The organism is Pseudomonas sp. Van50, from assembly GCF_055390755.1.
Map to the genome: position 1 here is coordinate 5,609,657 of NZ_AP024343.1, position 57,341 is coordinate 5,666,997.

General features: G+C 61.9%; 50 protein-coding genes and 3 pseudogenes (1 of these 53 cut by a window edge). 22 read left to right on the plus strand and 31 right to left on the minus strand.

All coding sequences use genetic code 11. The annotated features are described in order from the left end of the window. From pal to ACZ5M5_RS24180, 14 genes are all read right to left on the minus strand, one after another. Nucleotides 1-461, minus strand: partial view of a peptidoglycan-associated lipoprotein Pal gene (gene pal, locus ACZ5M5_RS24115; RefSeq protein ID WP_003205029.1) — the 5' portion only. The gene continues 37 nt to the left of window position 1, outside the view; only the first 461 of its 498 coding nucleotides appear in the window; the start codon lies at nt 459-461; its stop codon lies beyond the left edge, outside the window. Between the two features lie 52 nt (nt 462-513). After that, nucleotides 514-1,815, minus strand: coding sequence for a Tol-Pal system beta propeller repeat protein TolB (tolB, locus tag ACZ5M5_RS24120; protein ID WP_060740900.1), 1,302 nt, complete (start codon nt 1,813-1,815; stop codon nt 514-516). Then, nucleotides 1,812-2,891 (minus strand): cell envelope integrity protein TolA, encoded by a 1,080-nt coding sequence (gene tolA / locus ACZ5M5_RS24125; protein ID WP_003205033.1) that lies wholly within the window; start codon nt 2,889-2,891, stop codon nt 1,812-1,814. Before tolA ends, tolB begins: the two co-directional genes overlap by 4 nt. Beyond that, complete coding sequence (gene tolR / locus ACZ5M5_RS24130; RefSeq protein WP_161798348.1) at nt 2,891-3,343, minus strand: protein TolR; 453 nt, start codon at nt 3,341-3,343, stop codon at nt 2,891-2,893. The genes tolA and tolR overlap by 1 nt, the downstream gene beginning before the upstream one ends. Before the next feature lie 23 nt (nt 3,344-3,366). Next, entirely contained in the window at nt 3,367-4,062 is a 696-nt protein-coding gene (tolQ, locus tag ACZ5M5_RS24135) for a protein TolQ (RefSeq protein WP_014339916.1), read from the minus strand. Next, entirely contained in the window at nt 4,052-4,519 is a 468-nt protein-coding gene (gene ybgC, locus ACZ5M5_RS24140; RefSeq protein WP_003205037.1) for a tol-pal system-associated acyl-CoA thioesterase, read from the minus strand. The genes tolQ and ybgC overlap by 11 nt, the downstream gene beginning before the upstream one ends. A gap of 127 nt (nt 4,520-4,646) precedes the next feature. Beyond that, nucleotides 4,647-5,708, minus strand: coding sequence for a Holliday junction branch migration DNA helicase RuvB (gene ruvB / locus ACZ5M5_RS24145; protein WP_003178599.1), 1,062 nt, complete (start codon nt 5,706-5,708; stop codon nt 4,647-4,649). Next, nucleotides 5,709-6,317: a Holliday junction branch migration protein RuvA gene (gene ruvA / locus ACZ5M5_RS24150; protein ID WP_053124616.1), complete on the minus strand. Its 609-nt coding sequence runs from the start codon at nt 6,315-6,317 to the stop codon at nt 5,709-5,711. Between the two features lie 114 nt (nt 6,318-6,431). After that, nucleotides 6,432-6,956, minus strand: a complete 525-nt coding sequence (gene ruvC, locus ACZ5M5_RS24155; RefSeq protein WP_014339919.1) for a crossover junction endodeoxyribonuclease RuvC — start codon at nt 6,954-6,956, stop codon at nt 6,432-6,434. A 152-nt stretch (nt 6,957-7,108) separates the two neighbouring features. Continuing rightward, complete coding sequence (locus ACZ5M5_RS24160) at nt 7,109-7,855, minus strand: YebC/PmpR family DNA-binding transcriptional regulator (RefSeq protein ID WP_018614256.1); 747 nt, start codon at nt 7,853-7,855, stop codon at nt 7,109-7,111. A gap of 120 nt (nt 7,856-7,975) precedes the next feature. Beyond that, nucleotides 7,976-9,751 (minus strand): aspartate--tRNA ligase, encoded by a 1,776-nt coding sequence (aspS, locus tag ACZ5M5_RS24165; protein WP_060740899.1) that lies wholly within the window; start codon nt 9,749-9,751, stop codon nt 7,976-7,978. A 75-nt stretch (nt 9,752-9,826) separates the two neighbouring features. Then, on the minus strand, nt 9,827-10,048 hold the full coding sequence (locus ACZ5M5_RS24170; protein WP_003178589.1) for an FmdB family zinc ribbon protein: 222 nt from the start codon (nt 10,046-10,048) through the stop codon (nt 9,827-9,829). 218 nt (nt 10,049-10,266) lie between these two features. Continuing rightward, nucleotides 10,267-10,608, minus strand: a complete 342-nt coding sequence (locus ACZ5M5_RS24175; protein ID WP_060740898.1) for a ribbon-helix-helix domain-containing protein — start codon at nt 10,606-10,608, stop codon at nt 10,267-10,269. A gap of 230 nt (nt 10,609-10,838) precedes the next feature. After that, nucleotides 10,839-11,309 (minus strand): Dps family protein, encoded by a 471-nt coding sequence (locus ACZ5M5_RS24180; RefSeq protein ID WP_060740897.1) that lies wholly within the window; start codon nt 11,307-11,309, stop codon nt 10,839-10,841. Nucleotides 11,310-11,706: 397 nt separating this feature from the next. On the opposite strand from ACZ5M5_RS24180, the gene ACZ5M5_RS24185 reads away from it, so the two are divergent. Next, nucleotides 11,707-12,312 (plus strand): cold-shock protein, encoded by a 606-nt coding sequence (locus ACZ5M5_RS24185; RefSeq protein ID WP_003205048.1) that lies wholly within the window; start codon nt 11,707-11,709, stop codon nt 12,310-12,312. Nucleotides 12,313-12,389: 77 nt separating this feature from the next. Here ACZ5M5_RS24185 and ACZ5M5_RS24190 read toward each other — a convergent pair whose 3' ends face one another. Then, nucleotides 12,390-12,596 carry a SlyX family protein gene (locus ACZ5M5_RS24190; RefSeq protein WP_060740896.1) on the minus strand — a complete coding sequence of 69 codons (207 nt, stop codon included), beginning with the start codon at nt 12,594-12,596 and terminating at the stop codon, nt 12,390-12,392. 3 nt (nt 12,597-12,599) lie between these two features. Further along, the gene (locus ACZ5M5_RS24195; protein WP_464738087.1) at nt 12,600-13,025 is read right to left on the minus strand and encodes an HIT domain-containing protein; all 426 of its coding nucleotides are present in this window, start codon (nt 13,023-13,025) and stop codon (nt 12,600-12,602) included. An 884-nt stretch (nt 13,026-13,909) separates the two neighbouring features. Here ACZ5M5_RS24195 and ACZ5M5_RS24200 point away from each other — a divergent pair. Next, nucleotides 13,910-15,163 (plus strand): OprD family porin, encoded by a 1,254-nt coding sequence (locus ACZ5M5_RS24200; protein ID WP_060740894.1) that lies wholly within the window; start codon nt 13,910-13,912, stop codon nt 15,161-15,163. A gap of 171 nt (nt 15,164-15,334) precedes the next feature. On the opposite strand, the gene ACZ5M5_RS24205 is transcribed toward ACZ5M5_RS24200, so the two are convergent. Together ACZ5M5_RS24205 and ACZ5M5_RS24210 are read right to left on the minus strand one after the other, a co-directional pair. Next, nucleotides 15,335-16,177 carry a mechanosensitive ion channel family protein gene (locus ACZ5M5_RS24205; RefSeq protein ID WP_060740893.1) on the minus strand — a complete coding sequence of 281 codons (843 nt, stop codon included), beginning with the start codon at nt 16,175-16,177 and terminating at the stop codon, nt 15,335-15,337. 145 nt (nt 16,178-16,322) lie between these two features. Further along, nucleotides 16,323-16,808 (minus strand): YajQ family cyclic di-GMP-binding protein, encoded by a 486-nt coding sequence (locus ACZ5M5_RS24210; protein ID WP_060740892.1) that lies wholly within the window; start codon nt 16,806-16,808, stop codon nt 16,323-16,325. Nucleotides 16,809-16,950: 142 nt separating this feature from the next. On the opposite strand from ACZ5M5_RS24210, the gene ACZ5M5_RS24215 reads away from it, so the two are divergent. The 3 genes from ACZ5M5_RS24215 to ACZ5M5_RS24225 are packed head-to-tail and all read left to right on the plus strand — an operon-like array spanning nt 16,951 to nt 20,535. Next, complete coding sequence (locus tag ACZ5M5_RS24215; protein ID WP_060740891.1) at nt 16,951-17,868, plus strand: putative 2-dehydropantoate 2-reductase; 918 nt, start codon at nt 16,951-16,953, stop codon at nt 17,866-17,868. 46 nt (nt 17,869-17,914) lie between these two features. Further along, a complete protein-coding gene (locus tag ACZ5M5_RS24220) occupies nt 17,915-19,951 on the plus strand; it encodes a sensor histidine kinase (protein ID WP_060740890.1) in 2,037 nt (678 codons plus the stop codon). A 2-nt stretch (nt 19,952-19,953) separates the two neighbouring features. Continuing rightward, on the plus strand, nt 19,954-20,535 hold the full coding sequence (locus tag ACZ5M5_RS24225; protein ID WP_464738088.1) for a cob(I)yrinic acid a,c-diamide adenosyltransferase: 582 nt from the start codon (nt 19,954-19,956) through the stop codon (nt 20,533-20,535). 101 nt (nt 20,536-20,636) lie between these two features. On the opposite strand, the gene ACZ5M5_RS24230 is transcribed toward ACZ5M5_RS24225, so the two are convergent. From ACZ5M5_RS24230 to secA, 4 genes are all read right to left on the minus strand, one after another. After that, complete coding sequence (locus tag ACZ5M5_RS24230; RefSeq protein WP_464738089.1) at nt 20,637-21,581, minus strand: Nudix family hydrolase; 945 nt, start codon at nt 21,579-21,581, stop codon at nt 20,637-20,639. Beyond that, nucleotides 21,578-22,210 carry a glutathione S-transferase family protein gene (locus tag ACZ5M5_RS24235; RefSeq protein WP_092166394.1) on the minus strand — a complete coding sequence of 211 codons (633 nt, stop codon included), beginning with the start codon at nt 22,208-22,210 and terminating at the stop codon, nt 21,578-21,580. The genes ACZ5M5_RS24230 and ACZ5M5_RS24235 overlap by 4 nt, the downstream gene beginning before the upstream one ends. A 137-nt stretch (nt 22,211-22,347) precedes the next feature. Next, nucleotides 22,348-23,565, minus strand: a complete 1,218-nt coding sequence (gene argJ / locus ACZ5M5_RS24240; protein WP_060740886.1) for a bifunctional glutamate N-acetyltransferase/amino-acid acetyltransferase ArgJ — start codon at nt 23,563-23,565, stop codon at nt 22,348-22,350. A gap of 123 nt (nt 23,566-23,688) precedes the next feature. Continuing rightward, nucleotides 23,689-26,424, minus strand: coding sequence for a preprotein translocase subunit SecA (gene secA / locus ACZ5M5_RS24245; protein ID WP_060740885.1), 2,736 nt, complete (start codon nt 26,422-26,424; stop codon nt 23,689-23,691). A 307-nt stretch (nt 26,425-26,731) separates the two neighbouring features. Here secA and ACZ5M5_RS24250 point away from each other — a divergent pair, with 307 nt between their 5' ends. Continuing rightward, on the plus strand, nt 26,732-27,187 hold the full coding sequence (locus ACZ5M5_RS24250) for a DUF721 domain-containing protein (RefSeq protein ID WP_003205074.1): 456 nt from the start codon (nt 26,732-26,734) through the stop codon (nt 27,185-27,187). Between the two features lie 270 nt (nt 27,188-27,457). Here the strand turns inward: ACZ5M5_RS24250 and ACZ5M5_RS24255 are convergent. Next, nucleotides 27,458-28,947, minus strand: a pseudogene (locus ACZ5M5_RS24255) (helicase HerA-like domain-containing protein). A 329-nt stretch (nt 28,948-29,276) separates the two neighbouring features. On the opposite strand from ACZ5M5_RS24255, the gene ACZ5M5_RS24260 reads away from it, so the two are divergent. From ACZ5M5_RS24260 to ACZ5M5_RS24270, 3 genes are read left to right on the plus strand one after another with little or no spacing between them, the layout of a single operon-like run. Then, nucleotides 29,277-30,368 carry a glycosyltransferase family 4 protein gene (locus tag ACZ5M5_RS24260; protein WP_081015378.1) on the plus strand — a complete coding sequence of 364 codons (1,092 nt, stop codon included), beginning with the start codon at nt 29,277-29,279 and terminating at the stop codon, nt 30,366-30,368. Nucleotides 30,369-30,384: 16 nt separating this feature from the next. Then, a complete protein-coding gene (locus ACZ5M5_RS24265; protein WP_060740882.1) occupies nt 30,385-31,152 on the plus strand; it encodes a DUF2334 domain-containing protein in 768 nt (255 codons plus the stop codon). Further along, nucleotides 31,149-32,144, plus strand: a complete 996-nt coding sequence (locus ACZ5M5_RS24270) for a lysylphosphatidylglycerol synthase transmembrane domain-containing protein (RefSeq protein ID WP_060740881.1) — start codon at nt 31,149-31,151, stop codon at nt 32,142-32,144. Before ACZ5M5_RS24265 ends, ACZ5M5_RS24270 begins: the two co-directional genes overlap by 4 nt. A gap of 4 nt (nt 32,145-32,148) precedes the next feature. Here the strand turns inward: ACZ5M5_RS24270 and ACZ5M5_RS24275 are convergent, their stop codons facing one another. Next, nucleotides 32,149-32,322 (minus strand): hypothetical protein, encoded by a 174-nt coding sequence (locus ACZ5M5_RS24275; RefSeq protein WP_170842278.1) that lies wholly within the window; start codon nt 32,320-32,322, stop codon nt 32,149-32,151. 57 nt (nt 32,323-32,379) lie between these two features. Further along, nucleotides 32,380-33,228, minus strand: coding sequence for a formyltetrahydrofolate deformylase (gene purU, locus ACZ5M5_RS24280; protein WP_060740880.1), 849 nt, complete (start codon nt 33,226-33,228; stop codon nt 32,380-32,382). 304 nt (nt 33,229-33,532) lie between these two features. Between purU and mvaT the strand changes: the two genes are divergently transcribed. After that, on the plus strand, nt 33,533-33,910 hold the full coding sequence (gene mvaT / locus ACZ5M5_RS24285; RefSeq protein ID WP_003205091.1) for a histone-like nucleoid-structuring protein MvaT: 378 nt from the start codon (nt 33,533-33,535) through the stop codon (nt 33,908-33,910). 82 nt (nt 33,911-33,992) lie between these two features. On the opposite strand, the gene sbcB is transcribed toward mvaT, so the two are convergent. After that, complete coding sequence (gene sbcB, locus ACZ5M5_RS24290) at nt 33,993-35,429, minus strand: exodeoxyribonuclease I (protein WP_464738090.1); 1,437 nt, start codon at nt 35,427-35,429, stop codon at nt 33,993-33,995. 345 nt (nt 35,430-35,774) lie between these two features. Here sbcB and ACZ5M5_RS24295 point away from each other — a divergent pair, with 345 nt between their 5' ends. From ACZ5M5_RS24295 to ACZ5M5_RS24325, 7 genes and pseudogenes are all read left to right on the plus strand, one after another. Next, nucleotides 35,775-36,500, plus strand: coding sequence for an RDD family protein (locus tag ACZ5M5_RS24295; protein ID WP_060740878.1), 726 nt, complete (start codon nt 35,775-35,777; stop codon nt 36,498-36,500). Then, on the plus strand, nt 36,497-37,471 hold the full coding sequence (locus ACZ5M5_RS24300; protein WP_103311124.1) for a stage II sporulation protein M: 975 nt from the start codon (nt 36,497-36,499) through the stop codon (nt 37,469-37,471). Before ACZ5M5_RS24295 ends, ACZ5M5_RS24300 begins: the two co-directional genes overlap by 4 nt. Beyond that, nucleotides 37,458-38,998: pseudogene (locus tag ACZ5M5_RS24305) on the plus strand (DUF4129 domain-containing protein). Before ACZ5M5_RS24300 ends, ACZ5M5_RS24305 begins: the two are co-directional and overlap by 14 nt. Further along, on the plus strand, nt 38,995-40,158 hold the full coding sequence (locus ACZ5M5_RS24310; protein ID WP_103311127.1) for a DUF4350 domain-containing protein: 1,164 nt from the start codon (nt 38,995-38,997) through the stop codon (nt 40,156-40,158). The pseudogene ACZ5M5_RS24305 and the gene ACZ5M5_RS24310 overlap by 4 nt, the downstream one beginning before the upstream one ends. Next, nucleotides 40,155-41,159: an AAA family ATPase gene (locus ACZ5M5_RS24315; RefSeq protein WP_092201425.1), complete on the plus strand. Its 1,005-nt coding sequence runs from the start codon at nt 40,155-40,157 to the stop codon at nt 41,157-41,159. Before ACZ5M5_RS24310 ends, ACZ5M5_RS24315 begins: the two co-directional genes overlap by 4 nt. A 217-nt stretch (nt 41,160-41,376) precedes the next feature. Then, on the plus strand, nt 41,377-42,687 hold the full coding sequence (locus ACZ5M5_RS24320; RefSeq protein ID WP_464738091.1) for a DUF58 domain-containing protein: 1,311 nt from the start codon (nt 41,377-41,379) through the stop codon (nt 42,685-42,687). A 359-nt stretch (nt 42,688-43,046) separates the two neighbouring features. Beyond that, nucleotides 43,047-43,415 (plus strand): DUF6124 family protein, encoded by a 369-nt coding sequence (locus ACZ5M5_RS24325; RefSeq protein WP_464738092.1) that lies wholly within the window; start codon nt 43,047-43,049, stop codon nt 43,413-43,415. Between the two features lie 142 nt (nt 43,416-43,557). On the opposite strand, the gene ACZ5M5_RS24330 is transcribed toward ACZ5M5_RS24325, so the two are convergent. Both ACZ5M5_RS24330 and ACZ5M5_RS24335 read right to left on the minus strand, forming a co-directional pair. Next, on the minus strand, nt 43,558-43,917 hold the full coding sequence (locus ACZ5M5_RS24330; RefSeq protein WP_464738093.1) for a PilZ domain-containing protein: 360 nt from the start codon (nt 43,915-43,917) through the stop codon (nt 43,558-43,560). Between the two features lie 284 nt (nt 43,918-44,201). Then, nucleotides 44,202-44,573 (minus strand): tetratricopeptide repeat protein, encoded by a 372-nt coding sequence (locus ACZ5M5_RS24335; protein WP_060740870.1) that lies wholly within the window; start codon nt 44,571-44,573, stop codon nt 44,202-44,204. A 337-nt stretch (nt 44,574-44,910) separates the two neighbouring features. Between ACZ5M5_RS24335 and pyk the strand changes: the two genes are divergently transcribed. Further along, a complete protein-coding gene (gene pyk, locus ACZ5M5_RS24340) occupies nt 44,911-46,362 on the plus strand; it encodes a pyruvate kinase (protein ID WP_060740869.1) in 1,452 nt (483 codons plus the stop codon). A gap of 183 nt (nt 46,363-46,545) precedes the next feature. Here pyk and ACZ5M5_RS24345 read toward each other — a convergent pair whose 3' ends face one another. The 3 genes and pseudogenes from ACZ5M5_RS24345 to ACZ5M5_RS24355 all read right to left on the minus strand — a co-directional run bounded on the left by ACZ5M5_RS24345 (nt 46,546) and on the right by ACZ5M5_RS24355 (nt 49,357). Further along, entirely contained in the window at nt 46,546-47,295 is a 750-nt protein-coding gene (locus ACZ5M5_RS24345; RefSeq protein WP_464738094.1) for an enoyl-CoA hydratase-related protein, read from the minus strand. A gap of 28 nt (nt 47,296-47,323) precedes the next feature. After that, nucleotides 47,324-48,258, minus strand: a pseudogene (locus ACZ5M5_RS24350) (iron-sulfur-binding ferredoxin reductase). Then, nucleotides 48,251-49,357, minus strand: a complete 1,107-nt coding sequence (locus tag ACZ5M5_RS24355) for a GGDEF domain-containing protein (RefSeq protein ID WP_060743142.1) — start codon at nt 49,355-49,357, stop codon at nt 48,251-48,253. The pseudogene ACZ5M5_RS24350 and the gene ACZ5M5_RS24355 overlap by 8 nt, the downstream one beginning before the upstream one ends. A 452-nt stretch (nt 49,358-49,809) precedes the next feature. Here ACZ5M5_RS24355 and ACZ5M5_RS24360 point away from each other — a divergent pair, with 452 nt between their 5' ends. The 4 genes from ACZ5M5_RS24360 to ACZ5M5_RS24375 all read left to right on the plus strand — a co-directional run bounded on the left by ACZ5M5_RS24360 (nt 49,810) and on the right by ACZ5M5_RS24375 (nt 57,123). After that, the gene (locus tag ACZ5M5_RS24360; protein ID WP_060740866.1) at nt 49,810-51,333 is read left to right on the plus strand and encodes a fumarate hydratase; all 1,524 of its coding nucleotides are present in this window, start codon (nt 49,810-49,812) and stop codon (nt 51,331-51,333) included. Between the two features lie 1,055 nt (nt 51,334-52,388). After that, on the plus strand, nt 52,389-54,155 hold the full coding sequence (locus ACZ5M5_RS24365) for a sensor histidine kinase (protein WP_464738095.1): 1,767 nt from the start codon (nt 52,389-52,391) through the stop codon (nt 54,153-54,155). Then, on the plus strand, nt 54,148-55,473 hold the full coding sequence (locus ACZ5M5_RS24370) for a sigma-54-dependent transcriptional regulator (RefSeq protein WP_464738096.1): 1,326 nt from the start codon (nt 54,148-54,150) through the stop codon (nt 55,471-55,473). The genes ACZ5M5_RS24365 and ACZ5M5_RS24370 overlap by 8 nt, the downstream gene beginning before the upstream one ends. A gap of 330 nt (nt 55,474-55,803) precedes the next feature. Continuing rightward, nucleotides 55,804-57,123 (plus strand): MFS transporter, encoded by a 1,320-nt coding sequence (locus ACZ5M5_RS24375; protein ID WP_060740863.1) that lies wholly within the window; start codon nt 55,804-55,806, stop codon nt 57,121-57,123. The last annotated feature ends 218 nt before the right edge of the window (nt 57,124-57,341 follow it).

Sequence of the window (57,341 nt, forward strand, 5' to 3'; positions counted from 1 at the left end):
GACTGCTCGTCGTTGCCAGTGGCAACTGGACGCTCTTCGCCGTAGGAAACCAGTTCCAGCTGAGCTGGGGAAACACCTTGCAGTACCAGGTAGCGTTGAACGGCTTTCGCACGACGCTCGCCCAGTGCCATGTTGTACTCACGAGTACCACGTTCGTCGGTGTTGCCTTCCAGAACAACGCGAGCGCCGTTCGACTTCAGGTCTTTGGCGTGAACGTCCAGAGCGCGCATGGCTTCTGGCTTCAGGTCCGAGCTGTCGTATTCGAAGTAGAAGGTGGTGATTGCGCGCAGAGCAGCTTCTTCGCTCAGGGAGCCGTCAACTGCACCAGTGTTAGCGCCGTAACCAGCGTTTGGATCAACAGCGCCTTCACCGGCATTGTCGCCGCCTTTGGACGAGCAACCTACAGCTACAGCCATGGCCAGAGCCAGCGCAGCAAATTTACCAAACTTCAGCATTTCCATCGTGAAACTCCTAATGAACCCCAGTGTGTTAAGTAAAACGTATTGCGCCGCGTCAGTTCAGGTAAGGGGACCAGGACGGTTCTCTGACTTCGCCTTGAGCGGTAGGAAGCGGGAGCCTCACGCGTCCATTAATGGACACGAGCATCAAGACTCCCCGGCCCTGCTGGCGGGTGGCGTAGATTACCATGGTGCCGTTGGGCGCAACAGTAGGTGACTCGTCCAGAGTGCTATCAGTGAGGATTTTTACGCTACCGCGCTGCAAATCCTGGGCCGCCACCTTGAAATTGGTGAAACCGTCCTGGCGATGGATCATCACCAGGGTCTTTTCGTCCGCCGACAGTTTAGGGTTGGCATTGTAGTTACCGACGAAAGTCACGCGCTCAGCACCACCGCCACCGGCGCTGGTCTTGTAGATCTGAGGCTTGCCGCCACGGTCGGAGGTGAAGTAGATGGTCGAGCCATCCTTGCCCCAGAACGGTTCGGTGTTGATGCCCGGGCCGTTGGTGACGCGGGAGATCGAGCGCGAGGCCAGGTTCATCACATAGATGTCCGGGTTACCGTCCTTGGACAGCACGAATGCCAGGCGCGAGCCGTCCGGCGACCAGGCGGGTGCGCCGTTCAGGCCTTCGAAGTTGGTGATCTGCTCGCGACGACCGGTGTCGATGTGCTGCACGAAAATACGCGGACGCTTCTGCTCGAACGAGACATAGGCGATGCGCTTGCCATCGGGGGCGAAGCGCGGCGACAGGATCGGCTCGCGCGATTGCAGCAAGGTCACCGCACGGGCGCCGTCATAGTCGGAACGCTGCAGGGTGTAGCGGGTGTTGTTCTCGGAGAAGCGCTCGGCCGTCACGTAGAGCATGCGAGTGGAGAACGCGCCCTTGATGCCGGTGAGTTTCTCGAACGACTGGTCGGCGATGTAGTGCGCCATGTCGCGCAGTTGATCGACGCTGCCCGACACGCTGCCGGTCAGCACTTGCTGCTCGGTGGCGACGTTGAACAGGGCGTACTGCACCTGCAGGCGACCACCGGCCGGAACGATGCTGCCGACCATGATGTACTGGGCGCCCAGGGCCTTCCAGTCACGGTAGATGACTTCGCTGGCCTGGGTTGGCAGGCTGATCATGTTCTGTTTCGGAATCGGCGCGTAGTAACCCGAGTTGCGCAGGTCGTTGCCGATGATTTCCGCCATGTCGTCCGGCAGGACGTTACCGCCCTGCCAGCCGAACGGTACGACGGCGATCGGGGTCGCCCGGTCGCTGCCGCTGGTGACCAGAATGTTCTTTTCCTCTGCTACCGCTATCCCTGCCAGGCAGCAGATAACGACAAGCATTCCTCGAAGAAGGTTTCTCACAAGGCTAGATCCTCAGGTGTGAATGTCATCTTGAATGAACGATAGGGAGCAAAGTCGCTCGGTTTCATTCCTTGCATTTCCGTCAAACGCCCAATGTTCTTGACCGCTGCGACCGCCGAAGCGTCGAACGGACCGTCACCACTGGACTTGGCGACGCTGACCGAGGTAACCGTACCGTCGGGCAACATGCCGATTTGCAATACTACCGTCATGCCTTTGCGCGCCGAAGGTGGACGAGCCCAGCCTTCTGCCGCCCGGGCGCGAATCAGATCATCGTAGCTGCCGGCAACTTCATCACCCTGCTCATCGGCCAAGGCCTGCTGGCGCTCCGGCGTGTCGGAAAGCAAATCTGCCAAGGCCTGGGCCTTTTTGTCTTCGGCGGACTTACGCGCTGCGTCCTGGGCCTTTTTCTTGGCGGCGTCGGCGGCGGCTTTCTTCTTCGCGTCTTCGGCGACTTTCTTTTTCGCCTCTTCAGCTTCAGCTTTTTTCTTGGCGTCTTCGGCCGCTTTCTTCTTGGCGTCCTCGACGATCTTTTTCTTCGCTTCTTCAGCGGCCGCTTTCTTGGCCTCTTCTTCAGCGGCTTTCTTGGCTTCTTCTTCGGCTTTCTTCTTGGCTATATCAGCCAATTGTTTCTCTTCTGCCTTTTTGGCCTCGGCGGTTTTCTTCGCTTCGTCGGCTTTCTTGGCTTCATCAGCCTTTTTCGCCTCGTCCGCTTTTTTCGCCTCATCGGCCTTCTTGGCTTCCTCGGCCTTTTGAGCCGCTTCCTCTTTCTTTTGTTCCGCGGCCTTTATCGCTTCCTGCTCGACCTTCTTCTGTTCCATCTGCTCGACTTCAGTCTGGCGCGCGGCGGATTTCTTCGCCTCACCGGCAAGCTTCTGGTTCGTCTGGGTCGTAGCCTGGCTTTTCGACTTGAGCTGGTACAACGTCGCCTGCACGATCGGCTTGGCCGGCGGCAACTCCGGGGTCATGGCAAAACTGACGAACAGCATGCCGAACACCAGCACATGCAGGCCGATGGCCAGGACACTGGGCCAGAAGTAGCTTTCCGAGGCGGACGGCTCTCGCTGTTGCTGCATCAGGGGGCCTCGGTGATCAAGCCAACATTACCGACCCCGGCTTTCTGCAGGCCGCCCATGGCGCCCATCACGGCACCGTAGTCGACGGTCTTGTCGCCGCGAATGAAGACTTGCGTGCGCTTGCCGGCATCGTTGCCGACACGAATGATCTTGGTCACCGCATCGGTCATCTGCGGCAAGGTCATGGCCCGGTCCTGCTGCTTCTCGGTATCCACTTCACTGCCAAGGTTCCAGTAGTAGGTCTTGTCAGCCTTGATCGAAATGGTCAGTACCTGGGTGTTGTTGTCCTGCGGCAAGGCTTCGCTGGAAACCTTGGGCAGATCGACCTTCACGCCCTGATTGAGCATGGGCGCAGTCACCATGAAGATGACCAGCAGCACCAACATCACGTCGATGTAGGGCACCACGTTCATCTCGGCGACCGGCTTGCGCTTTTTTCGGGCTCGAGCGATTAAAGCCATTGGGAAATACCTGCTTATTCTTCGCTGGTGTGCACTTTACGGTGCAGGATCGCCTGGAATTCATCGGCGAAGGTGTAGTAACGGCCAGTCAGCATCTCGCTGCGGGCAGCGAAGCGGTTGTAGGCGATAACGGCTGGAATGGCCGCGAACAGACCGATGGCGGTGGCGATCAGTGCCTCGGCGATGCCCGGGGCCACGGTGGCGAGGGTCGCTTGCTGGGCGGAAGCCAGGCCACGGAAGGAGTTCATGATCCCCCACACGGTACCGAACAGACCGATGTACGGGCTGACCGAGCCAACGGTGGCCAGGAACGACAGGCCCTGTTCGAGCTTTTCTTCCTCGCGGGAAATGGCGACGCGCATGGCACGGGCCACACCTTCCATCACCGCCTCAGGGTCGACGCCCGGCTGCTGGCGCAGGCGAGAGAACTCCTTGAAGCCGGCACGGAAGATCTGCTCGACGCCCGAGTCCGGGTCCGGGTTGCTGCCGGCCTGGCGATAGAGCTTGGACAGGTCGATGCCGGACCAGAAGCGCTCTTCGAAGCTCTCCAGGGCACGACGACCGGCGCGCAGCATGTTGCTGCGCTGAAAGATCATGATCCATGAGGTCACCGATGCGGCTACCAGGGTCAGCATTACCAGTTGCACCACGACGCTGGCATTGCTGACCAGGCTCCACATGGAGGAATGGTCGACGACGTTAGCTTCCACGCTTTATCTCCTGCTCTGAGTGTGTACCCGCGCCGCTCACGCCGGCAAAGGCCGCACGTAGAGCTTCGGGAATGGCCCGGGGTTTCAAACTATGGGTGCGCACACAGGCCACCAAAAACTGCCCTTCGCAGAGCAGCACGTTATCCGTAGCCCGCCTGACCTGCTGCTTGAAGCGCAGGCTGACACGGTTCAATTCGATGACATCGGCACTTACCACCAGTTCGTCGTCCAGTCGCGCCGGCGCGTGGTAACGCGCTTCGCTGGAATGCACGACGAATAACAGGTCCTCCCCTGCCAGCGCGGATTGGGCAAAACCCAGTTCCCGCAGCCGTTCGGTTCGAGCCCGTTCCATAAACTTGAGGTAATTGACGTAGTAGACGATGCCGCCGGCATCGGTGTCCTCGTAATAAACGCGACAGCGATGTGCGAACGACTCCAGCCCGTTTTGCGCGCGCATACTCTAGTGCTTACTCCTCAGGTTGCCAATCGGCCAGGCAACTGTTTTTTCATTCTCGAACGCATTGACGCTCCGGGCTTCGTCTGGGACAGCACGAACCGGAAAAAAGTCGGCGTACAGAGCTCGTTCAATCGTCCACGGCATCGAGGAATTCGTCTACCACCGGCATCTCGCCCATTCGTGTCGGGATGTTTAAGCCAAAGTGCAGATAAGCATGGCGGGTCACCACGCGCCCACGAGGCGTGCGCATGATGTAGCCCTGTTGGATCAGGTACGGTTCCAGCACATCTTCAATGGTGTGGCGCTCTTCGCTGATGGCCGCCGCCAGGCTGTCCACGCCCACCGGGCCACCGTCGAACTTCTCGATCATGGTCAGCAGCAGGCGCCGGTCCTGGTGGTCGAAACCACGCTCGTCGATGTCCAGCAGGTTCAGCGCCAGGTCGGCAATCGGCTTGGTGATGTGGCCCTTGGCCCGGACTTCGGCAAAATCCCGGACCCGGCGCAGCAAGCGGTTGGCGATCCGCGGCGTCCCCCGGGCACGCCGGGCGATCTCATAAGCACCGTCCGGGTCCAGCGGTAACCCGAGGATGCCCGCCGAACGGCTGACAATCGTCGCCAGGTCGGCGTTGTTGTAGAACTCCAGGCGCTGGACGATACCGAAACGGTCCCGCAGCGGGTTGGTCAACATGCCGGCACGAGTGGTGGCGCCCACCAGGGTGAAGGGCGGCAGGTCCAGCTTGATGGAGCGCGCCGCCGGCCCTTCGCCAATCATGATGTCGAGCTGGAAATCTTCCATGGCCGGGTACAGCACTTCCTCGACGATCGGCGACAACCGATGGATTTCGTCGATGAAGAGTACGTCATGGGGCTCAAGGTTGGTCAGCAACGCCGCCAGGTCGCCCGGCCGTTCAAGCACCGGCCCCGACGTGCTCTTGATCGAGACACCCATTTCCTGGGCAATGATGTTGGCCAGGGTGGTCTTGCCCAGGCCCGGCGGGCCGAAGATCAAGGTGTGGTCCAGCGACTCGCTGCGCCCACGGGCCGCCTGGATGAACAGCTCCATCTGCTCGCGCACGGTCGGTTGGCCGATGTAGTCGGCCAGGCTGACAGGACGAATCGCGCGGTCCTGGATTTCCTCGCGGTCACGGGGGGCACCCGTGGCGGCGATCAGACGGTCAGCTTCAATCACTTAAATCATTCCCTTCAGGGCACGGCGAATCATGTCTTCGGTGCTCAGGCCTTTTTCCTTGATGGCGGAAATCGCCTTGCTGGCCTCCTGCGGCTTGTAGCCCAGGGAGATCAGCGCAGTGACCGCATCGTTTTCGGCGCTGACCGCCGGCACCGGCGCGTCCGGCTGGTTCGGCACCAAGGCGAACATCGCCGGCACCGCCTCCCAGGCCTTGAAGCGGTCCTTGAGTTCGACCAGCAGGCGCTCGGCGGTTTTCTTGCCCACCCCCGGCACCTTGGTCAGCGCCGAGGTGTCCTGGGACTGCACGCAGCGCACCAGCTCGTCGACTTCCAGGCTCGACATCAAGGCCAGTGCCAGTTTCGGGCCGACGCCATTGAGACGGATCAACTCGCGGAAGAAATCCCGCTCGCGCTTGCCGACGAAACCATAGAGTAACTGCGCATCCTCGCGCACGACCAAATGGGTGTGCAGGGTCAGCGGCTCGCCGACCGACGGCAAGCGATACAGCGTGGTCATGGGCACTTCCAGCTCATAACCCAGGCCATTTACATCCAGAATCAGGTGCGGCGGCTGTTTTTCAGCCAGGGTGCCGCGCAAGCGTCCAATCACGTTTCAGATCCTTGGGTGTTGGCCAGCCCGCGGGCTGGCGAGTAACAGCCCGGGCAGGAAGGCCGACGACACAGGCGCAAGATGCTCGGGCTCACGAAGATTGCGCTGATGCTATCAGAGACGCAGGCGCCCGCCACGACTGCGTGCAGTCCCCAGGCCATGGGGCAACAGACTGGAACGGGTATGGGCATGGCAAATGGCGATGGCCAGGGCGTCGGAGGCGTCGATTTGCGGCTTGCTGACCAGTTTCAACAGGTGCATCACCATCATTTGCACCTGCTCCTTGTTCGCCGCCCCTGTGCCGACGACCGCCTGCTTGACCTGGGTCGCGGTGTACTCGGCGATCTCCAGGTTTTCCTCGGCGCCAGCCACGATGGCCGCGCCCCGGGCCTGCCCCAGCTTCAGGGCCGAATCGGCGTTGCGCGCCATGAAGACCCGTTCGATGCCCATGGTCACCGGGCCATAGGTCTGGATGACTTCGCGCACGCCGCGATAAACGATCTGCAAGCGCTCATGCAGTTCACCCGCACCGGTGCGGATGCAACCAGAGGCGACGTACACGCAGCCGCGCCCGGTATCGCGAACCACACCGTAGCCGGTGATGCGCGAACCTGGGTCGATACCAAGGATTAAAGTCATAGCGCCTGCGGTTTGAAGAGGATTTGACCAGACCTGTGGGAGCGAGCTTGCTCGCGATGGCGTCGGGTCAGCAAGCACAGTGTTGACTGAAGTATCGCTATCGCGAGCAAGCTCGCTCCCACATGGGCATTCGTGCAGTTAAGTGGACGCCATCAGCCCAGCTGTTCAGCCACCGATTCCGGAATATCGGCGTTGGAATAAACGTTCTGCACGTCATCCAGGTCTTCCAGCATGTCGATCAGCTTGAGCACCTTCTCGGCGCCTTCCAGGTCCAGTTCGGCACTGGTGGTCGGCTGCATGACGATTTCCGCGTCGGCGGGCTTGAAACCGGCCGCCTCCAGGGCATTGCGCACGGCATAGAAGCTGGCGAACGACGTGAACACGTCGAACGAGCCGTCTTCATGGCTGACCACGTCATCGGCGTCGGCCTCCAGAGCCGCTTCCGTCAGGGCATCTTCATCGAGGCCCGGGGCGAAGCTGATTTGTCCCTTGCGCTCGAACAGATAGGCCACCGAGCCGTCGGTGCCCAGGTTGCCACCACATTTGCTGAACGCGTGACGCACGGCGGCAGCGGTACGGTTGCGGTTGTCGGTCATGCATTCGACCATCACCGCCACGCCGCCCGGGCCATACCCTTCGTAGGTCAGTTCTTCAACGTTGTCGGCCTCGGTCGCACCCGCGCCACGGGCGATGGCCCGGTCGATGATGTCGCGGCTCATGTTGGCACCCAAGGCCTTGTCCAGGGCCAGGCGCAGACGCGGGTTGGAACCCGGATCGCCGCCACCCTGGCGGGCCGCGACCGTCAGCTCACGGATCCACTTGGTGAAGATCTTGCCTCTCTTGGCATCCTGACGTTCTTTGCGGTGCTTGATGTTCGCCCACTTGGAATGACCTGCCATAACTCGCTCCGTTTCTCTTTGGAACATTGCCCGCCCTGCGCGTGGGCAGTGGCCGGCAATCAGAAATATCGACCCCAATGAAAAGGCGCATCCGAAGATGCGCCCTCTCAGGTGCCAGCCTTACTCAGCCTTTGGCTGTTCACGCAGACGGATGTGCAACTCGCGCAACGCCTTGGCGTCCACCACGCCCGGCGCCTGGGTCATGACATCGGCCGCGCTCTGGGTTTTCGGGAACGCGATCACTTCACGGATCGACTGGGCGCCGGTCATCAGCATCACCAGGCGGTCCAGGCCGAAGGCCAGGCCACCATGGGGCGGTGCACCGTATTTCAGCGCATCCAGCAGGAAGCCGAACTTCTCTTCCTGCTCGGCTTCGTTGATGCCCAGCAGGCGGAACACCGCCTGTTGCATTTCCTTGCGATGGATACGGATCGAACCGCCACCCAGCTCGGTACCGTTCAGGACCATGTCGTAGGCGCGCGACAGGGCGGTGGCCGGGTTGGCCTCCAGCTCTTGCGGCGAGCACTTCGGCGCGGTGAACGGGTGGTGCAGCGCGGAGAAGCTGCCGTCGTCGTTTTCTTCGAACATCGGGAAGTCAACGACCCACATCGGTGCCCACTCGCAAGTCAGCAGATTCAGGTCGTGGCCCAGCTTGATGCGCAGCGCGCCCAGGGCTTCGCTGACGATCTTGGCCTTGTCGGCGCCGAAGAACACGATGTCGCCGTCAACCGCACCCACGCGATCGAGGATCACATTGAGGTTGGCTTCCGGAATGTTTTTCACGATGGGCGATTGCAGGCCGTCGACACCGGCGGCGCGCTCATTGACCTTGATGTACGCCAGGCCCTTGGCACCGTAGATACCGACGAACTTGGTGTAATCGTCGATCTGCTTGCGCGGCATGCTGGCGCCGCCTGGAACACGCAGGGCCGCGATACGGCATTTCGGATCGTTGGCCGGGCCGCTGAACACCTTGAACTCGACGTCCTTGAGCTGATCGGCCACATCCACCAGTTCCAGCGGGTTGCGCAGGTCCGGCTTGTCGGAACCGTAGCGGCGCATGGCCTCTTCGAAGGTCATGTGCGGGAACTCGCCGAATTCCAGACCCAACACTTCCTTGAACAGGTTGCGGATCATGCCCTCGGTCAGGCCCATGATGTCTTTTTCGTCGAGGAAGCTGGTCTCGATGTCGATCTGAGTGAACTCAGGCTGACGGTCGGCACGCAGGTCTTCGTCGCGGAAGCACTTGGCGATCTGGTAGTAGCGATCGAACCCGGCCACCATCAGCAGTTGCTTGAACAGCTGTGGCGACTGCGGCAGGGCAAAGAAGCTGCCGGGGTGGGTACGGCTCGGCACCAGGTAGTCGCGGGCGCCTTCCGGCGTGGCGCGGGTCAGGATCGGCGTCTCGACGTCGAGGAAGCCGTTTTCGTCCAGGTAACGACGGATGCTGGTGGTCATGCGCGAACGCAGGCGCAGCTTCTCGGCCATTTCCGGGCGACGCAGGTCGATGAAGCGGTAGCGCAGGCGGGTTTCCTCGCCCACGTCGGAGTATTCGTTGAGTGGGAACGGCGGGGTTTCCGACTCGTTGAGCACTTCCAGCTCGTAGCCCAGCACTTCGATCATGCCCGACGCCATGTTGGCGTTGCCGGCGCCGGCCGGGCGCAGGCGCACCTTGCCGGTGATCTTGACGACGTATTCGCTGCGCACGCGGTCGGCGGTGGCGAAGGTTTCAGCGCGGTCCGGATCGAACACCACCTGGGCCAGGCCTTCACGATCACGGATATCGAGGAAAATCACCCCGCCATGGTCACGGCGACGATGGACCCATCCGCAAAGAGTAACTTCCTGACCTTCCAGGCTTTCGTTCAGTTGGCCGCAATAATGGCTGCGCATCATGGTAGTGGTTTCACTTCTCGTAATTCGACATTCGGTTGGAGGCCCTGCCCGTGCAAGAACTCGCGCGTATTCAACTCAATCAGCTTTGTCGCCACCGGCCAGGTTCTTCTTGGCGCCGGTCTTGAAGTCGGTTTCATACCAGCCCGTGCCGCCGAGGCGGAAACCAGGCATGGAGAGCATCTTTTTCAGTTCCGGCGCCTGGCAGGCAGGGCAGTCGACCAGCGGTGCCGCGCTGATCTTTTGAATGGCTTCCATCTGATGACCACAGGAAGCACATTGATAGTCGTACATCGGCATGGGGTTGTCTCGGCGATCAGGTTACACGCGCAAAGGCGGGGCTTTGCGGCAAAGAGCGGGATTATATCCATTAAATGCGGCCTGTGCAGCCGTAAGACCGCACAGTCATTGCCGAGTGAACGCCATGTAGGAGCTGACGAGTGCAACGAGGCTGCGATCTTGCCCCAGACACTTGAGTCTCAAGCGCAAGATCAAAAGATCCCAGCCTTCGGCAGCGCCTACGCCGCACCATGATCCATCCCGGTTTCCTTCAAACTGTGCACCACGCAGACCACGCGCACCAGCCCGCTGAAATTGCGCACCCCGCCATGGCGCAGGTGCACTTCCCTGTCCACATGGGACAGCAACGTGCTGATGGAGCAGCGGTTGAGCTCGGCCATGTCACCGAGGATATCCCAATAGACCTGTTCCAGCCGCAGACAGGTGGCGAACCCGTTCAGGCGAATGGATCGGGCCAAGGGCCGGGCCAGTTGCATATCGAACCCCCGGATGAACGGGTCGACGCTGATGGGCTGAAAACGCCCCAGCCGCCCTTCCCCGGGTTCTTTTCCTTGAATCATACCGTTGACACTCCTTTGCCATACGAGCCTCTGGGTTGGAACAACCCATCTGTGGCTCTATGGAAGCTCAACGGCATCGCCAGTTCCAGACGACTTTATGACCATGGACGTAGGACAAGCCAACAGCAGGCCGGCGACGAATTACGCCGTCCTACACCCGGTGCGCAGGCGATATCGCCCTTGTGGCGAGGGCGCTTGCTCCCTCGCCACAACATACAACGCGCGCGCTATTAGTTTTCCAACAGCGCCCGCAGCATCCACGCGGTCTTTTCGTGAACCTGCATGCGCTGGGTCAGCAGGTCGGCCGTGGGCTCGTCGCTGACCTTGTCCAATAAAGGAAAGATGCCACGGGCCGTACGCGTCACCGCTTCCTGGCCCTCGACCAGTTGCCGGATCATGTCTTCGGCAGCCGGCACGCCTTCCTCTTCCTTAATAGAGGACAGGCGTGCATACACCGAGTAGGCACCCGGGGCCGGGAAGCCAAGGGCGCGGATTCGCTCGGCAATCAGGTCCACCGCCAGGGCCAGTTCGTTGTATTGCTCCTCGAACATCAGGTGCAGGGTCCGAAACATCGGCCCGGTGACGTTCCAGTGGAAATTGTGGGTCTTGAGATACAGCACGTAGGTATCCGACAGCAGGCGCGAAAGCCCGTCGACGATGGACTTGCGGTCTTCTTCACTGATACCGATATCAATTGCCATGGGGGTTGATCTCCTTAGGGTGATGAATTCGACAACGGCCCTACCCACTCTAGTGGTTCTGGCCGCCTACGGCCTGCGACAGATTGCCAGCCCTGCAGAACCGACAAGCCAAGGTAGCCGACGGTTCCGACACCTGGGAAATTCAACGCCGCTTGCCTGGCGCATTCAAGCAGCCGCGGGGCTTTTCTGGCCGACGAACAGCGCGGTGCGCGCCCGTAACGGGTTTGAGAAGGCCCGAGCTTTGCTGTTAAATAGGCAGTGTGTCGCTACGCTTAATTTTCCCGGGCGTAGCGCATAGGCTGATTCGGGTACGTGTCCAACGCCTCTCATTGTTTCGAAGCGAACCGTGCCCGACCCGCTCTTCCTTGTGATCTGTCTTAACCGTGAGCCAATCAAAATGTTGAAAATCGTCCACTTGCTAATGGGCGCAGCTGCCCTGCTGCTGTCCTTCATCCCTAGCCTGGGTTCCGAAGCCACACCTTACCTGCAACACCCCGATGCACTGTACCTGGCCTTTTTCGGCCTACTCAACCTGACCCTTGCCCCCGTCATCCCTTACTGGAACAAAGGTCCACGCCACCAACTGCAAAACCTTGTCAGCGCCTTGCTGGTGCTGGCCGTTGCCCTGCAAACCCTGGCCCTGCTGGCGCCCATGCCGGAAATTGGCGGTCAACCGGCCATTCTGTTCAGCCTGGGCGCGGCACTGCTCGCCGTGGCACTGCACCTGGCCGTCAGCTTCTACAAGAAGTCGTCGCCGGCCGCCGCTGCGCAGAACTACGACATGTCCAACCGCGATACCGGCACGGTGAAGTGGTTCAACACGTCCAAAGGGTTCGGCTTCATTTCCCGCGACTCCGGCGATGACATTTTCGTGCATTTCCGGGCCATTCGTGGCGAAGGTCATCGCGTCCTGGTGGAAGGCCAGCGCGTGGAGTTCTCCGTGATGAACCGCGACAAGGGCCTGCAGGCCGAAGACGTGATCGCTGCGCTGCCGCGCCGCTGATCCAAGCGTAAAAAAACCGCGATGCAGCCTGGCTGCTCGCGGTTTTTTATTGCCCGTCAAACGGCAATCGGGCCCTATCAGTAGTGAGGGGGCGGCGCCTCTTCTTCGAACGATTCGAATTGACCCGCCATTTCTTCCTGGCGCTTGAGCAACGCCGCCATCTGCAGCTGCAGACGCTCGACAACCCGCTGCTGCGCCACCAGCACATCATTCAATGCCTGGATGGTGTCATCCTGAAACGCCAGGCGGCTTTCCAGATCGGTTACGCGCTCTTCAAGGTTCATGGTTCAGCCCTCCAGAAACTTGAAATCATCGGCCAGGGCCACTCGCAACCGTTCGCGAATGGCCTCGACCTGCCCTGCATTATAAGGCTGGGCCGGGTGCTTGCCCCAGACCGGCGCAGGCCAGGCGGCATCATCACGCTTGCGCACGATGACATGCATGTGCAATTGACTGACGACGTTACCTAAGGTTGCAACGTTCATCTTGTCGGCATCGAACGAATCCTTGAGGGTTTCGGCCAGCACCGTGGTTTCTTTCCACAGCTGTAATTGATCTGTGTCATCCAACTGAAACAATTCGCTGATATTTTCTCGCCGCGGCACGAGGATGAACCACGGGTAATGGGCGTCGTTGGACAAGAGCAAACGGCACAACGGGAAATCGCCGATGGGCAATGTGTCTTGTTGCAGTCGTGGATCTAAGGCAAACACCGCGCGTACTCCTCGTTATCGATTTTGCCCAGCTCAGCGACCCGCTGGCCTGCATCGGGCACAGATGCGCAGCATACCCGCGAACGCCGGATCGATCACGGCGTACCGTCCTGCTGTCCGTTCCTTCGAATGTTTTTTTCAACACCGGAGTATCAACCTGTGCAAGCTGACGCACCAACACAGCGCAGCGGCACGGCACAGTCCCGAGAGATCCGTGCCAGGGCCCAGGCAAAGCCTCGACGCTGTAAGATTTTCGTACAACCTGAAAATTTTTTGCACCAAAACAGCACAGTACGTCTACGCTCAGTGCACAAAGCATCCGTGATTTACTCACTGGGTAGGGTGAACCGGTAACGTTTTTGGTTGTCTCGCCGATTTTATCGACACCAAACACGGGAGCCCACACGAGTCAACCCTATTTAAAACAAGGCCTTTGGAGCCCGGTTTCATGAGGTTTCACCGCGTCAACCGCTGAAATGTGAAAAAAATGTAAACGAAATTCGGGTTTGAGCATGCTTGTTGCATTCATACCCGCACTGTCCAAAGGGCTCGCCGGAAGCGGGGACCTGCCGACATACAAATTAAAGTGGCAAGGCTGCCCACAGGAGCTTCAAGCGCGGTAATGACGGACTCTTTACACCGATGCCGGAAAGAAAAAACAACATCAAAGTTGTGAATACGGTTGCGTCGGAACAGCTGAAATGCGACATGGATCGAGCCATTGGCGACATGGTCGTAAAGAAGCTGAAAGGTTGAATGGGCAAGTATCGCCAAAGAATGTCGACGTGATATAAGTTTGCGCCGACACAAAAAGAAAGAGCCGCCCAGATAAAAAAACAGGTGGGACGGCAGTACTCTTCTAAAAACCAAAGGAGCAAATCACGATGCGCGTGATGAAGTGGAGCATGATCGCACTGGCTGTATCGGCCAGCGTTTCGCAGTTCGCAGTGGCGTCCTCCCAAGAGGAATCCAAGGGTTTTATTGAAGATCAGAGCTTGACTGTTCTGACCCGTGCGCTGTACATGAACCGTGATTTCAAGAACAACCCAAGCACTTCACAAAGTTATCGTGAAGAGTCTGGTGTTGCCGCTCGTGCCATTTACGAGTCGGGCTTCACTCAAGGTACCGTTGGTGTAGGCGTTGACGGCTTCGCATTCGGCACCGTTCGCATCGATGGCGGTAGCGGTCGTGCCGGTAACGGTCTGTTCGCTCGTGACAGCGACGGCAACCTGGAAGACACACAATCGAAGGTTGGCGGCGCGGTTAAATTCCGTCTGTCCGACACCGTTCTGAAATACGGTAACCAGTTCACCACCAGCCCGGTTTTCTCGACTGACGACAGCCGTCTGCTGCCAGAAGTTGCCACCGGTACGCTGATCACCAGCAAAGAAATCAAAGGCTTGGAGTTGAGCGCAGGTCATTTCAACGCCATCAGCTCGCAAACTGGCATGGGAGATGACGGTCTTGGCCTGAAATCTGCTGACATCGTTGGCGCAACCTACCAGTTCACCGACAATTTCGTAGCAGGCGTAGCGGCTTCCGACGTTGAAGATCACTACAAAAAGAAATACATCAACCTGAACTACACCCTGCCGATCAACGAAGATCAGTCCCTGAACTTCGACTTCAACGGTTATGACAGCCAGGATCAGGGCCAGAAACTCAGCGGCGACGTTGACAACCGTATCTGGTCCCTCGCAGCAGCCTATGCCATCGGTGCCCACAAGTTCACCCTGGCTCACCAGCGCTCCTCCGGTGACACCGGCTATGTGTATGGCGTTGACGGCGGCGGCACTATCTTCCTCGCCAACTCCATCCAATACTCCGACTTCAACGGTCAGGACGAGCGCTCCTGGCAGGCTCGCTACGACCTGAACATGAAGACTTATGGCGTACCTGGCCTGAGCTTCATGACTCGCTACGTTACCGGTGACAACATCGAGACTGGCGGCTCCGAAGGTAAAGAGCACGAGTGGGACTTCGAAACCAAGTACGTTATGCAAAGCGGTCCAGCCAAGGACCTGTCTTTCCGCGTACGTGCTGCGTTCTACCGCGCCAACAGCGACTATAACGCCATCAACGGCAACGACAACAATGACACCCGTCTGATCATCGAATACCCACTGAGCATCTTGTAATTCAGTGCTAGTTCGATAGCCGTACCCGCAACAAACAAAAAACCGCTCACCTGGATCAGGTGAGCGGTTTTTTTATGTCCATTGACTGACTGTCAGCTTTAATGCAACTTATTAAATAGCAAGCTAACTAAACATAATCTGACTTCAGCGCCAAGTTATATAGTCGACTCGTTATTGCGCTGGCCCTTCCTGAACGACCCGAATCACTCGTTGTGGAAACGGAATATCAATACCCGCCTCTTTCAAGCGATCCCGGGCTTGTTCATTGAGCATGAACATCACGCTCCAATAATCCGCAGTCTTCACCCAGATACGCAGCGACACCGTGATGGAACTGTCGCCCAAGGTGGAAATCACCGCTTCAGGTGCCGGATCCGCCAGCACACGCTCATCCTTGGCCAGCTCCAGCAACACCTCCCGGGCCTTTTGCAGGTCAGCCTGGTAATCCACGCCGACATCAAACACGACCTTGCGGGTCGGCTGGCGGTTGGTGTTGGTGATGATGCCGTTCGAGAGATTGCCGTTGGGCACAATGACGGTCTTGTTGTCACCGGTGCGCAACACGGTGTGGAAGATCTGGATGCTATCGACCGTACCGGCCACACCTTGGGCTTCGATCCAGTCACCGATGCGGAACGGGCGGAACAGCAGGATCAACACGCCACCGGCGAAGTTCGCCAGGCTGCCTTGCAAGGCCAGGCCAATCGCCAGGCCGGCGGCACCAATGGCGGCGACGAACGAAGTGGTTTCCACGCCGATCATCGAAGCGACGCTGACGATCAACAATATCTTCAGAATGATGTTGGCCAGGGTACTGATGAACCCTTGCAGCGCCAGGTCGGCGTTACGCAGGGCCAGCAACGCACCCAGTTTCTGCGTCACTTTGTTGATCAACCACCAGCCGATGGCCAGGGTGATGACCGCCAGCAGCACGCGGCTGCCGTACTCCATGATCATGGGGATCCAGGTCTGGGAAGCCTTGACCAGGTTGTCCACTTCAGCATTCAAGTCCATCTCTCTCTCCTTATTCCTGTTGCACGCGGCATTGTGGCGAGGGCGCTTGCTCCCGCTGGCTGCGCAGCAGCCCCTTATAGGTGGGCGCTTCGCACCCAAGCGGGAGCAAGCGCCCTCGCCACAGGGTCTTAATACAACTGAAGTATCAGTCGCGGAAGTTATTGAATTGCAGGGGCATGCCGAATTCTTTGCCGCGCAAGGCCGCAATGGCTTCCTGCAAGTCGTCACGTTTCTTGCCGGTGACCCGCACCTGCTCGCCCTGGATGGCGGCTTGCACCTTGAGCTTGGCGTCCTTGATATGAGCGACGATCTTCTTCGCCAGCTCCTTGTCGATGCCTTCCTTGAGCACGGCCTCCTGCTTCATCAGCTTGCCCGAGGCATAGGCGTCCTTGACCTCGAGGCACTGCACATCGATCTTGCGCTTGACCAGCGCCAGCTTGAGGATCTCGATCATCGCCTCGAGCTGGAACTCGGCCTCGGCGGTCAGGTTCACGGTCAGGTCTTTTTCCTTGAACTCGAAACTGCCCTTGCCCTTGAGGTCATAACGACGGTCGAGTTCCTTGACGGCGTTTTCAACCGCGTTGGTGACTTCGTGTTTGTCCAGTTCGGATACCACGTCGAATGACGGCATGTAGTGTTCTCCAAATAAAAAGGCGCGCCAGTATCAACGGCGCGCGCTTGGCTTGTGGTTAAAATCGGGCTCATTATAACGGCTCTTTTCCTGCCGACACTGCGAGCCCTCAGATGCCTGCGCCAATCCGAGTAAAAAACTGATGTCGACCACCTGGCATGTCCTCGGGGCCGGCAGTCTCGGCACGTTGTGGGCCACGCGCCTGGCCCGGGCCGGGTTACCGGTGCGGCTGGTGCTGCGCAACGAAGCGCGCTTGCAGGCCTACCGCAGCGTCGCAGGCCTGACGCTGGTGGAACAAGGCCAGGCGCAGTGCTACCCGGTGCCGGGCGAAACGGCGGACAGCCCGGAGCCGATCAGGCGCCTGCTGCTGGCTTGCAAGGCCTACGACGCGCAAGCGGCGGTGACCTCGGTGGCCCATCGCCTGGACGCAGAATCGGAACTGATCCTGTTGCAGAACGGCCTCGGCAGCCAGGACGCAGTGGCCAATTGTGTGCCCCAGGCTCGTTGCATCAGCGCCTCCAGCACCGAAGGCGCGTTCCGCGACGGTGACTGGCGCGTCGTGTACGCCGGCCACGGCTATACCTGGTTGGGCGACCCGGCTCACCCGGTGGCACCGTTCTGGTTGGACGACCTGGCCGCCGCCGGCATCCCCCACGAATGGAGCGCCGACATCCTCACCCGCCTCTGGCGCAAGCTGGCACTCAACTGTGCAATCAATCCACTGACCGTGCTGCATCACTGCAAGAACGGCGGCCTGCTGGAACACCACTGCGAAGTGGCGACCCTGTGCGCGGAGCTCACGGATGTGCTCGAACGGTGCGGCCAGCCCGCGGCGGCCGAGGATCTGCAGCCGGAGGTCGAACGGGTGATCCAGGCCACGGCCGCCAATTACTCCTCGATGTACCAGGATGTGGCCAATCGGCGTCGTACCGAAATCAGCTATTTGCTCGGTTACGCCTGCAAGGTTGCCCAGCGCCATGAGCTGACCGTGCCGCACCTGGAACAACTGCGCCAGCGACTGATTGCCCACTTGGACAACCTCGGATTGCCCAGCGACTGAGCAGCGGCTACGCTGGCCCTCGTGTTCCTTCTTAGCGACGAGTCTGATGCCATTGCGCCAGCGCCTTGAAAACCTCCCGGTCGGCCAGAAACTGTTGGCCGCCCTGCTGGTGTTGTTGACCACTGTCCTGCTGGTGGCCAACCTGACCTTTATCAGCGCCGCCTACTACATCTCCCAGGAAAGCATGGCGCCCCAGGCCCTGCAGACCATTGGCCGACTGATCGCCAACCCGAGCCTGATCTCTGACGCCCTGCAATCGCCACAAAGTGCCCAGCGCCTGCTCGACGAGCTCAATAGCTATGCACCGCTGCGGGCGGCGGCGCTGTACGACGGCCAGGGCGATCGCCTGGCACAGCTGCAACAGGGCGAAAAGCTCAAGCTGCCGGACCATTTCCGCAACATACAGGCCTGGCAAGCGAGCGAGTTCCGCAGCAACCAGGTCATTACCCTGCCCCGCCCCGGTACGACGCCTGGCCATCTGTTGCTGGTGGCCAGCAGCGAATTGCCGACTGCGTTCTACACCGGCACCCTGACCGCCAGCCTCGGCATCCTGATTTTCAGCGTGTTGCTGTGGCTGATCATTGCCCAACAGATCAAACGCCTGATCACCCAGCCAATTCATCAACTCGAAGAACTGTCGCGCCAGGTCACCCGGGAGGAGAACTATGCCCTGCGCGCCGCACGGGGCAACCACGATGAGATCGGCAGCCTGGCCGAGGCATTCAATACCATGCTCTCGCGAATCGAAGCCCGGGAGCAGCAACTCAAGCGCGCGCGGGACGACTCCCAGGCCGCCTATGACCAGGCCCAGGGCCTGGCGGAAGAGACCCGGCATACCAATCGCAAGCTGGAACTGGAAGTCCAGGTGCGCAGCAAGATCGAGAAAAAACTCACGGGTTTCCAGAATTACCTCAACAGCATCATCGACTCCATGCCGTCGGCCCTGATCGCCCTCGACGAGCAACTCTACGTCACCCAATGGAACCAGGAAGCCAGCGCCCTCTCCGGCACACGACTGGACGAGGCCCTGAACCAACCGATCTTCCTCGCCTTCGAACCGCTCAAGCCGTACCTGCCCCAGCTCAAGCAGACCGTCGAGCAACATACGGTGGCCAAGATCGAACGCGTCACCTGGACCAAGGACGACGAGGCCCGGCATTACGCCCTGACGTTCTATCCGCTGATGGGCGGCGCCGGGCGGGGCGTGGTGATCCGCATCGACGACATCACCCAGCGCCTGTCGCTGGAGGAAATGATGGTGCAATCGGAAAAAATGCTCTCGGTCGGCGGCCTCGCGGCGGGCATGGCCCATGAGATCAACAACCCGCTTGGGGCGATCCTGCACAACGTGCAGAACATCCGCCGTCGCCTGTCACCGGAACTGCCCAAGAACCTTGAACAGGCCGAGCAACTGGGCATCGAATTGCCGGTGGTCAACCGCTACCTGGAAAGCCGGGAAATCCCACAATTGCTCGACGGCATCCAGCAAGCCGGCGCCCGGGCGGCGAAAATCGTCACCCACATGCTCAGCTTCAGCCGACGCAGCACGCGACAGATGGCCCCCTGCGACCTGCCGGCGCTGATCGACCAGGCGGTGGAGATCGCCGGTAATGACTTCGACCTGGCGATCGGCTTCGACTTCAAGGGCCAGGCGATCATCCGTCAGTTCGACCCGAACCTGGGCCCGGTGCCCGGCACGGCCAACGAACTGGAACAGGTGCTGCTCAACCTGCTGAAAAACGCCGCCCAGGCGATCCACCAACGCCAGGACGACAGCGAACCCGGGCGCATTATCCTGCGTACGCGGTTGAATCCGCCGTGGGCGGAAATCCAGGTCGAGGACAATGGCATCGGCATGAGCGAGAACGTGCGCAAGCGCACCTTCGAACCCTTCTTCACCACCAAGGAGATCGGCCAGGGCACAGGCCTTGGGCTGTCGGTCTCGTATTTCATCATCACCAACAACCACAAGGGCCAGATGGAAGTGCAGTCGGCGCCAGGCCAAGGCACCTGCTTCACCTTGCGCCTGCCCCTGACGGGCCCCTCGATGGTGGCGCAGGAAAACAAACCACTGGAGCGTTGAACATGGGCTTTCGCCTGTCGAAGATTTACACCCGCACCGGCGACAAAGGTGAAACCGGGTTGGGCGATGGCCGCCGCGTGGCAAAGGACCACCCACGGGTCGAGGCCATCGGCGAAGTGGACACGCTGAACAGCCAGTTGGGCTTGTTGCTGGCCGGGCTCGCCGCCGAAACGGCCCGGTACCCGGCGCTGAAGGAAGTCAGCGACGTGCTGGAGCCTTGTCAGCATCGATTGTTCGACCTGGGCGGTGAGCTGGCGATGCCGGCCTACCAAGCCTTGAACGTGGCGGAAATCGAGCGGCTGGAAGCGGCGATCGATGTGTGGAACGAGGAATTGGGGCCACTGGAAAACTTCATCCTGCCCGGTGGCTCGACACTGATCGCCCAGGCCCACGTCTGTCGCAGCCTGGCCCGCAGCGCCGAGCGGCGTTGCCAGCAATTGAACGCGGTGGAGCCGCTGGCGGGGCCGGGGTTGGCCTACATCAATCGGTTGTCGGACCTGTTGTTCGTGGCGGCGCGGGTCATTGCCCGGCGGCAAGGAGTGGTGGAGGTGCTTTGGGAAGCGGCGGCCAAGCCTGGGGGCTGAATCGTTCTTGAGGCCGCCATCGCGAGCAAGCTCGCTCCCACACGGGATCTCCCTGTGGGAGCGAGCTTGCTCGCGATAGCATCAGCAGCCACACGGCAGAATCATGCCTCAGGCCAAAACGCCCGAATCCCCGCCACACCCTGGGCCCCAGCTTCCCAGGCTTTTTGCCGCTCGCCAGGCCCGACCCCGCCCAACAGATAGACCGGCCGGTTGAAGCCTTCGATCAACCGCGCCGCCTCTTCCCAGCCCAACGGCTGTGCATCGGGATGGGTCTGGGTCGGCTGCACCGGCGAAAGCGTGACGAAGTCCACGTCCATTCGCTGTGCCAGGGACAGCTCCTCGGCGTTATGGCAGGAAGCCGCCAGCCAGCGGTCCTTGCCGAACGGTCGACCGGCCGCGGCATGCTTGCGCAGTTGCGCGGCGGTAATGTGCCAGCCAGCGGAAGGAAAATCCCCCAGCCATTCGAACGGCCCCTTGAGCATCAGTTGGGCCTTGCCGGCACACAACCCCGCCGCATCCACCGCCAGGTCGCGGTATTGCGGATCGTAGCCGTTGGGCGCGCGTAGCTGGACCAACTTGATTCCGCCGGCAATCGCCTTCTGCATGCCGCGCAGCAAGGCCGGCGTCTCAAGGCCTTCCGGGGTGATCAGGTATTCACCCGGCAAACGGGCCGCCGCGACGATGGGCTGATTGGCCGCCGGGAACTCATGGTTCGTCAGGTCGCGGGCCGTCACCCAGGCCAACGGCTGCCCTTCGGCGCCATGGGGCTCGCCGGTGAACGCCGAGACTTCCCAGACATCCAGCAACACCTGCTTGTCCGGGTAATCGTGACGCACCTTGATCAACGGCCGGGCGGCGTCGACGACAATGCCCAGCTCTTCGTGAAGTTCACGGGCCAGGGCGGTTTCGACGGACTCGCCGGCCTCGACCTTGCCGCCAGGAAACTCCCACAGGCCGCCCTGGTGCTGGGTGTCGGCCCGTCGGGCGATCAGGATTTTGCCGGCGGCATCGCGGATGACCGCTGCCGCCACATGGACTCGTTTCACCGCGCAGTGTCCTCCAGGCCAGCCTGTTGCCACGCCTTGAACGCTGGCCATTGATATAGGGTTTCGACGTAAGCCTCATCGACCTCGGACAGTTTCACCTGATAAGTGCGCAAGCGCACGGCAACAGGGGCAAAAAACGCGTCGGCCAGGCTGACACGGCCAAACAGGTAGGGACCGGCCTCGGTCGCCGCGGCACGGCATTCGGCCCACAGCGCCAGCATCCGCTCGATTTCCACTTGGACATCGGCCGGCATGGGCGACAGCGGTGCATCGCGCAGCAGGTCGAACGGCATGTGGCTGCGGATGGCGAAAAACCCGCTGTGCATTTGCGCACAGGCCGAGCGTGCCTGGGCCCGGGCGGCCACATCCTTGGGCCAGAGACCGGCCTGCGGGAACTGTTCGGCCAGGTACTCGGCAATCGCCAGGGAATCAGCGATCACGCCGAATTCGGTCTTGAGCAACGGGACCTTGGCCGTGGCCGAGTACTTGAGCAGCTTTTCGCGGGTGTCGGGCTGGTCGAGCCTGACCAGCTCTTCGGTGTACTTCGCGCCGGTCAGCGCCAGGGCCAGCGCGCCGCGCAGGGACCAGGAAGAAATGCGTTGGTCGCCAATGATCAGGTGCAGGCTCATGTCTGGATTCCTTTCTTGTGATTTTGTAGGGGCTGTACTGGCGCCATCGCGAGCAAGCTCGCTCCCACAGGGTATTGCCCGCAAATCCCTGTGGGAGCGAGCTTGCTCGCGATGGCAGCAACTCGGTCCCGAACCGGTTAAGTCCGGTACTCAGCGTTGATCTTGACGTACTCGTGGGACAGGTCGGTGGTCCAGATGGTTTCGCTGCAGTCACCCCGTCCCAACTCGATACGGATGGTGATTTCTTCCTGCTGCATCACCGCCGCGCCCTGGGCTTCAGTGTAAGTGGCAGCACGAGCGCCTTGGCTGGCGATGCAGACTTCGCCGAGGAACACGTCGATCTTGCTCACGTCCAGCTCAGGCACGCCGGCCCGGCCCACGGCGGCGAGGATGCGGCCCCAGTTCGGGTCGGAGGCGAACAGTGCGGTCTTGATCAGCGGCGAGTGAGCCACGGTATAGCCCACATCCAGGCATTCCTGGTGATTGCCCCCGCCATTGACCTGCACGGTCACGAACTTGGTCGCGCCTTCGCCGTCCCGGACGATGGCCTGGGCCACTTCCATGCACACGTCGAACACGGCCTGCTTCAGGGCCTCGAACAGCGGGCCGCTGGCCTCGGTGATCTGCGGCAGGTTGGCCTGGCCGGTGGCGATCAGCATGCAGCAGTCGTTGGTGGAGGTGTCGCCGTCGATGGTGATGCGGTTGAACGACTTGTTGGCCCCGTCGAGCATCAGGTCTTGCAGCACCTGGCGCGAGACCTTGGCGTCGGTGGCGATGTAGCCGAGCATGGTCGCCATGTTCGGCCGGATCATGCCAGCGCCTTTGCTGATGCCGGTGACGGTGATGGTCACGCCGTCATGCTGGAACTGACGGCTCGCGCCCTTGGGCAGGGTGTCGGTGGTCATGATGCCGGTGGCGGCGGCGGCCCAGTTGTTTTCCGACAGGTCGTCGAGGGCGGCTTGCAGTGCGCCTTCGATCTTCTCGACCGGCAGCGGTTCGCCGATCACGCCGGTGGAATACGGCAGCACCTGGCTGGCGTCGACGCCGGTCAATTCCGCCAACTTGGCGCAGGTGCGCTCGGCGGCGGCCAGGCCTGGCGCGCCGGTGCCGGCGTTGGCGTTACCGGTGTTGGTCAACAGGTAACGCACCGGCCCCTGCACGCGTTGCTTGGCCAGGATGACCGGCGCGGCGCAAAAGGCGTTGAGGGTGAATACACCCGCCACCGTCGAGCCTTCGGCGCAACGCATGACCACGACGTCCTTGCGCCCGGGGCGCTTGATGCCCGCCGAGGCAATACCGAGTTCAAAACCGGCAACCGGGTGCAACGTGGGCAACGGACCAAGACCAACAGCCATGAATGCGCTCCTAATTCAGATGTATATCGACGCCGTCCTCATTGGGACGGCGAATCAAAATGGCAAAACGCCGCGACGGATAGCATCCGGTCGCGGCGCGGGTGGTTCAGCGTTGAGACGGGTTTATTGGATCTGCCCGTGGCAATGCTTGTATTTCTTGCCCGAACCGCAATAGCACAGTTCGTTGCGGCCCAGCTTCTGCTCGTTGCGCACCGGTGCGGTCGCCAGGGCGACATCCACATCGACGCCCTCTTCGGCGACCACTTCCAGGCCAGGGGCTTCGGCGTGTTCGAACTGCATGCGCGCAGCCAGGGCTTCGGCCTCCTGACGCAGGCGGGCTTCTTCCTCGGCCGGGTCTTCGCGGCGAACCTGTACGTGGGACAACACGCGGATCGAGTCGCGCTTGATCGAATCGAGCAGTTCGGAGAACAGCGTGTAGGACTCGCGCTTGTACTCCTGCTTCGGGTTCTTCTGGGCGTAACCACGCAAATGGATACCGTGGCGCAGGTGGTCCATGGTCGACAGGTGGTCTTTCCACAGATCGTCCAGTACCCGCAGCACAATCTGCTTCTCGAAGGAGCGCAGTGCCTCGGCGCCCGCCTGGTCTTCCTTCTCGTTGTAGGCAGCGATCAGTTCGGCCAGCAGTTTTTCACGCAGGGTTTCTTCGTACAGGTGATCGTCTTCGTCGAGCCATTGCTGGATCGGCAATGCCACGCCGAAATCGCTCTGCAAGGCGGCTTCCAGGCCGGCGACGTCCCACTGTTCCGGCAGCGACTGCGGCGGGATGTGGGCGCTGACGGTGGCGTTGAGCACGTCCTGGCGGAAATCGGCGATGGTTTCGCCAATGTTGTCGGCGGCCAACAAACTGTTACGCATGTGATAGATCACTTTACGCTGTTCGTTGTTGACGTCGTCGAACTCGAGCAATTGCTTGCGGATATCGAAGTTGCGGCCTTCGACCTTGCGCTGGGCCTTCTCGATGGCGTTGGTCACCATACGGTGCTCGATCGCCTCGCCGGGCTGCATGCCCAGGGCCTTCATGAAGTTCTTCACCCGGTCAGAGGCGAAGATGCGCATCAGGCTGTCTTCCAGGGACAGGTAGAAACGGCTGGAGCCGGCATCGCCCTGGCGACCGGCACGGCCACGCAGCTGGTTGTCGATACGACGGGATTCGTGACGCTCGGAAGCGATCACCTGCAAACCGCCGGACTCGAGCACCTGCTGGTGACGCTTCTGCCAGTCGGCCTTGATCTGCGCGATCTGCTCGGGGGTCGGGCCTTCCAGGCTGGCGACTTCCACTTCCCAGTTGCCGCCCAGCAGGATGTCGGTACCACGACCGGCCATGTTGGTGGCGATGGTCAGCGCACCCGGGCGACCGGCCTGGGCGATGATCTCGGCTTCCTTCTCGTGGAACTTGGCGTTGAGGACCTTGTGCTCGATGCCTTCCTTGTTGAGCAAGGCGGACATGTGCTCGGAGGTCTCGATGGTGGCGGTACCGACCAGGATCGGACGGCCCTGGGCCATGCCTTCCTTGATGTCGTTGATGATCGCCGCGTACTTCTCTTCGGCGGTCAGGAACACCAGGTCGTTGTAGTCCTTGCGGGCCAGTGGCTTGTTCGGCGGGATCACCACCACTTGCAGGCCGTAGATCTGGTGGAATTCGAACGCCTCGGTGTCGGCGGTACCGGTCATGCCGGACAGCTTGTTGTACAGGCGGAAGTAGTTCTGGAAGGTGGTCGAGGCCAGGGTCTGGCTCTCGGCCTGGATGTTCAGGCCTTCCTTGGCTTCGATGGCCTGGTGCAGGCCTTCGGACAGGCGACGACCCGGCATGGTACGGCCGGTGTGCTCGTCCACCAGCACGACCTGGCCATCCTGGACGATGTACTCGACGTTGCGATGGAACAGCTTGTGGGCACGCAGGCCGGCATAGACGTGGGTCAGCAGGCCCAGGTTATGGGCCGAGTAGAGGCTCTCGCCTTCGGCCAGCAAGCCGACGCGGGTGAGCATTTCCTCGATGAACTGGTGGCCGGCTTCGTTGAGTTCGACCTGGCGGGTCTTCTCGTCGATGGTGTAGTGCCCGGGCTGGGTCACTTCGCCTTCAACTTCCTCGACGTGCAGCTTGAGCTGCGGGATCAGCTTGTTGATCTCGATATACAGCTTGGAGCTGTCCTCGGCCTGACCGGAAATGATCAGCGGGGTACGGGCTTCGTCGATGAGGATGGAGTCGACTTCGTCGATCACGGCAAAGTTGAGTTCACGCTGGAATTTTTCTTCCATGCTGAACGCCATGTTGTCGCGCAGGTAGTCGAACCCGAATTCGTTGTTGGTGCCGTAGGTGATGTCGGCGGCATAGGCGGCGCGCTTCTCTTCCGGCGGCTGGAACGGCGTGACAACGCCGACGGTCAGGCCGAGGAATTCGTAGAGCGGGCGCATCCAGTTGGCGTCGCGGCGGGCCAGGTAGTCGTTGACCGTCACCACGTGCACGCCCTTGCCGGACAGTGCGTTGAGGTAAACGCCCAGGGTCGCCACGAGGGTCTTGCCCTCACCGGTACGCATTTCGGCGATCTTGCCTTCGTGCAAGGTCATGCCGCCGATCAACTGAACGTCGAAGTGGCGCATGCCCATGATCCGCTTGCCGGCTTCACGGGCGACCGCAAAGGCTTCGGGCAGGAGCTGGTCAAGGGTTTCCCCCTTGGCGATGCGGTCCTTGAATTCGGCAGTCTTGGCGCGTAACTGATCGTCCGAAAGGGCCACCATTTGCTCTTCGAAGGCATTGACAGTCTGTACCGTCTTGAGCATGCGCTTGACTTCACGCTCGTTCTTGCTTCCAAAAAGTTTCTTTAACAAAGGCGCAAACATATCGGCAGGATCTTCCACACTAAAGGGATGGAGGGCGGCCCCATGAGTCGCCCGTGCAGCCCTCATGGCCGCATGCGAACGAGCATTCTACCCGGAAACGATGGAGAGGAAAGTGGCGTTATTCCACGATGCTGGCACAGCGCTGTGACGGGGCCACCCTAAAATAAGGGCTTTTGCGCGAACTTCAACCCACAAAGCGCAGAAGTTACTCACTGATTGTGTAGCCAAAAGCCGCTGGGCGAGAGGGTCGAGGCGCGTCCGGCGCTTTCTGCTACCATGGCGCCTCTGTCACTTGCGGTATTCATTCATGGCCTTCCGCCCTCTTCCAGCCAAGGCGCCCGCCGTTCTGCTGCGCGAAGCCAAGCCGCTGAAAGCCATCTTCGGCCACGCCAAACGCCTGGGCCACTTGCAGCGCCTGCTGGACAGCCAGTTGCAACCGGCCGCGCGCGAGCATTGCCACGTGGCGTCCTGGCGCGAAGGCAGCCTGCTGTTGATCGTCACCGACGGCCACTGGGCCACGCGCCTGCGCTACCAGCAAAAACGCCTGCTGCGCCAACTCCAGGCGTTCGAAGAATTCGCCAACCTGACGCGGATCCTGTTCAAGGTGCAGCCCCCCACCGTCCAGGTCGGCGCCAAGGGCCACACGCTGGATCTGTCCACCGACGCCGCGGCAACCATCCAGGCCACCGCCGACGGCATCACCGATCCCAACCTACGGGCGGCGCTGGAGCGATTGGCGGCGCATGCGCGGCCCAAGGATTGAGATTTTCGGCGCCGCCTAGATAGCAATCGCGAGCAAGCTCGCTCCCACAGTGGACCTGCAGCGCCCACCTCTTTCGTGTACGACACCATCCCTTGTGGGAGCGAGCTTGCTCGCGATTGCGGCAGGTCAGCCGGTACACTTTTCGCCTGCCAAACCGCCTTCGCGAGCAAGCTCGCTCCCACAGTGGATCTGCAGCGGCCACCTATTTCGCGTACGACACCAATCCCTTGTGGGAGCGAGCTTGCTCGCGAAGGGGCAACTCGGTCTCGACTACCGGCGCCGCTTGCTACCCCCAGCAACGACCCCATCAATCCGCGCACCAGTTGCCGGCCCAGTTGATTGGCCGCCTGGCGCATCGCCGATTTGAGCGCCTGGCCGGCTGCCGTGCCGAGGAACTCGCCGGCCTTTTCGGTGAAGCTCGGTTCTTCGTCCGCGGACTTGCCCGGCACCGCGTCGGCCTGGGGCTCCAGTCCCTTGCGTCCCATCAGCACTTCGTAGGCCGATTCGCGATCAATGGGCTTGTCGTAGCGCCCCTGCAACGACGAACTGGCGATCAACCCGGCACGCTCGGCCTCGCTCAGCGGCCCGATGCGCGATTGCGGGGGCGCCACCAGCACGCGCTGGACCATTTCCGGCGTGCCTTTTTCCTGCAAGGTGCCCACCAGGGCTTCACCGATGCCCAGCTCGGTCAGCACCGCCAGGGCATCGAACTGCGGGTTGGGCCGGAAACCGTCGGCCACCGCCCGCAGGGATTTCTGTTCCTTGGCCGTGAAGGCCCGCAAGCCGTGCTGGATACGCAACCCTAACTGAGCGAGCACATCGTCCGGCAAGTCACCCGGCGACTGGGTCACGAAATACACCCCCACGCCCTTGGAACGGATCAGCCGCACCACTTGCTCCAGGCGCTCCTGCAAAGCCTTGGGCGTACCGGCAAAGAGCAAGTGCGCTTCATCGAAGAACAGCGCCAGCAGCGGCTTGTCCGCATCGCCGCGCTCGGGCAACTGTTCGAACAGCTCGGCCAGCAGCCACAGCAGGAACGTCGCGTAGACCTTCGGCGCTTCGTGGACCAGGCGGCTGGCGTCGAGCAAGTGGATGCGGCCACGGCCATCGCTGGCCGGTTGCAGGATGTCTTCGAGCTGCAACGCCGGTTCGCCGAACAACGCGTCCGCGCCCTGCTGCTCCAAAGTGGACAGGCGCCGCAGCAGCGCCTGACTGGAGCCAGTGGTCATCAGCGCCGCGTCGTCCCCCAGCAGCTCGGGGTTGTCCTTGAGATGATTGAGCAGCGCCTTCAGGTCCTTGAGGTCCAGCAGCAACAGGCCTTCACGGTCGGCCACCTTGAACGCGGCGTAGAGCGCCGACTGCTGGCTGTCCGTGAGTTCCAGCAGGCTGCCGATCAACAACGGGCCCATTTCACTCAGGGTGGTGCGCAGTGGATGCCCGGACTGGCCGTGGATATCCCACAAGGTCACCGGATAAGCCTGGGGCTTGTGGTTGAGCCAGGGCATGCCGGCGATGCGATCGGCGATCTTGCCCTGGGGGTTGCCGGCAGCACCCAGGCCGCACAGGTCACCCTTGATATCCGCCGCGAACACCGCCACGCCGGCATCGCTGAACATTTCGGCCAGGCGCTGCAAGGTGACGGTCTTGCCGGTCCCGGTGGCGCCCGCCACCAGGCCATGACGGTTCGCCAGGCGCATGGCCTGGGCGATGGGCTGGCCGCTGAGGTCGGCACCGATAACGAGTTGCGATGAGTCAGGCATGTGGTCACCCGTGTGTTTGCGATATGACGCCATTTTGCACGCTTATATAAAAGCATGCCTGGCGCATTGAGGCCCTGGCAGCAGGAATAATAGCTGCGAACCTGGGCAGGCCCTATCGCGAGCAAGCTCGCTCCCACATGGGATCTGTGCCCCGCCCCAAATCTCTGTGGGAGCGAGCTTGCTCGCGATGAGGCCCTGTCAAACCCCGCAATACTCCACTGGCAGCGCACCCGCCCCACAACCCCAACCGAACATCTATTCTTCATAAAGGTCAACACAGGAGAACACAGACCGGAGGGACGTTCATCGTGCATATAGCGGACATAACCATGTTCTACGCCCCCGCCAGCGGAGGCGTGCGCACTTATCTGGATGCCAAGCACCGGCGCCTGGGCGATCGGCCCGGTATTCGCCACAGCCTGTTGATCCCCGGCGCGCATTTGAGCGAGCACGACGGAATCTACAAGGTGCCAGCCCCTGCGCTGCCGTTCGGCAAGGGCTATCGCTTCCCCCTTCGCCTGGCGCCCTGGCGCAATGTCCTGCGCGATCTGCAACCGGATCTGATCGAGGTCGGCGATCCGTACCTCACCGCCTGGGCCGCATTGGATGCCCGCCGTCAGCTCGACGTGCCCGTCATCGGTTTCTATCACTCCGACCTGCCGCTGCTGGTGAGCAACCGCATGGGCAACTGGTTCACCCCCAATATCGAAGCCTATGTCAGCAAGTTGTACGGCAATTTCGACCGGGTCCTGGCGCCAAGCCAGGTCATGGCCGACAAGCTGACCGGCCTGGGGGTCAAGAACGTCTATGTGCAACCCTTGGGCGTTGACCTGCAAACCTTCACCCCCGCCGCCCGCGACCCAGGACTGCGGGCCGAGCTGGGTATCGCCGAAGACACGCGCCTGCTGATTTTCGCCGGTCGCGGTTCCAAGGAAAAAAACCTGCCGGTGCTGCTCAAGTGCATGAAACGCCTGGGCGAGCGCTATCACCTGCTGTTGGTGGGTTCGTCGATGCCCGCCGTGGTGCCGGACAACGTCACGGTGGTCGACGAATTCTGCCCGGCGCCGCAAGTCGCCCGTCTCATGGCCAGCGCCGATGCCCTGGTGCACGCCGGCGACCAGGAGACCTTCGGCCTGGTGATCCTCGAAGCCATGGCCAGCGGCATTCCCGTGGTGGCGGTGGCGGCCGGGGCTTTCACCGAAATTGTCCACGAGGACTGCGGCCTGCTGTGCACGCCCAACAATCCGCAGGCCATGGCCAATGCCGTGCGGCAACTGTTCAGCGAAGGCTGCCAACGCCGTGGCCTGCTGGCGCGCCGGCATGTGGAGCGTCATTACGCCTGGGACACCGTGGTCAACAGTTTGCTGGGGCACTATTACGCCGTGCTCGGCGGACAAATGCCGTTGCTGGCCAATGGTTGAGGCGAGGACCGTGTCGATGAGTTCTTCGCCCAGCGTGCTCTTGGTGTTGCACGACGTGGCACCGCAAACCTGGCCTGACTACCAGCCCTTCGTCGAAGCCGTGGATGCCCTCGGCCAGGTGCCGATGACCTGGCTGGTGGTGCCGGACTTTCACCGTACCAATGCCTTGGAGGCTCACCCGGACTTTCGCCGCCTGCTCGACCGCCGGGTCGAGCGCGGCGACGAGTTGGTGCTGCATGGCTACTACCATTGCGACGACGGCCCTGTCGCCCGCCACCCCAAGGAGTGGTTCATGCGCCGGGTCTACACCCATGAGGGGGAGTTCTACAATCTGTCCGAGGCCGCCGCCCTCGCCCGCCTGCGCGCCGGGATCGACACCTTTGAGCGCTACCATTGGCCCCTGGAAGGTTTCGTCGCCCCGGCCTGGCTGATGAGCGAAGGCACGCGCCAGGCCTTGCGCCAGTTACCGCTGAGCTACACCAGTGACACCCAACACCTTTATCGCCTGCCCGACTTCAGTACCATCGACGCTCCGGGCCTGGTCTGGAGTGCCCGCAGTGCCTGGCGTCGTGGCCTGTCGAAAGTCATCAGCGACCAGCGTGAACAGCGCTGGCGCCAGGCCCCGGTGATTCGCCTGGGCCTGCACCCGGTGGACATGCGCCACGGGTTTTCCCGGGACTATTGGCTGCGCACCCTCGAACGCCTGCTCAACGACGGTCGCGTGCCGATGACCAAGGTCGGCTGGCTGGCAACCCAGGGGCTGCGGGCCCGCAGCGCCGCATGAAACGGTTGATCTGGCTGGGTGCCGCCCTGCTCACGGCGCTGTTGGTGCCGCTGCTGGTCGGCGGCGGGGAAATGTGGTCGCGGCTGCAGCGCTTTCCCCTGTCCCTGCTGCTGACCATGCTCGGCATGATCGTGCTGTGCTGGGGCTTGAATTCCGTGCGCCTGCGCCTGCTGCTGGGTGAATACCGTGGGCGCATCGGCGGGTGGAAAAGCATGGGCGTGGTGATGTCCACCGAGTTCGCCATGTGTGCGACGCCCGGAGGCAGTGGCGGCCCGCTGACGCTGATGGCCCTGCTGGCGCGCAACGGTGTACGCCCGGCCCATGGCAGCGCGGTGTTCGCCATGGATCAACTGAGCGACTTGCTGTTCTTCCTCTGCGCCTTGGTGGGCATTCTGTTCTACGCGCTGTTCCAGAACCTCAGCCAGCGCCTGGAATGGATGCTGGCGTTGAGCGCGATTTCATTGTTTGGCGGGCTGTTCGGCTGCGTGCTGGTGGCCCGATATCACCGTCGGCTGATTCTGCTGGGCGCTCGTGTGCTGCGGCACTTGCGGGTAAAGACCGCCACCCGCCGACGCTGGGGCCGCAAGATCCTGAACTTCCTCGCGGCCTTCACCGACACCTTGAAATTGCCACGACAGACGCTGTTCCAGGTCTTCGGCCTGACCTGCCTGCATTGGGCGCTGCGCTACAGCGTGTTGTACCTGGCATTGAAGGGGCTGGGTGCGGACCTGCAGTGGGCCTGGAGTTTCCTGATCCAGATGCTGTCCTTGAGCGCGGGACAGTTCAGCCTGCTGCCGGGCGGTGCCGGGGCGGCCGAGCTGACTTCGGCGGCGCTGTTGGCCCCCATGGTGGGCAAGTCCACCGCAGCGGCGGCGATCCTGATCTGGCGGGCGGTGACCTACTACTTTTATTTGGTGGCCGGTGGGCCGGTGTTCTTCCTGATGGTCGGGCGGCCGTTGATCAAGAAGCTGATCAGGCTCAGGCAAGCCTGACCGGTCACGGCGTCTGTTCGGGCTCGTCCTGGGGATGCAATTGCTCCCACAGTTGCGCGGCATCGGGAAACTCGGTGCCATCCTCCGGGCTCAACGCGTCGGGGTCATAGCGGCTGAGGCAGCCCTCGCCCAGGGTGGCTGGCGCCTTGGAGGTGGCTTTGTCCAATGGATCGGTCATGGCGAACCTCATGAAAAAAGGCCTGGCGATCGCTCGTCCAGGCCCTTGGCAGTGTAGTCAGAAGACCACGGTCTTGTTGCCGTGCACCAGCACCCGGTCTTCCAGGTGATAACGCAGGCCCCGGGCCAATACCATCTTCTCTACGTCACGGCCGAAACGCACCATGTCTTCGATGCTGTCGCTGTGGCTGACGCGCACCACGTCCTGCTCGATGATCGGGCCGGCATCCAGCTCTTCGGTCACGTAGTGACAGGTGGCGCCAATCAGCTTCACCCCACGCATCGACGCCTGGTGGTACGGCTTGGCCCCGACGAACGACGGCAGGAAACTGTGGTGGATGTTGATGACCTTGTGGGCGTACTCGCTGCACAAGGCCGGCGGCAGGATCTGCATGTAGCGGGCCAATACCACCACCTCGGCGTCGTGCTGCTTGACCAGTCGCGAGACCTCGGCGAACGCCGGATGCTTGTCCTGCGGGTCGACCGGCACGTGGTAGTACGGGATGCCGTGCCATTCCACCATGCTGCGCAAGTCATCATGGTTGGAAATCACACAGGCGATGTCGCAATCGAGCTCATCGCTGTGCCAGCGGTGCAGCAGGTCAGCCAGGCAATGAGACTCGCGGCTGGCCATCAGCACCACGCGTTTTTTCTGCGCGGTGTCGGTGATACGCCAGTCCATCGAGAACTCTTCGGCAATGGGGGCGAACGCTTCACGAAAGGCTTCAATGCCGAAGGGCAGAGAGTCGGCACGAATCTCGTGACGCATGAAAAACCAACCGCTTTGATTGTCCGAGTGATGGCTCGCTTCGGTGATCCAGCCGTTATGGGACGCCAGAAAGTTACTGACTTTAGCAACGATGCCGACGCGGTCCGGGCAAGCAATCACCAGACGAAAAGTGCGCATTAGGGGAACTCCAGAACTTCGCAAAGGCGGCCATTCTAGCCATTGCGCAGCAAAACTGCAGTATCGATGACACGCCGCATCCTGGACGACAGCCCCAAGCCATGGCCGGCACGGCTCGGGAAAGCAGATTATATGTGAACAGATGTGAAGACACTGTCGCGGCATTTAACTGCAACAGGCGTTTTTGTGGCGCAGCACTAATTAATTAAATAAAACACCGGTTAAATGTTTACTTGATGAAACTGTCTGATTACTATTGTCGCACTGTCTCCTTGTCACCCGCGTCCTACATAAGGTAGTCCACATGTCCTTGATCAATGAATACCGCGCCACAGAAGAAGCCATCAAAGAACTGCAAGCTCGCCTGAAAAACCTGTCGCAAGACGACAAACTGCAAACCGAGCTTGAATTCGAAGGCAAACTGCGCACGCTGATGGGCGAGTACTCCAAGTCGCTGCGCGACATCATTGCCCTGCTGGATCCAGAAGCCAAGTCGAGCAAAGCGCCACGTGGCGCCGTGAAAACTACCGGCACCAAGCGCGCTCGCAAAGTTAAGCAATACAAGAACCCGCACAACGGCGAAGTCATCGAAACCAAAGGTGGCAACCACAAGACTCTGAAAGAGTGGAAAGCCAAGTGGGGCGGTGACGTGGTAGAAGGCTGGGCAACCCTGCTGGGCTAAGCCTCACCGCGGCGCAAGCTTCTTTGCGAACAAAAAACGCCAGTGATTACTGGCGTTTTTTTATGCCTGTTATCTTTTCATTTCATTGCGATTCAAGGCTTAAACGTTTGCGCAATTGCTGGCTGTAGCCCTGCCACTCCACGAGTACTTCTCGCTGCATCGGCGTAGACTGGGCCAGCCACTCTCCCATCGCCTCGTCAAAACTTTGCAAGGTATTAGGCGCGCCCCATTCCGGGGCGGACAGACGTTGTTGACAGAAAACTCTCCAGCGCCCTTGCTCTTCGGGATTCAAGGTGTCTGGAAAGTTGCGTGCACGATATCGGAACAATAGTTCCGGCAGACGCTCATCATCGAAAGGCCATTGCGCTTGCGCCAATTGCGCCGGGTCCGCCATGCGCACTTGTTCACATAAACGCCGATCGCGATCGCCCAAGAAGCCCGCGTATAACTGTTGCTCGGGATCCTCGCTGGCGGTGAAATCCTCGCGGCCATAAATAGCCTGAAGTTTATCCTGCCAAACTTTCTGTGCGTCAGTTAGCCGCAATGCGCGCTGTTGATAGCTCTCCATGTCCAGTTCCAGCCGCTGCTGGTCCTCGACGCGCAGCACCGACAACGGCGCGACCACCGGGCATTTGTTGATATGGATTAGCTTGAGCGGCACCGGCAACTCACCTTCGAGCAGTTCTTCACGGCGGGTATACAAACGCTGGCGCAGGGTTTCGGCGTCATGGTCCAACAGGCCCTGGGGGTCCAGGTGCAGGTCGCAGACAATCAGGGCGTTGCGGTTTTTCGGGTGCCAGGCCAACGGCAATACCACGCCGATGTAGTTGCGCGCCGCCGAGAAGCGACCGGAAATATGCACCATCGGCTGCAGCAGGCGGATCTGGTCCATCACTTTCTGCTTGCTGCGCAACTGGAACAGCCAGTCGTAGAGCCGCGGCTGCTGTTGACGGACCAGGCGGGCCAGGGCGATGGTCGCGCGTACGTCCGACAACGCATCGTGGGCCTGGCCATGATCGATGCCATTGGCGGCGGTCAGGCGTTCGAGCTTGAGGCTGACGCGACCGTCCTCCTGCGGCCAGACAATGCCTTGCGGGCGTAGCGCATAGGCCGCGCGCACCAGGTCGATCAAGTCCCAGCGGCTGTTGCCGCCCTGCCACTCCCGTGCGTACGGGTCGAAGAAATTCCGATAGAGGCTGTAGCGGGTCATTTCATCGTCGAAACGCAGGGTGTTGTAGCCGGCGCCACAGGTACCGGGCGCGGCCAGTTGCCCGTGGACACGGGTCATGAAATCGGCTTCGCTCAAGCCTTTCTCGGCCAGGCATGTCGGGGTGATGCCGGTAATCGCACAGGCCGCCGGATGCGGCAGGATGTCATCGCTGGGCCGGCAATACAGATTCACCGGTTCGTCGATTTCATTGAGCTCGAAATCGGTACGGATACCCGCCACCTGCAAGGGCCGGTCGCAACGCGGGTTGATGCCGGTGGTTTCGTAGTCGTACCAGAAGATGGAAGTCACGGGCTGTTCCTGAACTGAAGACTGGCGAAGTCTAGGCGCTCGGGCCTGCCCTGGGCCAGCGGTGGTGTAACTTTTGAATTTCTTCACAAAATCCATGTACACCACAGACCTTATGTGGGAGCCGAGCTTGCTCGCGATGACGGCGGCACGTTCAACATCGATGCAACCAGACCCACCGCAATCGCGAGCAAGCTCGGCTCCCACAGGGATTTGGGTGAGCACACAAATCCATGAACATGGCTGATCCATCAAATGACCTGCACGGCCATATCGTTTGCCTACACAAAGGCTGCTAGCATCGCAGCCCATAGACCCTTCGAACCGGCCCCACCACTCAGGTTGCCCATGCTCGAGACACCAGCACTGCAAAGGAACGCGACGCTGCCCGCGCCCCTGGACACGCGTTATCAGGTGGAAACGCCGGAGGGCATCGACCTGCCACTGCGCCCGGCGGGGCTGATGCCCCGTGCAATCGCCTTCGCCATCGACTTGGGCATACGCGGCTTGGTCCTGGGTATTTTTTTCCTGGTCCTGGCGTTTTTCGGCGAGCTGGGGCTCGGCCTGGGGTCCATCCTGCTGTTTGTCGTCAGTTGGTGGTACATGGTGCTGTTCGAGGTACTCAACCAGGGGCGTTCTCCCGGCAAGCAGATCATGGGGCTGCGCGTGGTGCAGGACGATGGCCGGCCCATCGGCTGGTCGGCGTCGTTGATCCGTAACCTGCTGCGTTTCGTCGACATGCTGCCCTTCGGCTACACCTTTGGGGCCATCTGCTGCCTGCAGCATCCGGCGTTCAAGCGCCTGGGCGATCTCGCGGCCGGTACGCTGGTGGTCTATCGCGAACAACCGGTCAAACGCCCCGCATTGCCCATGGCCCCGCCGATACGCGCGCCTTTCACCCTGAACCTGCATGAGCAACGCGCCGTGCTGGGCTTCGCCGAACGCCAGGCAGAACTGTCCCAGGCGCGGGTCAACGAACTGGCCGCGATCCTGGCCACGCCACTGAACGTCCAGGTGCCGAACGCCACCGCCGAACTCAATGGCATCGCCCGCGGCCTGCTGGGGCCGACATGAAGCAAAGCCTGTTCGAAAGCCGCCACCAAGGAGAATGGGAGCAACTGGCCCAGCAACTCGATCAATTGGAGCGCAGCCGCAACGTGCCCCAGAGCGGTGACTTCCCTGCCGCCTACCGACGGCTTTGCCATCACCTGGCATTGGCCCAGGCCCGGGGCTACAGCAGCTTGCTGGTCGACACCCTGCAACAACTGGCGCTGCGCGGTCACCAGCAACTCTACCGGGATCGCAGCCGACCATCGGCCAGCCTTTCGGCCTTTATCCTGGTCGGTTTCCCTCGACTGGTGCGTGAACAATGGCGCTTCGTGCTGGCCGCCAGCCTGATGTTCCTGGGCAGTCTGGTCGGCATCGGGCTGCTGGTCTATCTGTTCCCGGAACTGGTCTACAGCGTGCTGGGCGCCGACGAAATCAGCCAGATCCGCAGCATGTATGACCCGGCCTCCGGGCACCTGGGGCGCTCGGTCGAACGGGCCGCCAGCGAAGACTGGGTCATGTTCGGTTACTACATCATGCACAACATCGGCATTGCCTTTCAGACGTTCGCCAGTGGCTTGATGTTTGGGCTGGGGAGTGCGTTCTTCCTGTTTTTCAATGGCCTGACCATAGGCGCGGTGGCCGGGCACCTGACGCAGATCGGCTCGGGCACAACGTTCTGGTCGTTCGTGATCGGCCACGGCGCTTTCGAACTCACCGCCATCGCCCTGGCCGGAGCCGCGGGCCTGCAACTGGGCTGGGCGTTGATCGCCCCGGGACGCCTGACCCGTGGCGAGGCCTTGCGGCTTGCGGCGGGTAAAAGCGTGCTGATGATCGGCGGCGTGATGCTATTCCTGCTCATCGCCGCGTTCATCGAGGCCTACTGGTCTTCCAGCGCGGTAACGCCCGCCACCAAATACACCGTGGGCGCCTTGTTGTGGCTGTTGGTCATCAGCTATCTGTCGCTTGCCGGACGGGCCCGCCATGCGCCTGAGTGATGCCACCGTCGTCATCCGCCCGCGCACCACCTGGGAAGCCATGGACCTTGGCGTATTGATGAGCCAGCAGCATCGACGCTTGCTGATGACCAGTTGGGCGATCATCACGCTGCCGGTGTACCTGTTGCTGACCTTGCTGCTGTGGGACTCACCGTCCCTGGTGGTGATGCTGTTCTGGTGGTTGAAACCGGCCTTTGACCGTCTGCCGCTGTACATCCTGTCCAAGGCGCTGTTTGGCGAAACCCCCACCTTGAAACAGGCCTTGCGCCAATGGCCGGCGCTGCTCAAGCCCCAGTTGCTGGCCAGCCTGACCTGGCGCCGACTGAGCCTGAGCCGCAGCTTCCTGCTGCCGGTGGTGCAACTCGAAGGGCTAACCGGTGAAGCACGGGAGCAACGCAAACGGGTATTGCTGCAACGCAACCGCGGCGCGGCGCAATGGTTGACCATCATCGGCATGCACCTGGAAACCGCCCTGTGGTTCGGCCTGATGGCCCTGTTCTATCTGTTCGTGCCGCAACAAGTCGAACTGCAATGGGACTGGGAAATGCTGGTATCAGCGGCCGACCAAAACTGGTTGTGGTTCGAACACCTGGTCAACTTCCTCTACCCGCTGCTGCTGATCTTGTGGGAGCCGGTGTACGTCGCCTGCGGCTTCAGCCTTTACCTGAACCGGCGCACGATCCTCGAAGCGTGGGACATCGAACTGGTGTTCCGGCGCCTGCGCCAGCGCCTGAGCGGCGTGGCCCCGGCATTGTTGCTGCTGGCCCTGATGATGCTGCCGCTGGCCCCCCAGCGTGGGCCGACGAGGAGCCCAACGCCCCCGACAGCCCGCGGCTGCTCAACCAGCCCCTCACCAGCGAAGCCTCCCGGGACGGCATCAAGGCGATCCTCGACGCCCCGCCGTTCAAGAACCCGCAGACCGTCACCCGTTATCGTTTCGGCGAAGAAACCGCCGAACCCAGCGACGAGACCGAGGCCAAACCGAGCTGGCTCAAGGCCCTGTTCAAATGGCTCGGCGGCCAACGCTTCGACATCGCCGCCGCGCTGATCCAGGTCGCGCTGTGGGCCTGCCTGGTGGGTGCGATCGTCTGGCTTGCCTGGCACTACCGGGAACGCCTCAAAGCCCTGGTCAATCGGCGACCGACGCAACGCCTGCCCGTGGAGCGAGCGGCACCGGCACACATGTTCGGCCTGGATATTCGTGAAGAAAGCCTGCCGACCGACGTCGCCGCCAGCGTCGAACAGCTGTGGGCCACGCAACCCCGTGAAGCCTTGGGCCTGCTGTACCGGGCATTGCTCAGCCGATTGCACCATGACTTCAAGATCCCCTTGAAACCGTCCGACACCGAAGGCCAGGTGCTGCAACGCGTCGAACAGCTCGAGCAGGACAACCTGCTGGGCTTCAGCAAAAGCCTGACCCTGCATTGGCAGAACATTGCCTATGGGCATCGCCCGCCGCCGCTCCACCTGCAACAGGAACTGTGTGACGGCTGGCGCGGGTTGTTCGGGCCGGGAGCGTCTCGATGAGCCGGCACGCGGGGTGGCTGATCGGCGCCGTGCTGGCCGCCGTGGTGTGCGCATTCGGTTTCTATCTCTACACCCAGGCCGTGCCCTATGAAGAGGTCGTCGAGCACGGTCCCTCTCCAGAAGTACAGGCCAACCCTTACCTGGCCGCCGAACTGTTCCTGCGCCAGCGGGGGATCAACGTCGAGCACGCCAACAGCCTGGAGGTGCTGCCCACCCTGGAGCCACGCCAGCACAGCCTGCTGTTGCTGGGCGAGCGCACCCACATGACGCCACGGGAAGTCGAACAGTTGATGAACTGGACCCGGGCCGGCGGACGCCTGGTCTTTGTGGCCGAAGCCTTGTGGGACAAGAGCACCGGCAGCAGCGGCGACCTGCTGCTCGACCGCGTGCGCCTGCGCCAACTCCTGAGCGAAGACCTCAAGGAGCCCGCGCCCGAACTGATCAAGGACCGTTACCCGGAACTGACCAAGCTCTACCTTGAAGACGAAGAAGCGCCAGCGTATGCCGGTTTCGACACCGACTTCCACCTCGAAGACCCGCACAACCTGGCCCAGGCCTGGGCCAACAGCGCGTTGTCGACCCACATGATGCAATTGAAGCTCGGCCTCGGCTCGATCACCGTGATCACCGACGCCGAGCTGTGGAAGAACGACGCCATCGACCAGTACGATAACGCCTGGCTGCTCTGGTATTTGAGCGCCGACACGGACGTCACCCTGCTGTTCAACACCGACCACGACACCTTGCTGACCCTGTTGCTGCGCTACTTCCCCCAGGCGCTGGTGGCACTGCTGGCCTTGGTTGCCCTGTGGTTCTGGCGTTCGGCGGTGCGCCACGGCCCGCTGCAACCACCGGCCTCCCAGGCCCGGCGCCAACTGGAAGAACACGTACAGGCCAGCGCCGGTTTCCACCTGCGCCACAACGGCCAGCAGCACCTGTTGCACGCCTTGCAACAAGACGTGCTGCGCCGGGCCCGCCATCTTCACCCAGGCTTCGAACAACTGGCCGTCGCCGAACAATGGCAGGTCCTCGCCCGCCTGACCCGGCAACCCACGCGGGCCATCAGCCAGGCCTTGAGCCCACGACCGAAACAGCGTATGTCCAGCGCAGAGTTCTGCCGCCAGGTCGCCCATTTGCAAACCCTCAGGAATGCCTTATGACTGAACAGAACGAACCTATCGACAGCCAGGCCCACGCCGCCCAACAGCGCCAGCGCGCCATTCAGTTGGCCCAGGCGATCCGCACCGAGCTGCGCAAGGCGGTGGTTGGTCAGGCCAGCGTGATCGACGATGTGCTCACGGCGCTGATCGCCGGCGGCCACGTGCTGCTCGAAGGCGTTCCCGGGCTGGGCAAGACGTTGCTGGTGCGCGCCTTGGCTCGCTGTTTCAACGGCGAGTTCGCGCGCATCCAGTTCACCCCCGACCTGATGCCCAGCGACGTCACCGGGCACGCGGTGTATGACTTGCAGACCGAGCAGTTCAAGCTGCGCAAGGGCCCGGTGTTCACCAACCTGTTGCTGGCCGACGAGATCAACCGCGCACCGGCCAAGACCCAGGCCGCGCTGCTCGAAGCCATGCAGGAACGCCAGGTCACCCTCGAAGGCCGCGCCCTGCCCATCAGCCAGCCATTCATGGTACTCGCCACCCAGAACCCCATCGAACAGGAAGGCACCTACCCGCTGCCGGAAGCCGAGCTCGACCGCTTCATGCTCAAGGTGCGCATGGACTACCCGGACGCCGACCAGGAGCTGGACATGGTGCGCCAGGTCAGCCGCTCGACCCGTGCCGACATGCTTGACGTGCAGCCGCTGCGCATGGTGCTGCAAGCCAAGGACGTGCAAGCGTTGCAACGCATCGCCAGCGACCTGCCGATGGACGACCAGGTGCTCGACTACGCCGTGCGCCTGGCCCGCACCACCCGCAGTTGGCCGGGCCTGACCCTCGGCGCCGGGCCCCGTGCTTCAATTGCGCTGGTCCGTTGCGCCCGGGCCCGGGCGTTGTTGCGCGGCGGCGAGTTCGTGGTGCCGGACGACATCAAGGGCTGCGCCCTGGCCGTACTGCGCCATCGGGTACGGTTGGCGCCGGAACTGGACATCGAAGGGCTGTCGGTGGACCAGGTGCTGGGGCAACTGCTCGATCAAGTGCCGGCGCCGCGGTTGTGATGAGGGCGCCTGTGACAAGCACGCCTTTTGTGCCTGGAACGCTGGTTGTGGCGAGGGAGCTTGCTCCCGCTGGGCTGCGAAGCAGCCCCCAGGTTCTATCTGCCACACCGCCAGGGGACGCTGCGCGTCCAGCGGGAGCAAGCTCCCTCGCCACGGGGAATCTCACGGCAGCAAACTCCTTCGCCAAGGCAAATCCCCCCTGCGAGGGAATGCACCCATGAAACCCTCGCGCCTGCTCTTGATCTGGCTCGCGCTGCTGCTGGCCCTCGGCATTGTGCTGGGCGCGCTGCGGGCACTCGGCGTGACGGTGCCAGCGACGCTGCTGTCGATCAACTGGGGTTTGCTGCTGGCCGTGCTGGCCCTTGCACTGCTCGACGCAGTGCGCGTCCGGCGCCTGCCCTCGCCCCGGCTGCAACGGCAAATGCCCGGGAGCCTGGCCCTGGGTCGCTGGGGTGACGTGCAGTTGGACATCAGCCATGACTTTGCCCAGCCGCTGCACGTGCAGCTCTTCGATCACGTACCCGACGGCCTGGACTTCGAAAATCTGCCCCTGTCCGTCGAGCTGCAACCCGGCCAGCGCAGCCAGGTCGGCTACCGCCTGCGCCCGCTCAAACGCGGTCACTTCACCTTCGTCCAGTGCGAAACCAACCTGCCAAGCCCGCTGGGCCTGTGGACCGACAAACGCCTGCTGGAGGCCGTCGACCACACCCGTGTCTACCCGGACTTCGCCCGGCTCTACGACGGGCAACTGCTGGCGGTGGACAATTGGCTCAGCCAACTCGGCATCCGCCAGCGTCAACGCCGTGGCCAAGGGCAGGAATTCCATCAACTGCGGGAGTTTCGCGAAGGCGACAGCCTGCGCCAGATCGACTGGAAAGCCACCGCCCGCCACCGCACGCCGATTGCCCGGGAATACGAAGACGAACGCGACCAACAGATCATCTTCATGCTCGACTGCGGCCGGCGCATGCGTAGCCAGGACGGCGAGCTGGCGCACTTCGACCACGCCCTCAACGCGTGCCTGTTGCTCAGCTACACCGCCCTGCGCCAGGGCGATGCCGTGGGCCTGAGCACGTTCGCCAGCGATCAAAGCCGCTACCTGGCCCCGGTCAAAGGCACCGGCCAGCTCAACGTGTTGCTCAACACCGTGTACGACCTCGACAGCAGCCAACGCCCCGCCGACTACCAGGCCGCCGTCACCGAACTGTTGGCCCGGCAAAAACGCCGGGCCCTGGTGGTGCTGGTGACCAACCTGCGGGATGAAGACGATGCGCAACTGCTCGCCGCCGTGAAACGGCTGGGCCAACAGCATCGGGTGCTGGTGGCCAGCCTGCGGGAAGAAGCCCTCGACCGCTTGCGCCAGGCGCCGGTGCAAAGCCTGCCTGAAGCCTTGGCTTATTGCGGGACGGTGGATTATTTGAACGCCCGGGCCGAGCTGCATAAGCAGCTGGCCGCCCATGGTGTGCCCACCCTGGATTCACGCCCCAGTGAGTTGGGGGCGGACCTGGTGACCCAATACCTGGCCTGAAAAAAGGCCGGGACCGCCTAGGTCCTACAGCGAGCCAGCGAAGCTCCAGCTGACTACAGTGCCTTGCGCAACGGACTACAGATCCGCCAGAATCCGCCGGCTTGTGCACCTTGGTCTTGCCCCGTAACTTGATTCGCGTCGCTGATATCCAGCGATCGGGTTTAGTCGCCCGGCGATGAAGTGATGTGCACAAGGCGTCATCCAGTCGGGCTCCCCTATCCCCGCACTTGATGGTGGCTGTGCGCAGGGCGCCCTCGGGCGCGCCGGTTTCACTTCTCACCGGTCGACTAACCTGCGTCCAGCCGCCACCCCTCGTTTAGTCGCGAGCCGGATGGCAGCACCACCAAAGAGAAGTGAATATGATCAAGCCAACCCCCAATCCACCCCATACCGGCTCGCAGCCCCCCCACGAAACCCTCGATCCCGAAAAGCTCGACGAAGCGGCTCAAAGAGCCCTGGACTACTACCTCAAGCCCAACAACGGCCAGCCCGACCAGAAAACCGCCAAACACCTGGACTACTTCATCGTCGCCCCCGACGCCGACCCCGAAGGCATGCTCGCCCACACCTACGAAACCTTCTGCTCGGTGAGCACGCTGATCCTGGATTTATCCGAAGACCTGGAAGGCGCCCCGCGCAACCTGGCCCTGGCGATTCACCAGATGGGCGAGATGGGGGTGTTGTTGCTGGAGCGGATGCTGGATAACGAAGCGAAGGTTCAGCGCTGAAGGCCGAATGACCTGTAGTAAACAGGAAGCCCTGTGGGAGCGAGCTTGCTCGCGATAGCGGTGGATCAGCTTGCAGCCATGTTGGATGTACCGCCGTCATCGCGAGCAAGCTCGCTCCTACAAAGTCGGTAGCCCGTAATGCTCAAGCCGATTCCGGCAACGGATAGAAACTGAAATATTGCCGCAACGCATTGATCAGTTGCCCGTACTCCGGCGGCGCCCACGTCAGGCTGAAGCCGGCGTCGAAATGCATCGGCGTCACGTCTTCATGGCACCACAGGCACCTGGCTTTCAACTTGATGTTTTGCTGTGGCCCTTCATCCGCGGGGATTTTCAGGTGCAGGTCAAAGTCCGCACCGACCATCAGCGGAAGCTGGCTGATCAGCATCAGCCCATTTTCAGAAACATTGCCCAAAAAACCGATAGGCCTGTCGTTGATACCGTTAAACACTTTGAGGAAATACGGCAACTGATGCCGTTCGATTCGGCGTTCCTTGTACATGTTTTGTATCGCTTTCTTAGCGGCCACATACCGGGCCTACCGATCACTTCGGAACGAACCCAAGCGAGCCCGCTCTCCCCAATCCCGGTGCCAGACGCTATCAATCGCCTTGGGCCTACTTCTGCCGGTCTCAGGTGCTTCTAAAAGTAGAGATCTAGCTCTAACTACGACTTGTACAAATATAGCCCAAGGTGGGGTGACAACCAGCCCCATGTATTAATTTTCATAAACACGGCGGGCAGAGGGAGGGTGGCCAGGATTGCGCCTGGCCACGGGAGGGAGGGTCAAGAAGCTGGACGGATGGCCGAGGCGCTGCGGGTCGGGTAGTGGCCCAGGCTCTGCAGGGTTTCGAGACGGGCGCGGGCGCGGAACGCGTATTCGCTGTTAGGGTATTGGGTGATGATGAACTGGTAGGTCTGTGCCGCATCGATAAACAGCTTCTGCCGCTCCAGGCACTGGCCGCGCAGCATCGACACTTCCGGCTGCATGTAGCGGCGGGCACGGCTGGCGCGGTCGACCTGGGACAACTCGAGCATGACCTGCTCGCAATTGCCACGGTCATAGGCCTTGTAGGCCAGGTTCATGTGGTGGTTCATCGACCAACGGGTGCAGCCCGTGACGCTCAGGGCCAGGGCAACAAAAAGCACGAATCGCATGGGAGGTTCTCCTGTCTTGAGCCCTGTATCGACCTGGCTGGGAAAATCTTCAGCCTGAAAATGAACCGGACGCTGTCCCTCTGGCAAGAAGAATGATGAGCTATAGGATGGGAATGAAGGCCTGTGGGAGCAAGGCTTGCCCGCGATGGCGTACTCGAGATCGCCATCGCGAGCAAGCTGTGCTCCCACAGGTCATTCCACCGCAGTTCATCCAAGGCGTGAAAATTTTCAAGAATGTTCATTTCGAAAAACAAACGAAAAAGTAGTGCACATGAACAATGACTACACCCAAAGAGCATAGTAGCCTTCGCTGGCGCTTGAACTTGAGGAGTCTTGCATGTCCGTCCGTCGCACCAAAATCGTCGCTACCCTTGGCCCGGCCAGTAATTCGCCGGAAGTTCTCGAACAGCTGATTCTGGCTGGCCTGGACGTTGCCCGTCTGAATTTCTCCCACGGCACCCCCGAAGAACACAAGGCGCGTGCCAAGCTGGTGCGCGACCTCGCCGCCAAGCACGGCCGCTTCGTCGCCCTGCTGGGTGACCTGCAAGGCCCGAAGATCCGTATCGCCAAATTCGCCAACAAGCGCATCGAGCTGAAGATTGGTGACAAATTCACCTTCTCCACCAGCCATCCGCTGACCGAAGGCAACCAGCAGGTGGTCGGCATCGACTATCCGGACCTGGTCAAGGATTGCGGCGTGGGCGACGAGCTGCTGCTCGACGACGGCCGTGTGGTGATGCGCGTCGAAACCGCCACCGCCACCGAACTGAACTGCATCGTGACCATCGGCGGCCCGCTGTCGGACCACAAAGGCATCAACCGTCGCGGCGGTGGCCTGACGGCCCCGGCCCTGACCGAAAAAGACAAGGCCGACATCAAGCTGGCCGCGGAAATGGAAGTCGACTACCTCGCCGTGTCCTTCCCCCGTGACGCGGCGGATATGGAATACGCCCGTCAACTGCGCGACGAAGCCGGCGGTACTGCCTGGCTGGTGGCCAAGATCGAACGCGCCGAAGCCGTTGCCGACGACGAAACCCTCGATGGCCTGATCAAGGCGTCCGACGCCGTGATGGTGGCCCGTGGTGACCTGGGTGTGGAAATCGGCGACGCCGAGCTGGTGGGCATCCAGAAGAAAATCATTCTGCACGCACGCCGCCACAACAAGGCCGTGATCGTCGCGACCCAGATGATGGAGTCGATGATCCAGAACCCGATGCCGACCCGCGCCGAAGTGTCCGACGTAGCCAACGCCGTGCTCGACTACACCGACGCCGTGATGCTCTCGGCCGAAAGCGCCGCCGGCCTCTACCCGCTCGAAGCGGTGCAAGCCATGGCGCGTATCTGCATCGGCGCTGAAAAGCACCCGACCAGCAAGACCTCCAGCCACCGCATCGGCAAGACCTTCGAGCGCTGCGACGAAAGCATCGCCCTGGCGACGATGTACACCGCCAACCACTTCCCGGGCGTGAAGGCGATCATCGCCCTGACCGAAAGTGGCTACACGCCGCTGATCATGTCGCGCATCCGCTCCTCGGTGCCGATCTACGCGTTCTCCCCGCACCGCGAAACCCAGGCCCGCGCCGCCATGTTCCGTGGCGTCTACACCGTGCCGTTCGACCCGGCCGCCCTGCAACCGGGCGAAGTCAGCCAGGCGGCGGTGGATGAGCTGGTCAAGCGCGGCGTCGTGCAGACCGGTGACTGGGTCATCCTGACCAAGGGCGACAGCTACCACACCATCGGCGGCACCAACGGGATGAAAATCCTGCATGTTGGCGACCCGATGGTCTGAGTGACCGAGCGCTGAAAAACAAAAGCCCCGCCATGTGAATGGTGGGGCTTTTTGGTTTTTGCCTTGAAGCCTGTGCTGGCTGGGCTGGCCCCATCGCGAGCAAGCTCGCTCCCACAGAGTGTTCATGCCCCCCCTGTGGGAGCGAGCTTGCTCGCGATGGGGCCAGCCCAGGCGCTCCAGAATTCAATGCCTGTTGATAAACCCCGACAACGCCGCCACCGCTTCCGGCGAGCGCAAGCGTTGGGTGAACAGCTTGCCCTCTTCTTCAATCACCTTGCGCAACAGATCCCGGTCCGGCGCCCTCATCAGTTGCTTGCTGATGAGCACCGCGTCAGGCGGCAGCGATTCGAAGCGCAGCGCCACCTCCCGCGCCTTGGCCAATGCCGCTTCGCCGCTGTCCAGCGCCTCGGTGGCAATGCCCCACGCAACCGCTTGTTCGCCACTGAAGCCCTCCCCCAACAGCAACAATTGCGCCGCCCTGGCCTGGCCCAGCAGCCGCGGCAGGATCAGGCTGGAACCGAATTCCGGGCACAGCCCCAGGTTGACGAATGGCATGCGCAGCCGCGCGTCTCGGCTGACGTAGACCAGGTCGCAATGCAGCAGCAACGTGGTGCCGATGCCCACCGCCGGTCCGGCCACGGCGGCGATCACCGGTTTGCGGCAATCGAGCAGGCTGAGCATGAACTGGAATACCGGGTTATCGAGGTCGTTCGGTGGCTGTTCGAGGAAGTCGACGATGTCGTTGCCGGCAGTGAAGCAGTCACTGGAACCGCTGAGCAGCACCGCGCGAATCTGCGGGTCGCTGTCCGCCATCGCCAGGGCTTGGGCCAATTGACCGTACATGGCCCGGGTCAGGGCGTTTTTCTTGTCCGGGCGGTTCAAGCGCACGGTCAGCAGGCCACGTTGACGGTCGAGCAACAGGGTTTCGGTCATGATCGGTCTCGCGTCTGGAAATCAGCGCTCAACCACGGGGCAGGAAGACGTCGGCCAGCAGTTGATTGCGCGGCAAGCCAGCCAGGTACAAACGCTTGGCAAAGGCCTCGACCCGGTCGGGATGGCCGCAGAGTAAGGCCTGGGTTTGCCGGGAAACAAGCCGCAGTTGCGCCAAGGCGGACGGCGCCTCGGCCGCGGTCAGCAGCTCCACCGAGAGGTTTTCATGCTTGGCCGCCAGCGCCGCCAGGGGTTTGGCCAGGTAATGCCCGGCCGTATCATGGGCCACGTGAATAAGGCGAATCGCGCCTTGGTGATGCTGGCGCAAGGCTTCGCGCAGGAGGCCGAACAACGGTGCCAGACCCGTGCCGGCGGCAAGCAGCCACAGGGGTCTGGCGTGCCAGTCGGGGTCATAGTGCAAGGCGCCGCCACGCAGTTCGCCCAGGCGGATCGGGTCGCCGGCCTTCATCTGCCGGGCCGCGTCGATGAACAGGCCGGGCTCGCGACAATCGAGGTGGAACTCCAGGAAGCGGTCTTCTTCGGGCAGGCTCGCCAGGGAATACGGCCGGGCCACCTCGCCGGTCCACAGCACCAGATGCTGCCCGGCCCGATACCGCAGCGCCCGCTCGGGGTGACACGCAGACGCAGCACCTCGCCGCCCAGCCAATCCACCGCCATCACCTGGGCCGCCTGGCCGTCGCGTTGCGGGTCGAAGGTGTGGATCCGCACATCCTCGACCACCTGGCATTGGCAGGCCAGCCGCCAACCCTGGTCGCGCTGCGTCGGGCTCAAGGCGTCGGGGCGACTGTCGCGCACATCGCCCCCCACGCACTGCACCAGGCAGGCGTGGCAGCTCCCGGCGCGGCAACTGTAGGGCACCGCCACGCCAGCGCCGTTCAAGGCGTCCAGCAGGTTACTGCCTGCCGCCACCGTCCATTGCCGGCCGGCGACTGTCAGTTCAGGCATCGACGTTCTCCCAGGCGGCGGCGCAACGATTGCGGCCGTCTCGCTTGGCACGGTACAGGGCCTGGTCGGCACGCTGCAACGCGTTGTCCAGGTCATCGCCCATTTCCAGCATGGTCATGCCCGCCGACAGGCTGAGGGCGCCGACCTGCAGGCCGATCAGCTCGACTTCAGTGAACGCCAGCCGCAGCCGCTCGCAACAGGCCGTCAGGCGATGGGGGTCGCAAGCGGGCAGCAGCATGACGAATTCCTCGCCGCCGTAACGGGCCAGTACATCGCCCTCGCGCAGGCACGCCGTGGCGACCGCGGCAAACGCCTGCAGCACCTGGTCGCCCGCGGCATGGCCATGCAGGTCGTTGATGCGCTTGAAATGGTCGAGGTCGATCAGGGCCAGGCCATGGGCGACGCCAGGCCTGAGGGTGTTGAGTTCGCGGGAGGCCAGGCGCAGGAAGTGCCGGCGATTGAACAGCCCGGTCAGTTCATCGGTGGCCACCAGGTCTTCGAGCTGGCGCATCATCCCGCGCAAGGTGTCCTGGTGCGCCTGCAAGGCAAACCGCCGCTGGCGCATGCGCTGGCGTGAGGTCTGGACGTAGCGGGCGTAAAACACCAGCCACACCAGCACGAGAAACAGCACGGCCACCTGCAACCCGGCCAGGGTAGGATCGGGAAGCCTGAAGAAATAACCGTCCCAGAGGGTAATCGCGGTGAAGCTGATGAACACCAGCGACGCGCAGCGCACAAAGGCCCGGCGCGACAGGTGGAACAACCCGAACAGCAGGATCAGCACATAAAACACCAGGAACACGCCCCGGGCCTGGTCCAGGTGCGCCATCATCCAGGTCTGCCAGCCCAGGCCGATCAACACCTGCACTTCGGTGAGGCTGGGGTCGGCGAAGCGCAGGTTGCGGTCGGTGATAAACAGCGCGAACAGTCCGGCCTGGCACAGCACGACCAACACGCTGCCGATGATGACACCGCGCAACGAGTCCAAGTAATGCCCACTGAAAAATGCCAGCCACAACAAAACCAGTGCCAGCGCGTACGTCGCGGCCGCCAAAGCGAAGCGTTTCAGCAAAAGACGTTGAATGGCGTTATGGGTCAATCGTTGACTCACCATGGGAAAGGAAACTGACAGGAGGCGTCCTACGCTACAGGCCAGACGCCACTTTAGTGGCGTGTAGGGCAAATGACCATTCAATTCTGGAGCAGAAAAATGGCGTCAAAGCAATGGCCCAATTGACGCATTGTTTACGGCCCGGACATGGAGAGAGTTTGTAGGAGATCCTGTGGGAGCAAGGCTTGCCCGCGATAAAGCTGACGCGGTCCCTGGGGAACCGAGGCGCCTGCATCGCGAGCAAGCTTTGCTCCCACACGCTTTGCGCCCGCCAAATACAAAAGCTGATCCTTTCCAGCCAGGCGCGATATACTGCCGCGCCTTTTTAGCGTCGCGCCAGCATGCCCGGCGTGCCTTATAGAGGTGCCGTCCGTCGACCGATGCACCCAAGCGGCCGGTACCTTATTGAATGTTCCCGTCTTTAGAGAGGAGCGCGACTCATGACCGTGATCAAGCAAGATGACCTGATACAGAGCGTTGCCGACGCCCTGCAGTTCATTTCCTACTACCACCCCGTGGATTTCATCCAGGCGATGCACGAGGCCTACCTGCGCGAAGAATCGCCGGCGGCCCGTGACTCCATGGCGCAGATCCTGATCAACTCGCGCATGTGCGCCACCGGCCATCGGCCGATCTGCCAGGACACCGGTATCGTGACCGTGTTCGTGCGCGTGGGCATGGACGTGCGTTGGGATGGCGCGACCATGAGCCTGGACGACATGATCAACGAGGGCGTGCGTCGCGCCTACAACCTGCCGGAAAACGTCCTGCGCGCTTCCATCCTGGCCGACCCGGCCGGCGCGCGTAAAAACACCAAGGACAACACCCCGGCGGTCATCCACTACTCCATCGTCCCGGGCAACACCGTGGAAGTGGACGTGGCGGCCAAGGGCGGCGGCTCCGAGAACAAGTCGAAGATGGCCATGCTCAACCCGTCCGACTCCATCGTCGACTGGGTGCTGAAAACCGTTCCGACCATGGGCGCCGGCTGGTGCCCACCGGGCATGCTCGGCATCGGCATCGGTGGCACCGCCGAGAAAGCCGCGGTCATGGCCAAGGAAGTCTTGATGGAGTCCATCGACATCCACGAGCTCAAGGCCCGCGGCCCGCAGAACCGTATCGAAGAGATGCGCCTGGAGCTGTTCGAGAAGGTCAACCAACTGGGCATCGGCGCCCAGGGCCTGGGTGGCCTGACCACTGTGCTCGACGTGAAGATCATGGACTACCCGACCCACGCCGCCTCCCTGCCGGTGTGCATGATACCCAACTGCGCCGCCACCCGCCACGCCCACTTCGTGCTGGACGGCACGGGCCCGGCGTCGCTGGAAGCGCCACCGTTGGACGCCTACCCGGAAATCGTCTGGGAAGCCGGCCCGTCGGCTCGTCGCGTCAACCTCGACACCCTGACGCCAGAAGACGTGCAAAGCTGGAAGCCGGGCGAAACCGTACTGCTCAACGGCAAGATGCTCACCGGCCGCGACGCGGCGCACAAGCGCATGGTCGAGATGCTGAACAAGGGTGAAACCTTGCCGGTGGACCTCAAGGGTCGCTTCATCTATTACGTCGGCCCGGTCGACCCGGTAGGCGATGAAGTCGTCGGCCCAGCCGGCCCGACCACCGCCACGCGGATGGACAAGTTCACCCGCCAGATCCTCGAGCAGACAGGCTTGTTGGGCATGATCGGCAAATCCGAGCGCGGCCCGACCGCTATCGAAGCGATCAAGGACAACAAGGCCGTCTACCTGATGGCCGTCGGCGGTGCCGCTTACCTGGTGGCCCAGGCGATCCGCAAATCCAAGGTCCTGGCGTTCGCCGAACTGGGCATGGAAGCGATCTACGAGTTCGAGGTCAAGGACATGCCGGTGACCGTTGCGGTCGATAGCCAAGGCGAGTCGGTGCACATCACCGGTCCTGCCATCTGGCAGAAGAAGATCAGCGACAGCCTGGCGGTCGAAGTGCAGTAACACTTCAGTACCATGAACAAGGCCGGTGAGCGACAAGCCCACCGGCCTTTTTTGTGTCCATGTCAGTGATGCTCACTACAGGTACCTGTAGTAATCCTGTGGGAGCCGAGCTTGCTCGCGATAGCGGCCTGTCAGCCAACATCATCTCTGGATGACCCACCGTCATCGCGAGCAAGCTCAGCTCCCACTGTGGCTATCATCGGACACAAATCTTGTGCACGGCACCCATCTACTGTGGGAGCCGAGCTTGCTCGCGATAGCGGCCTGTCAGCCAACATCATCTCTGGATGACTCACTGCCATCGCGAGCAGGCTCGCTCCCACTGTGGCTATCATCGGACACAAATCTTGTGCACGGCACCCATCTACTGTGGGAGCCGAGCTTGCTCGCGATAGCGGCCTGTCAGCCAACATCATCTCTGGATGACCCACCGTCATCGCGAGCAGGCTCGCTCCCACTGTGGCTATCATCGGACACAAATCTTGTGCACGGCACCCATCTACTGTGGGAGCCGAGCTTACTCGCGATAGCGGCCTGTCAGCCAACATCATCTCTGGATGACCCACCGTCATCGCGAGCAAGCTCAGCTCCCACTGTGGCTATCATCGGACACAAATCTTGTGCACGGCACCCATCTACTGTGGGAGCCGAGCTTGCTCGCGATAGCGGCCTGTCAGCCAACATCATCTCTGGATGACTCACTGCCATCGCGAGCAGGCTCGCTCCCACTGTGGCTATCATCGGACACAAATCTTGTGCACGGCACCCATCTACTGTGGGAGCCGAGCTTGCTCGCGATAGCGGCCTGTCAGCCAACATCATCTCTGGATGACCCACCGTCATCGCGAGCAAGCTCAGTTCCCACTGTGGATATCATCGGACACAAATCTTGTGCACGGCACCCATCTACTGTGGGAGCCGAGCTTGCTCGCGATAGCGGCCTGTCAGCCAACATCATCTCTGGATGACCCACCGTCATCGCGAGCAAGCTCAGCTCCCACAGAGCAACCGCCATGCTATCGTGCCCGCCCGACTTTCCACTGGTTTACGCCAGCATGCTGCCGACCACCCGTACCTTGCGCCTGTCGTTGTACACCTTGCTGATCCTCGCCGGCGCGGCGGTTGCCGCCACCCTCGCCGTGCGCCACGCCGAACGCGAGGCCTTGAAGGAAGATGCCAGCCGCGCCAGCCAGCAGTTGGCGCTGTACGCCAATTCGTTGCACACCCTGATCGAACGCTACCGCGCCCTGCCCGCCGTGCTGGCGCTGGATCCGGAGTTGCGCTCGGCCCTCAAGGGACCGGTCAGCGCGGCGCAGCAGGCTGCGTTGAATCGCAAGCTCGAACAGATCAATGGCGCCGCCCAGTCATCCACCCTGGAACTGCTCGACCACAGCGGCCTGGCCGTCGCGGCCAGTAACTGGCGCCTGCCCAGCAGCTATGTCGGGCACAACTATGGCTTTCGCCCCTACTTCATCCAGACCCGCACCCAGGGCACCGGACGGTTTTATGCGGTGGGCGTGACCAGCGGCATCCCGGGGTACTTCCTCTCCAGCGCCGTGACCGGCGACAACGGCGAGTTCCTCGGCGCGATGGTGGTCAAGCTGGAGTTTCCGGAGCTGGAGCGCGAATGGCGCCAGGGCAGCGACACCCTGCTGGTCAGCGATGCCCGGGGCATCATCTTCATTGCCAATCGCCCGGGCTGGCGTTATCGCCACTTGCAGCCGCTGACCGACAGCGACCGCGCCGAGCTCAAGGCCACCCGCCAATACGATAAACAACCGTTGCAAGCCCTGGCCCATGAACCGCTGCGACGCTTCGACGACAACAGCCACCTGGCCCGGGTGGAGGCCCCCGATGGCTCGGCGGATTACCTGTGGGAATCCTTGCCGTTGAGCGCCGAAGGCTGGACCCTGCACTTGCTGCGCCGTCCGCAGATCGCCGTCGAGGACCTGCGCAACGCCGGGCTCGCCGCCGCCGGGTTGTGGCTGGCGCTGGTGTTCCTGTTGCTGTTTCTCAACCAGCGCTGGCGCCTGGCAAAGTTGCGCCAGCGCAGCCGCGAAGAGCTGGAACGGCTGGTGGAGGAGCGGACCCGGGACCTGCGCACCGCCCAGGACGGGCTGGTGCAATCGGCCAAGCTGGCGGCGCTGGGGCAGATGTCGGCGGCCCTGGCTCATGAAATCAACCAACCCTTGACCGCTCAGCGCATGCAATTGGCAACCCTGCGCTTGCTGCTGGATCACGGTCGGGTCGATGACGCCTACAAGGCCCTCAAGCCGGTGGACGACATGCTGACCCGCATGGCCGCCCTCACCGGCCACTTGAAGACGTTCGCCCGCAAAAGCCCCAGCGGCCTGCGCGAACGCCTGGACCTGGCGGCGGTGGTGGACCAGGCGCTGCAACTGCTGGACACGCGCCTGCGGGACGACCAGGTCAGTACCGTGTTGCACTTGACCCGTCCAGCGTGGGTGCGCGGCGATGCGATCCGCCTCGAGCAAGTGTTGATCAACCTGCTGCGCAACGCGCTCGACGCCATGGCCGGCCAACCTCTCAAGCGCCTGGAAGTGCGCCTGGAGGCCGATGATCAATTGTGGCACCTGACCGTCAGCGACAGCGGCACCGGCATCGCCGAGGAACACCTGGCCCAGGTGTTCGATCCGTTTTTCACCACCAAGCCCGTGGGCGATGGCCTGGGCCTGGGGCTGGCGGTTTCGTTTGCAATCATCCATGAGTCCGGCGGGCGCCTGAGCGCGGACAGCCACGAGAACGGCGCGGTATTCTGCGTGACCTTGCCCATCGATCAGGAGGCGCAACTGCATGCTTGATTCAGTCATGGTCGTGGATGACGAAGGCAGCATCCGCAGTGCCGTCGAACAATGGTTGAGCCTGTCGGGGTTCCAGGTGCAGCTGTTCAGTCGCGCCGACGAATGCCTGGCCCGGTTGCCGGAGCATTTTCCCGGGGTGATCCTCAGCGACGTGCGCATGCCCGGCCTCAGCGGTCTGGAGCTACTGGCCGAAGTCCGCCGCCGCGACCCGGACCTGCCGGTGATTCTGTTGACCGGCCACGGTGACGTGCCCATGGCCGTGGAGGCCATGCGTGACGGTGCCTACGACTTCCTGGAAAAACCCTTCAGCCCCGAAGCCCTGCTGGGCAGCCTGCGCCGGGCCCTGGACAAGCGCACCCTGGTCCTGGAAAACCGCCGCCTGCATGAACAGGCCGACGCCCGCGCCCGTCTGGATGGCACGCTGCTAGGGGTTTCCCGTGCGCTGCAAAACCTGCGGCGCCAAGTGCTGGACCTGGCGGCACTGCCGGTCAACGTATTGATCCGCGGCGAAACCGGTAGCGGCAAGGAATTGTTCGCTCGCTGCCTGCACGATTTCGGCCCGAGGGCGAGCAAGCCCTTCGTCGCGTTGAACTGCGCAGCCATTCCCGAGGCGCTGTTCGAGGCGGAGTTGTTCGGCCATGAAAGCGGCGCCTTCACCGGCGCCCAGGGCAAGCGCATCGGCAAGCTCGAATACGCCGACGGCGGCACGCTGTTTCTCGATGAAATCGAAAGCATGCCCCTGGCCCAGCAGGTCAAGTTGCTGCGGGTGTTGCAGGAACAGAAGCTCGAACGCCTGGGCTCCAACCAGAGCATCGCCGTGGACCTGCGCATCATCGCCGCCACCAAGCCCGACCTGTTGGACGAAGCCCGGGCCGGGCGTTTTCGCGAAGACCTGGCCTATCGCTTGAACATCGCCGAGCTGCGCCTGCCGCCGCTGCGAGAACGGCGCGAGGACATTCCCCTGCTGTTCGAACACTTCACCCACAACGCCGCCGAACGCCTGGGCCGCCCCACCGTGCCCCTGAGCGGCCCGCAGTTGAGCCATCTGCTCAGCCACGACTGGCCGGGCAATGTGCGGGAACTGGCCAACGTCGCCGAGCGCCAGGTGTTGGGGCTGGATCAACTGCCTACCCTGGAGACGGAGCCGGGCCAGTCCCTCGCGGCCCAGCAGGAAGCCTTCGAAGCCCAATGCCTGCGCGCCGCCCTGGCGCGACACAAAGGTGATGTGAAAGCCGTGCTCGAAGAACTGCAACTGCCACGCCGCACCTTCAATGAAAAGATGCAGCGGCATGGGTTGAGCCGGGAGATGTTTTTGTAGATTCACTGAATTTTCTGTGTCTGCCCCGGCCTCATCGCGAGCAAGCTCGGCTCCCACAGGTCATATGTGTGCTCCCACAGGGTCATGTGTATGCAGGTCAAAATGTGGGAGCTGAGCTTGCTCGCGATGAGGCCAGCCCAGACAGAACATCTCCCCCTCGGATAAGCGGATTTCCGCTCACCACCCATCAAAAACAAGCGGATTTCCGCTCACCCAACACCGCAAACCCCTCTAGACCGGCCCTCCAGTGCCTGGCACAGCTCCTGCTATAGCCCTGTCAGGCTGCGTTCCCGCGCGCTCCACAAAAACAATTAAATGAAGGATCCTTCAATGGACAACTCCAACGCCCTGCCCATTGGGTCGGCTGCCGTGCCCGCCCGTGAAAGAACCACCGCCAGTCGGATCAAATCGATCTTCAGCGGCTCGGTCGGCAACATGGTCGAGTGGTATGACTGGTACGTCTACGCCGCGTTCTCGTTGTACTTCGCCAAAGTCTTCTTCCCCAAGGGCGACACCACCGCCCAATTGCTCAACACCGCCGCGATCTTCGCCGTGGGCTTCCTGATGCGCCCGATCGGCGGCTGGTTGATGGGCCTGTACGCTGACCGCGCCGGACGCAAACGTGCGTTGATGGCCTCGGTGTACCTGATGTGCTTCGGCTCGCTGATCATCGCCTTGAGCCCAAGCTACGAAACCATCGGCGTCGGCGCGCCGATCCTGCTGGTGTTCGCCCGCCTGCTCCAAGGCCTGTCGGTGGGTGGCGAGTACGGCACCTCGGCAACCTACCTGAGCGAGATGGCGACCAAGGAACGTCGCGGCTTCTTCTCCAGCTTCCAGTACGTGACCCTGATTTCCGGCCAGCTCATCGCCTTGGGCGTATTGATCGTGCTGCAACAGTTCCTCACCACCGAACAGCTGTACGCCTGGGGCTGGCGCATCCCGTTCGCCATCGGCGCACTGTGTGCGGTCGTGGCGCTATACCTGCGGCGCGGCATGGAAGAAACCGAGTCGTTCACCAAGAAAGAGAAGTCCAAGGAAAGCGCGATGCGCACCTTGCTGCGCCACCCCAAGGAACTGATGACCGTGGTCGGCCTGACCATGGGCGGTACCCTGGCGTTCTATACCTACACCACCTACATGCAGAAATACCTGGTGAACACCGTCGGCATGAGCATCTCCGACTCCACCACCATTTCCGCCGCCACACTGTTCCTGTTCATGTGCCTGCAACCGGTGATCGGCGGGCTGTCGGACAAGATCGGTCGCCGGCCGATCCTGATCGCCTTCGGCATCCTCGGCACCCTGTTCACTGTGCCGATCCTCACCACCCTGCACACCATCCAGACCTGGTGGGGCGCATTCTTCCTGATCATGGCCGCGCTGATCATCGTCAGCGGCTACACCTCGATCAACGCCGTGGTGAAGGCCGAGCTGTTCCCCACCGAAATCCGCGCCCTGGGCGTCGGCCTGCCCTACGCACTGACCGTGTCGATCTTCGGCGGCACCGCCGAATACATCGCCTTGTGGTTCAAGAGCATCGGTATGGAAACCGGCTACTACTGGTACGTGACGGCCTGCATCGCCGTGTCGCTGCTGGTGTACATCACCATGAAAGACACCCGCAAGCATTCGCGGATCGTGACCGACTGATCTCCAAGTCGCATGTCTAGTCCTTGCTAAGGTTTACACCTGTTTCAGGACTGGATCAAAAAAGGGGCGAACCTGACGGGGTCGCCCCTTTTTTTTGTTCCATGTCTAAAGATTTATCCGACATTAATCTCTGGTTAATGCCTGACCTCCATCCTCATCCTCAACAGAACGCCGTTCGATACGCCGGTAATGGGCCTCATTGACCGTTCTATGGAAAC

Bases quoted from the DNA above. Each gene is read 5' to 3' on its own strand.
- tolA (WP_003205033.1), bottom strand. From the start codon at position 2,891: ATGCAGCAACAGCGAGAGCCGTCCGCCTCGGAAAGCTACTTCTGGCCC.
- ybgC (WP_003205037.1), bottom strand. From the start codon at position 4,519: ATGCGCGCGCAAAACGGGCTGGAGTCGTTCGCACATCGCTGTCGCGTT.
- ruvC (WP_014339919.1), bottom strand. From the start codon at position 6,956: ATGACTTTAATCCTTGGTATCGACCCAGGTTCGCGCATCACCGGCTAC.
- ACZ5M5_RS24160 (WP_018614256.1), bottom strand. From the start codon at position 7,855: ATGGCAGGTCATTCCAAGTGGGCGAACATCAAGCACCGCAAAGAACGT.
- aspS (WP_060740899.1), bottom strand. From the start codon at position 9,751: ATGATGCGCAGCCATTATTGCGGCCAACTGAACGAAAGCCTGGAAGGT.
- ACZ5M5_RS24170 (WP_003178589.1), bottom strand. From the start codon at position 10,048: ATGCCGATGTACGACTATCAATGTGCTTCCTGTGGTCATCAGATGGAA.
- ACZ5M5_RS24175 (WP_060740898.1), bottom strand. From the start codon at position 10,608: ATGATTCAAGGAAAAGAACCCGGGGAAGGGCGGCTGGGGCGTTTTCAG.
- ACZ5M5_RS24180 (WP_060740897.1), bottom strand. From the start codon at position 11,309: ATGGCAATTGATATCGGTATCAGTGAAGAAGACCGCAAGTCCATCGTC.
- ACZ5M5_RS24185 (WP_003205048.1), top strand. From the start codon at position 11,707: ATGTTGAAAATCGTCCACTTGCTAATGGGCGCAGCTGCCCTGCTGCTG.
- ACZ5M5_RS24190 (WP_060740896.1), bottom strand. From the start codon at position 12,596: ATGAACCTTGAAGAGCGCGTAACCGATCTGGAAAGCCGCCTGGCGTTT.
- ACZ5M5_RS24200 (WP_060740894.1), top strand. From the start codon at position 13,910: ATGCGCGTGATGAAGTGGAGCATGATCGCACTGGCTGTATCGGCCAGC.
- ACZ5M5_RS24205 (WP_060740893.1), bottom strand. From the start codon at position 16,177: ATGGACTTGAATGCTGAAGTGGACAACCTGGTCAAGGCTTCCCAGACC.
- ACZ5M5_RS24210 (WP_060740892.1), bottom strand. From the start codon at position 16,808: ATGCCGTCATTCGACGTGGTATCCGAACTGGACAAACACGAAGTCACC.
- ACZ5M5_RS24215 (WP_060740891.1), top strand. From the start codon at position 16,951: ATGTCGACCACCTGGCATGTCCTCGGGGCCGGCAGTCTCGGCACGTTG.
- ACZ5M5_RS24220 (WP_060740890.1), top strand. From the start codon at position 17,915: ATGCCATTGCGCCAGCGCCTTGAAAACCTCCCGGTCGGCCAGAAACTG.
- ACZ5M5_RS24225 (WP_464738088.1), top strand. From the start codon at position 19,954: ATGGGCTTTCGCCTGTCGAAGATTTACACCCGCACCGGCGACAAAGGT.
- ACZ5M5_RS24235 (WP_092166394.1), bottom strand. From the start codon at position 22,210: ATGAGCCTGCACCTGATCATTGGCGACCAACGCATTTCTTCCTGGTCC.
- argJ (WP_060740886.1), bottom strand. From the start codon at position 23,565: ATGGCTGTTGGTCTTGGTCCGTTGCCCACGTTGCACCCGGTTGCCGGT.
- secA (WP_060740885.1), bottom strand. From the start codon at position 26,424: ATGTTTGCGCCTTTGTTAAAGAAACTTTTTGGAAGCAAGAACGAGCGT.
- ACZ5M5_RS24250 (WP_003205074.1), top strand. From the start codon at position 26,732: ATGGCCTTCCGCCCTCTTCCAGCCAAGGCGCCCGCCGTTCTGCTGCGC.
- ACZ5M5_RS24260 (WP_081015378.1), top strand. From the start codon at position 29,277: ATGTTCTACGCCCCCGCCAGCGGAGGCGTGCGCACTTATCTGGATGCC.
- ACZ5M5_RS24265 (WP_060740882.1), top strand. From the start codon at position 30,385: ATGAGTTCTTCGCCCAGCGTGCTCTTGGTGTTGCACGACGTGGCACCG.
- ACZ5M5_RS24270 (WP_060740881.1), top strand. From the start codon at position 31,149: ATGAAACGGTTGATCTGGCTGGGTGCCGCCCTGCTCACGGCGCTGTTG.
- ACZ5M5_RS24275 (WP_170842278.1), bottom strand. From the start codon at position 32,322: ATGACCGATCCATTGGACAAAGCCACCTCCAAGGCGCCAGCCACCCTG.
- purU (WP_060740880.1), bottom strand. From the start codon at position 33,228: ATGCGCACTTTTCGTCTGGTGATTGCTTGCCCGGACCGCGTCGGCATC.
- mvaT (WP_003205091.1), top strand. From the start codon at position 33,533: ATGTCCTTGATCAATGAATACCGCGCCACAGAAGAAGCCATCAAAGAA.
- ACZ5M5_RS24295 (WP_060740878.1), top strand. From the start codon at position 35,775: ATGCTCGAGACACCAGCACTGCAAAGGAACGCGACGCTGCCCGCGCCC.
- ACZ5M5_RS24300 (WP_103311124.1), top strand. From the start codon at position 36,497: ATGAAGCAAAGCCTGTTCGAAAGCCGCCACCAAGGAGAATGGGAGCAA.
- ACZ5M5_RS24310 (WP_103311127.1), top strand. From the start codon at position 38,995: ATGAGCCGGCACGCGGGGTGGCTGATCGGCGCCGTGCTGGCCGCCGTG.
- ACZ5M5_RS24315 (WP_092201425.1), top strand. From the start codon at position 40,155: ATGACTGAACAGAACGAACCTATCGACAGCCAGGCCCACGCCGCCCAA.
- ACZ5M5_RS24320 (WP_464738091.1), top strand. From the start codon at position 41,377: ATGAAACCCTCGCGCCTGCTCTTGATCTGGCTCGCGCTGCTGCTGGCC.
- ACZ5M5_RS24325 (WP_464738092.1), top strand. From the start codon at position 43,047: ATGATCAAGCCAACCCCCAATCCACCCCATACCGGCTCGCAGCCCCCC.
- ACZ5M5_RS24330 (WP_464738093.1), bottom strand. From the start codon at position 43,917: ATGTACAAGGAACGCCGAATCGAACGGCATCAGTTGCCGTATTTCCTC.
- ACZ5M5_RS24335 (WP_060740870.1), bottom strand. From the start codon at position 44,573: ATGCGATTCGTGCTTTTTGTTGCCCTGGCCCTGAGCGTCACGGGCTGC.
- pyk (WP_060740869.1), top strand. From the start codon at position 44,911: ATGTCCGTCCGTCGCACCAAAATCGTCGCTACCCTTGGCCCGGCCAGT.
- ACZ5M5_RS24345 (WP_464738094.1), bottom strand. From the start codon at position 47,295: ATGACCGAAACCCTGTTGCTCGACCGTCAACGTGGCCTGCTGACCGTG.
- ACZ5M5_RS24360 (WP_060740866.1), top strand. From the start codon at position 49,810: ATGACCGTGATCAAGCAAGATGACCTGATACAGAGCGTTGCCGACGCC.
- ACZ5M5_RS24365 (WP_464738095.1), top strand. From the start codon at position 52,389: ATGCTGCCGACCACCCGTACCTTGCGCCTGTCGTTGTACACCTTGCTG.
- ACZ5M5_RS24370 (WP_464738096.1), top strand. From the start codon at position 54,148: ATGCTTGATTCAGTCATGGTCGTGGATGACGAAGGCAGCATCCGCAGT.
- ACZ5M5_RS24375 (WP_060740863.1), top strand. From the start codon at position 55,804: ATGGACAACTCCAACGCCCTGCCCATTGGGTCGGCTGCCGTGCCCGCC.